40 protein-coding genes and 2 pseudogenes are annotated in these 47,880 nt (G+C 58.6%); 29 read left to right on the top strand and 13 right to left on the bottom strand.

Annotation, left to right across the window (positions count from 1 at the left end; all coding sequences use genetic code 11):
- Positions 1–662: pseudogene (locus tag AC1D35_RS20945) on the bottom strand (IS630 family transposase); the annotation flags it as partial.
- Between AC1D35_RS20945 and tnpC the strand changes: the two are divergent.
- From tnpC to AC1D35_RS20920, 5 genes and pseudogenes are all read left to right on the top strand, one after another.
- A pseudogene (tnpC, locus tag AC1D35_RS20940) lies at positions 662–2,127 on the top strand (IS66 family transposase); the annotation flags it as partial. The pseudogenes AC1D35_RS20945 and tnpC overlap by 1 nt on opposite strands.
- A gap of 503 nt (positions 2,128–2,630) precedes the next feature.
- The gene (locus tag AC1D35_RS20935) at positions 2,631–3,488 is read left to right on the top strand and encodes a WecB/TagA/CpsF family glycosyltransferase (protein ID WP_113296515.1); all 858 of its coding nucleotides are present in this window, start codon (positions 2,631–2,633) and stop codon (positions 3,486–3,488) included.
- A gap of 15 nt (positions 3,489–3,503) precedes the next feature.
- The gene (locus AC1D35_RS20930) at positions 3,504–5,000 is read left to right on the top strand and encodes a sugar transferase (protein ID WP_113296514.1); all 1,497 of its coding nucleotides are present in this window, start codon (positions 3,504–3,506) and stop codon (positions 4,998–5,000) included.
- Positions 5,001–5,046: 46 nt separating this feature from the next.
- Entirely contained in the window at positions 5,047–6,090 is a 1,044-nt protein-coding gene (locus tag AC1D35_RS20925) for a UDP-glucuronic acid decarboxylase family protein (protein WP_113296513.1), read from the top strand.
- A gap of 4 nt (positions 6,091–6,094) precedes the next feature.
- On the top strand, positions 6,095–7,924 hold the full coding sequence (locus AC1D35_RS20920; RefSeq protein WP_477939900.1) for a glycosyltransferase family protein: 1,830 nt from the start codon (positions 6,095–6,097) through the stop codon (positions 7,922–7,924).
- A gap of 297 nt (positions 7,925–8,221) precedes the next feature.
- On the opposite strand, the gene AC1D35_RS20915 is transcribed toward AC1D35_RS20920, so the two are convergent.
- Positions 8,222–9,046, bottom strand: a complete 825-nt coding sequence (locus AC1D35_RS20915; protein WP_113296511.1) for a response regulator transcription factor — start codon at positions 9,044–9,046, stop codon at positions 8,222–8,224.
- Between the two features lie 556 nt (positions 9,047–9,602).
- On the opposite strand from AC1D35_RS20915, the gene AC1D35_RS20910 reads away from it, so the two are divergent.
- From AC1D35_RS20910 to AC1D35_RS20885, 6 genes are read left to right on the top strand one after another with little or no spacing between them, the layout of a single operon-like run.
- The gene (locus AC1D35_RS20910) at positions 9,603–10,109 is read left to right on the top strand and encodes an acyltransferase (RefSeq protein WP_113296510.1); all 507 of its coding nucleotides are present in this window, start codon (positions 9,603–9,605) and stop codon (positions 10,107–10,109) included.
- Positions 10,106–11,143, top strand: coding sequence for a Gfo/Idh/MocA family protein (locus AC1D35_RS20905; RefSeq protein WP_477853469.1), 1,038 nt, complete (start codon positions 10,106–10,108; stop codon positions 11,141–11,143). The genes AC1D35_RS20910 and AC1D35_RS20905 overlap by 4 nt, the downstream gene beginning before the upstream one ends.
- Complete coding sequence (locus tag AC1D35_RS20900; RefSeq protein WP_113296508.1) at positions 11,140–12,243, top strand: DegT/DnrJ/EryC1/StrS aminotransferase family protein; 1,104 nt, start codon at positions 11,140–11,142, stop codon at positions 12,241–12,243. The genes AC1D35_RS20905 and AC1D35_RS20900 overlap by 4 nt, the downstream gene beginning before the upstream one ends.
- The gene (locus AC1D35_RS20895) at positions 12,233–12,946 is read left to right on the top strand and encodes an acyltransferase (protein WP_113296507.1); all 714 of its coding nucleotides are present in this window, start codon (positions 12,233–12,235) and stop codon (positions 12,944–12,946) included. The genes AC1D35_RS20900 and AC1D35_RS20895 overlap by 11 nt, the downstream gene beginning before the upstream one ends.
- Positions 12,943–13,917: an NAD-dependent epimerase/dehydratase family protein gene (locus AC1D35_RS20890; protein WP_113296506.1), complete on the top strand. Its 975-nt coding sequence runs from the start codon at positions 12,943–12,945 to the stop codon at positions 13,915–13,917. Before AC1D35_RS20895 ends, AC1D35_RS20890 begins: the two co-directional genes overlap by 4 nt.
- Positions 13,914–15,128: a DegT/DnrJ/EryC1/StrS aminotransferase family protein gene (locus AC1D35_RS20885; protein WP_113296505.1), complete on the top strand. Its 1,215-nt coding sequence runs from the start codon at positions 13,914–13,916 to the stop codon at positions 15,126–15,128. The genes AC1D35_RS20890 and AC1D35_RS20885 overlap by 4 nt, the downstream gene beginning before the upstream one ends.
- 72 nt (positions 15,129–15,200) lie before the next feature.
- Here the strand turns inward: AC1D35_RS20885 and AC1D35_RS20880 are convergent, their stop codons facing one another.
- The 4 genes from AC1D35_RS20880 to AC1D35_RS20865 form a co-directional block, all read right to left on the bottom strand.
- Positions 15,201–16,709: an O-antigen translocase gene (locus AC1D35_RS20880; RefSeq protein WP_113296504.1), complete on the bottom strand. Its 1,509-nt coding sequence runs from the start codon at positions 16,707–16,709 to the stop codon at positions 15,201–15,203.
- Between the two features lie 85 nt (positions 16,710–16,794).
- Positions 16,795–18,105, bottom strand: coding sequence for a polysaccharide biosynthesis/export family protein (locus AC1D35_RS20875; protein WP_477939899.1), 1,311 nt, complete (start codon positions 18,103–18,105; stop codon positions 16,795–16,797).
- A 275-nt stretch (positions 18,106–18,380) separates the two neighbouring features.
- On the bottom strand, positions 18,381–18,917 hold the full coding sequence (locus AC1D35_RS20870) for an OmpA family protein (RefSeq protein WP_113307588.1): 537 nt from the start codon (positions 18,915–18,917) through the stop codon (positions 18,381–18,383).
- Positions 18,918–18,930: 13 nt separating this feature from the next.
- Positions 18,931–19,602: a L,D-transpeptidase gene (locus AC1D35_RS20865; RefSeq protein WP_477853459.1), complete on the bottom strand. Its 672-nt coding sequence runs from the start codon at positions 19,600–19,602 to the stop codon at positions 18,931–18,933.
- Positions 19,603–19,799: 197 nt separating this feature from the next.
- On the opposite strand from AC1D35_RS20865, the gene AC1D35_RS20860 reads away from it, so the two are divergent.
- From AC1D35_RS20860 to AC1D35_RS20835, 6 genes are all read left to right on the top strand, one after another.
- Positions 19,800–20,522 (top strand): RNA polymerase sigma factor, encoded by a 723-nt coding sequence (locus tag AC1D35_RS20860; protein ID WP_477836814.1) that lies wholly within the window; start codon positions 19,800–19,802, stop codon positions 20,520–20,522.
- 117 nt (positions 20,523–20,639) lie between these two features.
- Complete coding sequence (locus AC1D35_RS20855; RefSeq protein WP_113296499.1) at positions 20,640–21,656, top strand: FecR family protein; 1,017 nt, start codon at positions 20,640–20,642, stop codon at positions 21,654–21,656.
- A 236-nt stretch (positions 21,657–21,892) separates the two neighbouring features.
- Positions 21,893–24,430, top strand: coding sequence for a TonB-dependent receptor (locus AC1D35_RS20850; protein WP_477939898.1), 2,538 nt, complete (start codon positions 21,893–21,895; stop codon positions 24,428–24,430).
- Positions 24,431–24,505: 75 nt separating this feature from the next.
- Entirely contained in the window at positions 24,506–25,243 is a 738-nt protein-coding gene (locus AC1D35_RS20845; RefSeq protein ID WP_113296498.1) for a hypothetical protein, read from the top strand.
- A 7-nt stretch (positions 25,244–25,250) separates the two neighbouring features.
- Positions 25,251–27,098, top strand: a complete 1,848-nt coding sequence (locus AC1D35_RS20840) for a type I secretion system permease/ATPase (protein WP_477939897.1) — start codon at positions 25,251–25,253, stop codon at positions 27,096–27,098.
- Positions 27,085–28,395 (top strand): HlyD family type I secretion periplasmic adaptor subunit, encoded by a 1,311-nt coding sequence (locus AC1D35_RS20835; RefSeq protein WP_477853450.1) that lies wholly within the window; start codon positions 27,085–27,087, stop codon positions 28,393–28,395. Before AC1D35_RS20840 ends, AC1D35_RS20835 begins: the two co-directional genes overlap by 14 nt.
- Positions 28,396–28,438: 43 nt before the next feature.
- Here AC1D35_RS20835 and AC1D35_RS20830 read toward each other — a convergent pair whose 3' ends face one another.
- Complete coding sequence (locus AC1D35_RS20830) at positions 28,439–28,612, bottom strand: hypothetical protein (protein WP_477853448.1); 174 nt, start codon at positions 28,610–28,612, stop codon at positions 28,439–28,441.
- Positions 28,613–28,980: 368 nt separating this feature from the next.
- On the opposite strand from AC1D35_RS20830, the gene AC1D35_RS20825 reads away from it, so the two are divergent.
- From AC1D35_RS20825 to AC1D35_RS20795, 7 genes are all read left to right on the top strand, one after another.
- The gene (locus tag AC1D35_RS20825) at positions 28,981–30,705 is read left to right on the top strand and encodes a peptidoglycan D,D-transpeptidase FtsI family protein (protein WP_477853446.1); all 1,725 of its coding nucleotides are present in this window, start codon (positions 28,981–28,983) and stop codon (positions 30,703–30,705) included.
- Between the two features lie 189 nt (positions 30,706–30,894).
- Positions 30,895–31,536: a TetR/AcrR family transcriptional regulator gene (locus AC1D35_RS20820; protein WP_477853444.1), complete on the top strand. Its 642-nt coding sequence runs from the start codon at positions 30,895–30,897 to the stop codon at positions 31,534–31,536.
- Between the two features lie 111 nt (positions 31,537–31,647).
- The gene (locus AC1D35_RS20815; RefSeq protein ID WP_477939893.1) at positions 31,648–32,490 is read left to right on the top strand and encodes a metallophosphoesterase family protein; all 843 of its coding nucleotides are present in this window, start codon (positions 31,648–31,650) and stop codon (positions 32,488–32,490) included.
- 16 nt (positions 32,491–32,506) lie between these two features.
- Complete coding sequence (locus AC1D35_RS20810; protein WP_477853440.1) at positions 32,507–33,802, top strand: ABC transporter substrate-binding protein; 1,296 nt, start codon at positions 32,507–32,509, stop codon at positions 33,800–33,802.
- Between the two features lie 81 nt (positions 33,803–33,883).
- Entirely contained in the window at positions 33,884–34,837 is a 954-nt protein-coding gene (locus AC1D35_RS20805; protein ID WP_113296491.1) for a carbohydrate ABC transporter permease, read from the top strand.
- A complete protein-coding gene (locus tag AC1D35_RS20800) occupies positions 34,827–35,687 on the top strand; it encodes a carbohydrate ABC transporter permease (protein WP_477939891.1) in 861 nt (286 codons plus the stop codon). Before AC1D35_RS20805 ends, AC1D35_RS20800 begins: the two co-directional genes overlap by 11 nt.
- A gap of 2 nt (positions 35,688–35,689) precedes the next feature.
- On the top strand, positions 35,690–36,430 hold the full coding sequence (locus AC1D35_RS20795; protein ID WP_477939889.1) for a tyrosine-protein phosphatase: 741 nt from the start codon (positions 35,690–35,692) through the stop codon (positions 36,428–36,430).
- A gap of 239 nt (positions 36,431–36,669) precedes the next feature.
- Here the strand turns inward: AC1D35_RS20795 and AC1D35_RS20790 are convergent, their stop codons facing one another.
- Positions 36,670–37,599 carry an aldo/keto reductase gene (locus AC1D35_RS20790; protein WP_113307595.1) on the bottom strand — a complete coding sequence of 310 codons (930 nt, stop codon included), beginning with the start codon at positions 37,597–37,599 and terminating at the stop codon, positions 36,670–36,672.
- 228 nt (positions 37,600–37,827) lie between these two features.
- Here AC1D35_RS20790 and AC1D35_RS20785 point away from each other — a divergent pair, with 228 nt between their 5' ends.
- The 3 genes from AC1D35_RS20785 (at position 37,828) to AC1D35_RS20775 (ending at position 41,143) form a co-directional block, all read left to right on the top strand.
- Positions 37,828–38,886, top strand: a complete 1,059-nt coding sequence (locus AC1D35_RS20785; protein ID WP_477939887.1) for a substrate-binding domain-containing protein — start codon at positions 37,828–37,830, stop codon at positions 38,884–38,886.
- A 193-nt stretch (positions 38,887–39,079) separates the two neighbouring features.
- Positions 39,080–40,009: a sugar phosphate isomerase/epimerase family protein gene (locus AC1D35_RS20780; RefSeq protein ID WP_477853433.1), complete on the top strand. Its 930-nt coding sequence runs from the start codon at positions 39,080–39,082 to the stop codon at positions 40,007–40,009.
- Between the two features lie 27 nt (positions 40,010–40,036).
- Positions 40,037–41,143: a Gfo/Idh/MocA family protein gene (locus AC1D35_RS20775; RefSeq protein WP_477939885.1), complete on the top strand. Its 1,107-nt coding sequence runs from the start codon at positions 40,037–40,039 to the stop codon at positions 41,141–41,143.
- A gap of 143 nt (positions 41,144–41,286) precedes the next feature.
- Here the strand turns inward: AC1D35_RS20775 and AC1D35_RS20770 are convergent, their stop codons facing one another.
- Positions 41,287–42,159, bottom strand: a complete 873-nt coding sequence (locus AC1D35_RS20770) for an IclR family transcriptional regulator (protein WP_477939883.1) — start codon at positions 42,157–42,159, stop codon at positions 41,287–41,289.
- 258 nt (positions 42,160–42,417) lie between these two features.
- Between AC1D35_RS20770 and AC1D35_RS20765 the strand changes: the two genes are divergently transcribed.
- Entirely contained in the window at positions 42,418–42,852 is a 435-nt protein-coding gene (locus AC1D35_RS20765; RefSeq protein WP_477853426.1) for a VOC family protein, read from the top strand.
- A 3-nt stretch (positions 42,853–42,855) separates the two neighbouring features.
- The gene (locus AC1D35_RS20760) at positions 42,856–43,299 is read left to right on the top strand and encodes a VOC family protein (protein ID WP_477853425.1); all 444 of its coding nucleotides are present in this window, start codon (positions 42,856–42,858) and stop codon (positions 43,297–43,299) included.
- A 73-nt stretch (positions 43,300–43,372) separates the two neighbouring features.
- Here AC1D35_RS20760 and AC1D35_RS20755 read toward each other — a convergent pair whose 3' ends face one another.
- Genes AC1D35_RS20755 through AC1D35_RS20740 form a run of 4 tightly spaced genes read right to left on the bottom strand, consistent with a single transcriptional unit; the run spans position 43,373 to position 47,535 of the window.
- On the bottom strand, positions 43,373–44,620 hold the full coding sequence (locus AC1D35_RS20755) for an ABC transporter substrate-binding protein (RefSeq protein WP_477939880.1): 1,248 nt from the start codon (positions 44,618–44,620) through the stop codon (positions 43,373–43,375).
- Between the two features lie 26 nt (positions 44,621–44,646).
- Positions 44,647–45,750 (bottom strand): ABC transporter ATP-binding protein, encoded by a 1,104-nt coding sequence (locus AC1D35_RS20750; RefSeq protein ID WP_477853422.1) that lies wholly within the window; start codon positions 45,748–45,750, stop codon positions 44,647–44,649.
- A gap of 4 nt (positions 45,751–45,754) precedes the next feature.
- Positions 45,755–46,663, bottom strand: a complete 909-nt coding sequence (locus AC1D35_RS20745; protein ID WP_477853420.1) for a carbohydrate ABC transporter permease — start codon at positions 46,661–46,663, stop codon at positions 45,755–45,757.
- Positions 46,660–47,535 (bottom strand): carbohydrate ABC transporter permease, encoded by an 876-nt coding sequence (locus AC1D35_RS20740; RefSeq protein ID WP_113296480.1) that lies wholly within the window; start codon positions 47,533–47,535, stop codon positions 46,660–46,662. The genes AC1D35_RS20745 and AC1D35_RS20740 overlap by 4 nt, the downstream gene beginning before the upstream one ends.
- Positions 47,536–47,880 lie beyond the last annotated feature (345 nt).

Here is a 47,880-nt window from a genome sequence, read left to right as displayed (position 1 = left end):
ACCTGATTGATCCAGGATGCCGACGTTGGCGTGAAGTGAACATGCCAGTGTGGGCGGCGCGCCAGCCAGGCCTTGATCCTCGGTGTCTTGTGGGTCGCATAGTTGTCCATCACCAGATGCACGTCCGGCCCATTGGGCATTTCGGCGTCAATCCGCTTCAGGAAGTCGAGGAATTCAGTGGCCCGGTGACGCTTATAGCACTGACCGATCACCGCACCCGTGGCAACATCGAGCGCGGCGAAAAAAGAGGTCGTGCCGTTGCGGACATAGGTATGGGTACGCCGTTCGGCGACGCCCGGTGCCATGGGCAGCACCGGCTGCTCGCGATCCAATGCCTGGATTTGCGATTTCTCATCCACGCAAAGCACAACCGCCCGGTCCGGTGGTGACATGTAAAGGCCGACGATGTCCTGCACCTTGTCGATGAAGAGTGGATCGGAAGATAGCTTGAATGTCTCGGCACGATGTGGCTGCAGGCCAAACGCGGTCCAGATCCGGCGGATGGTGGTATGCGAAAGCCCGCTGTCGGCTGCCATCGAACGGATGGACCAGTGCGTTGCATCCTTGGGCGTGGTGTTCAACGTACGCTCGACGACCTCCGCAACCTGGGTATCGGAGACAGTCCGTGGCCGACCGGCCCGGTRTTCGTCCGTCAGCCCTTCAGAGATCCGAGCGCACGGCACGTCTGATCGACAGATGGAATTACAGCTCGAAGAACTCGTGATGGCCGCGACGGAGGATGAAGTGGCGGCCCAGGCTGCTGCTGCCAGAACGTTGAGCCTGCGTTCGTTCACACGCAAACGGCCGGTGCACAAACCCTGGCCGGAGGATGCCGAGCGCGAGCGCGTGGTGATCGATCCCCCGACCGTCTGCGCTTGCTGCGGCGGGTCGCGCCTGTCCAAACTGGGCGAGGATGTCAACGAGACACTGGAGGAGATACCGCGCCGCTTCAAGGTGATCGAGACGTTTCGGGAGAAATTTACCTGCCGCGATTGCGAGGCGATCAGCCAGGCGCCAGCACCGTTCCATGCCACGCCGCGCGGCTTCATCGGTCCGCATCTGCTGGCGACGATCGTCTTCGACAAATTTGGGATGCACAGTCCGCTGAACCGCCAGAGCACAAGGTTCAAATGTGAGGGCATAGACCTGTCGACCTCGGCGCTGGCCGATCAGGTCGGATTTGGAAGGGCGGCCCTCATGCCGGTCTACGACCTAATCGAGAAGCATGTTTTCGGGGCCGAGCGATTGCATGGTGACGACACGACCATCCCAATCCAGGCCAAGGGCAAATGCGTAACCGGGCGAATATGGACCTACATCCGGGATGACCAGCCGTTCGGGGGAACGGCTGCGCCGGCGGCGATCGATTATGCGTCGAGCGACCGGCGTGGCGAACATCCGCAGAAGCACTTGGCCGAGTATGGTGGTATTCTGCAGACGGATTGCTACAACGGGTTCGAGCCGGACATTATTGCCAAAACGAAGAAGACACCGATCACCTTTGCCTTTTGCAACGCCCATTCGCGTCGCAAATTCTTTGCATTAGCCGATGTCCAGAAACATGCTCGAGATCACAAGCGGARAGGCAAGCCGATCTCGCCGGTCGCATTTGAAGCCGTTAAGCGCTATGACAAGTTGTTCGAAATCGAGCGCCAGATCAACGGATTGAGCGCCGAAGAACGACAGGCTGTGCGGCAGGAAAAGAGCAAGCCGCTGTTCGATGAGATGCGCGAGTAGTTGACGAAGGAACGCGCCACGCTCAGCAGATCGTCCGAGGTCATCGAGCCGATCGATTACATGCTCAAGCGCTGGGAGGGCTTTGCTCTCTTCCTCGAAGACGGAAGGGTCTGTCTTACGAACAATGCAGCGGAAAGAGCGTTGCGCGGTGTGGCGTTAGGAAGGAAAAACTGGACCTTCGCCGGTTCCCAGCGTGGGGCCGATCGTGCCGCCGTCATGCTGACCGTCATCACCACATGCCGCCTCAACGATGTCGACCCAAAGGCGTGGCTTGCCGATGTCTTCGCCCGCATCGCCGATCTGCCCGTCTCCCGCTTGCACGAACTGCTCCCATGGGAGTGGAAAAGGCTGCGCCAGGCCGAAAAAGCCTCTGCTCAGATCAACGCCTGAATCTTATCCGCAGCATTCATCAGCAATGACCCGCGCACGCGACCCAGTCCCGCGGTTCCCGGCGTATGCATACGGACATCCCTGATGACGATGTAGCCATCAGAGCTCAAATCGTTCTGCAGCTGACTGGTACTGCTGGCGCCATTGACGGCCCTCCGGCCGGCACCCGCAATTCACCTATTGAATTCCCCCCTATTGAATTCACCATTGTCTCTCCCCCGGCTTTATCGCGCTCAAACCTCCCCAGCTCTGATTGCGCTAAAGCGACTGTCTTCCGCTGCTCCATGAAGGTCAAACCGCTCTTTTCGGGGRTAACGCTTATCAAAAAGAGCAATGAGGCATACCCCCGGGATACTGCCTTACTTCGAATATCGTAAGTCATTTCCGTGTGTGAAATAGAAATGTTAGGTCTTTCTACGTCCAATAGCTGGAGATGCAAGTATGGAGGCAACGGTCTTGCCAGCATATTCTGGTAACAGTTTCAGTTGGCAAAAGCGTAGGTCATGAGAAATTCACCAGCAGACAGAAACCAAACGTCAGTCCTTGATCCAACGGGTTCTCTGAAGTGGACGAATGTACTTGGTGTTCGAATTTCGGCAGTCAATCTCAAAAGCGCGACCGGACTTATTGAAAAGGCGATTGAAGACGGCAGGAAAGAATATGTGTGCGTTCGCGACGCGCACGGCGTCGTGCGGTGTCAAAAAGATCCCGAGCTTCGGTCCATACATAACCGCGCATTCCTGGTAACTCCCGACGGCATGCCGTTGGTATGGGCGCTGAAACATGCTGGCCATGTGGAAAGTGACAGGGTCTACGGACCGGATCTGATGTTATCTGTTTTCGAGACCGGCAGATCCAAAGGCTTGCGTCACTTCCTCTACGGTGCGACGGCCAAGACGCTGGAGCAGCTGCAGGCTCGACTTATCGCAAAATGCCCGGAAGCACGGATAGTCGGCTCCTATGCGCCGCCTTTTCGCGAACTTTCGCCGCAAGAGGAAACGGATGTTGCTGAGCGGATCAATCGGTCAGGCGCGGATATCATCTGGGTCGGACTGAGCAGTCCCAAGCAGGAATTCTGGATGGCGCGCATGCGCGACCGTCTGGACGCTTCGGTTCTCATCGGAGTCGGAGCTGCATTCGACTTTCACGCCGGCCTCAAACGGCAAGCTCCGAGGGTCATTCAAAGAAGCGGCTTCGAGTGGGCGTTCCGTCTTTTATGCGAGCCACGACGGCTGTGGCGACGCTATGCGCTCGTCGTGCCGACTTTCATCTCACTGACTGCCTTTCAGAGGTTGGGGCTTCGGGAGTTTCCGATCGAAGACGCGGTTTCCGGATCAGGTGCGTCGAGACAAAGGCTGTAAAGGAGTAAAACCACTATGTCGTCGTTTGCACCGTCAGCAATGCCATCAGCTCCGCCGAAGGCAATCGGCACAAGCGACACAGCCTCGCGGACAGTTTCGGCAAGCTCTGTTCCACCCATTGCGAACGCCAAGTCTGTCGATCCTTCAAGGCAGACAGGGCTCAATATGTCGGCCGCACTCCGGCGCCCGCTCCCTCGGCTTGCAACATCGTCACTCCTAATTGGCGGCGACATCGCGAGCTATGTGATTGCCTATTTTGCTCTTCTGCCCTTTCTTCCCACTGGTTCAGAAGGAACGGTACTGGAGCGCGCTTTCGCCCTCGCAGCATTGGCGGCGATCCTTCTTTATGCGTCGGCTCGGCTCTATCCCGGATATCGGCTTCACGACCACGAACTTCTGCGTCGTCGCACGACAGCTTCCGTCAAGGTGGCCGTCATCGCGGCGTTCGGAGCAGTCCTGCTGCCGGAAGGGGAACGACTGCTGCTTGCTATCGTTGGCTTCCTTGGCCTCGGGCTGATTGTCCAGCCTGTCACGCACTGGCTCGCACGAGGCCTGTGCCGGAGGCTTGGAATCTGGGGAGAGCGCGCGGTGATCATCGGGGGCAGCAATCATATCCCCGCGCTGATGGCATATTTCAAGGATCATTGGCAGTATGGCATCAAGCCGGAGCCCTATTCTTCTGATGCACCAGACGTATCGCCGGACGGCGGGCCATCCATCGCCCTGATTGCCGGCGACACAGGTTCGCTGATCGCCGATCTGGCCGCAATTCGCCGACAATTCGCCGAAGTCATCCTTCTGTCCGATACGCCGAGCCTCAAGGTAAGTGGATTGCGGCCTGCAGATGTCGGCGGGGAGATCGGCGTTCGCCTCACCAATGGTGAGAAGTCGTTAAGCTCGGATCTGGTCCGGCGGATCGTCGATCTCGCGATCGCCATACCTGCAACGATCGTGGTTGCACCCTTTATTGCGATTGCTGCGGCCGCAATCTATGCCATCGATCCGGGTCCCGTCTTTTTCAGACATGCCAGGGAAGGTCTGTCCGGCAAGCCGGTGCACGTCCTGAAACTCAGGACGATGTACCAGGATGCGGAAGAGCGCCTCGAAGCATTGTTCCGAGAGAACCCCGCCATGCGGGCCGAATGGTTGGCCCATTTCAAGCTCAAGGAAGATCCTCGCGTCCTGCCTGTCATCGGGCATCTTCTGCGCTCGTCGAGTTTTGACGAGCTCCCGCAGCTGGTGAATATCATTGCAGGCGAGATGGCCTTCGTAGGGCCGCGTCCTTTCCCCGAATACCACCTCCTGGCGATGGACGGTGAGTTTCGTGACAAGCGCCGCTCGGTAACACCGGGCCTGACAGGCCTCTGGCAGATATCCGAACGAAGCAGTGCAGATATCGAACTGCAGCAGCAACTCGACGAGTTCTACATCGACAACCGGTCCCTGTGGTTCGACTGGCACATCCTTCTCAGCACAATCCCTGCGGTCTTCAAGCGCAGGGGAGCCTACTGACCTCATCCTCGTCCTGCGAGGCAAACATCAACAACGGAGCACATCAATGCACGGACAGAAGCGAATTATGGTTACGGGTGGCACCGGATTTCTGGGATCATTCCTGTGCGAAAGACTCTTGCGAGAGGGCAATGACGTCCTCGCCGTGGACAATTATTACACAGGTTCGCGCGACAACGTTCTGCATCTTCTCGACGACCCCCGTTTCGAGATCCTTCGCCACGACATTACCTTCCCGCTTTATGTGGAAGTTGACGAGATCTACAACCTCGCCTGCCCGGCATCTCCAGTCCACTACCAAGTCGATCCCGTTCAGACGGTCAAGACCAACGTGCACGGCGCCATCAATATGCTTGGCCTCGCCAAGCGCACCAAGGCGAAGATTTTCCAGGCCTCCACGAGCGAAGTTTATGGTGATCCGGCAGTCCATCCGCAGACGGAGGACTATCGCGGCAGCGTCAATCCCATCGGCCCGCGAGCATGTTATGACGAAGGCAAGCGCTGCGCCGAAACGCTGTTCTTCGACTACCATCGTCAATACGGCGTGGAAATCCGGGTGGCGCGGATCTTCAATACTTACGGGCCGCGCATGCAGACCAATGACGGCCGCGTCGTTTCCAATTTCATCGTTCAGGCGCTTCGAAACGAGCCGATCACCATCTTCGGCAACGGCACGCAGACGCGCTCGTTCTGCTACGTGGACGATCTGATCGAAGGCTTTATCCGCCTGATGGGCGCGCCGGCTGGCGTTACAGGCCCGATCAATCTTGGCAACCCGGGAGAATTCCAGGTCCGGGAACTGGCTGAGATGGTGATCGAAATGACTGGATCGAAGTCAGGCATCGTCTTCAATCCTCTCCCAATCGACGACCCGACGCAGCGCAAGCCGGACATCAGCCGCGCAAGGCAGGAACTGGGTTGGCAGCCGACGGTGAACCTGCGGGAAGGGCTCGAAAGAACGATCGCTTATTTCGAGTGGAAGCTTTCCCTTGGATCCAGGAGCATGCCTGACGTCAGGTCCCCGCAAACGGCTTACACGCACCTGCCTGTTCCGGCCGTTGGCCTTCCTGTTCAGGAAGCCGTTCGTTAGGGATATGAATAGCAACGCCAATCATCGCAAACCAAGGCTCGTTTTCTTTCAATGGGACCACCAACCCAATGCGAACGCGTCCGGTTACCTGCTGCTGCATATGCAGCAGCAGGTCAAATGCCTCGGCACACACTTTGATGTCGTCGTCGTAAACCGCGACTGCGACTATGCGGAGGTATGCGAAAGATGCCAGCCGGATCTGACGCTGTTTGAAAGCGGCTACCGGTCACAGGGTTCACGGCGGATAAGAATCATCAACACCGATGCCCATATCGGCGTTCCGAAGCTTGGTCTTCATAACGCCGATCCATGGTGCGACCGGCGCAGTGGTTTCCTTTCCGATATGGAGCAATGGGGCATCGAGACATATTTCTCGATTGCGACCCTGGCTCCGGAATATATGCCGGAGCTGAAGGACAACCTGTTCGTCTGGCCAAACTTCGTCGATCCCGAAGTCTATCAAGACTATCACCAGCACAAGATCATACCGGTCACGCTCACGGGCCAGGTCAATGGCCTTTACCCCTGGCGGCAGAAGGTCTTTCCGATCATCCGCGATCGATATCCCTGCCTGGCTTCGCCTCAGCATACCTATGAGAGCAAACTTGCCTCCCAGTTGCTGGCAGGAGAGGCCTATGCGCGCGCCCTCAACGCGAGCCTCGTCGTGCCCACATGCGGAACCATGGCCGGCGAGGTCGTGCGCAAACACTTCGAGATTCCAGGGGCGAACACCTGTCTCGTGACGGAACGGACGGCAGCACTGCAGGCGGCTGGCTTTAACGACATGGAGAATTGCATCTTCACCGACCAGTACGACGTGGTTGAACGATTGGAATACCTCTTTGCTCATCCAGCTGAAATACAGCGCATCTCGACGGCCGGCTATAATCTGGTCCACTCGCGCCACACTCTGAATCACAGACCACAAATATATCAGTGGTTCATATTGAACAGCGGCCTGCGATCCGGGGAAAAAATCATTCAGCCCGGGCCTTTCGGCGACCTTATAAAAGTTGAGCGCATCTCCCAGCGGGGAAGCATCCATGTAGCCGGGCGGGCAAGCGACCGCGTTTTACTGAAGCAAGGCGATTTGCTTCTTGAGCAGGGTAAACTCGAGGAGGCCAAGGACTGCTACGCGCGCTGCTTGGATTACGTTTCCTACCTGCCCGAAGCCAAATTCGGTCTCGCCATCTGCGCCTTGCATGAGGGCGATGCCGATCGCGCTTACAAGCTTCTGGTGAGCTTAATCAAGGTAACGATGATCGACTACGGGGCGGCCGCCCCGGATCCGGTCGAATGGGCGTATTTCCTTCTCGCGTTGGTCTGCAAAGGCCAACTCGTCCAAGCGCGGCGATTGCAGGACTTTTATCCATCCCTATCCCATAACGAACTCAGGCGTGCGCGCCTCGTCCTCGATCGAGACCGTCGAGAAGACAATCGGCCGGCCTTAGAACTGTCGGCCACAGATCGAAAGAGCATTCACCGGCTTCCCAGACGAAGCGATCACGAATGGCTTGCATGCTTCGCCGAGATTCTCGATCGTTGTCAGCAGCCAGATCTTGCGAACGTTTTTCGTCACGGTCCCTTCGAAGAAAGCGAGACCGGCGATCGTACAGCGTCTAGACATCACGGACTTGATATTGGCTGGCGCCAGCGGTTGTACTCAGGCGTCGATCAGATGATGATCGCATTGCGCTTGAATCACTTGAGGCCAAACGTGCCACCACTGCCGGAGTTTCGATATTTTTGGCATCTTGCAAAGGGTCTGATCTCCCGTTCGCAGCKGATCCCGTTGCGCAGGATCCGAACGGCGCTTTCCAGGCATCCTTCGTGATCGCTGGCAATTGCTTAAACGACATGTTTTCATTGAGTTATTCTGGAAGACGAGCTCAGCAGCCCGCCAACCCCAAGGACTACAGGCGGCTGCCCAGTCTAGGCCGAGCCAGGGAAATTGGCGAGGAAGAATCAGCGGTGGGCTATTGCGTGTAGGGCAGAGCCGGAAGTGGAGATGCACATGGCGACCTTCRCAGGCTGAGCGATCACATCCAAGCTTTGGCGCCCTGGTGCCAGATCGTGCCTCGGCGGCGCATTTTGCTTTGCGCCGCCGAGCATGGCTCAGGTCAAGACCGCGTTAGTGATGTGACGCAACAGTTGATCGTCCGATAGCATCTGCTCGGTCTCTGCTTTTTTCGGGGGCGGTAATACTTTCCTTGAAGAGATCGTTTATCTTGAACACGACCTCTGTTCTGTTGGTTGCTTTTACCTTTTTCATGATGTTGCGAACATGAACCTTGACGGTGCTTTCCCGCAGATTGAGCTCATAGGCGATGATCTTGTTCGCCTTTCCGCGCCGGAGAGCCTCTACAACTTCGGCCTGACGATCCGTGAATATGCCGGCCAACGGGCGAGCGATCGAGTTGCTGGACTCCAGCAAATGACGCATGGCGAATAGGGTGCTCGCAGGCACAAAAACGCCTCCCGCCACTGACAGCGCGATCAGTTCCATACAGACGCTGACGCTGACCGAGGCGGGTATGTAGCCCTTGGCTCCAAATTCGAGCGCCCGCACGATTTGGGTGAAATCGTCGCTATCAGCCAGTACGATGACTGGTATCGTCCCGAATTCCGACGAAAGGCTACTGATTTGCTCCGAGACGGCCGGATCGTCGATTTTTTTGCCGCCAATGTTCAAGAGGATTGCCGAAAGCGGCGGATACTCGTCGCGTTTTTGCTTCCACTCTTCAACCGTTCCAAATGCCAGGATAAGTAAATCCGTCTTGTGGGCCGCCATGCATTGCGCCAGGCATTGCCGATCAAGTTCACGGTTATCCAGGATCATGAGAGAGTGCTTTGGCCCCGACAGCAAGGTCGATGCCGCTGAACTATTCTCTACCTTAAGTGGAAGAGCTACATTTTCCTGTCTAAGATCTAAATTTGGTATTAGCGCTGAATTCACTGCCTCATCCTCCCCAGCCGAGTTTCCCTACGCCTCAACAAAATCGAACACTCAAGCCCTTCAGATATGAGGGTTTGGAAGCACTAAAGTAGGAATTCAATACCACAGTTCTCGTGATGTTAAACTAGCTAATATAGGCTAAATGCCCACATTAGTTCCATCGGAAGGTGTAAAGAGGACGTAATTCTTGATCTAAACTTATACGATACTAAGCCGTTCGCCGAATGGTTGATTACGTTGCACCCCGGCTACGGATCGAGCCGCTAAACGCATGAAAATAATGTCGGCCGCCGGCGTATGACTGAGTCAAATCCGGATTTGCTCCACCACCAAAATTGATCRCGGGCTATGAACTTCGGCGTACGTCGTCCTAAGTAGATACGTCTTTAGGTGAATAAGCTTCGACGTTTTGTTTCTTTACTCAGATAACAAAAACAATTCTCTTTGAATGGGAAGAAATAGTTGTCCCGTCGCGATGAAACCTTGGGCGCAATCATATGATTGTTCGGTTTCATCTGGAAATCGGGGTTTGTTGAAGAGTAGGGGTGCATGCGTAATGATTGCATCGAACGTCAAGCTGGATGATAGCTGCGTCATCCATCATCGAGATCTTGTGAATCTCTACGGCTGCACGATCGGCGCCGGCACGCGCATCGGCACCTTCGTTGAAATCCAGAAAAACGTCCTCGTCGGGAAAGACTGCAAGATCTCCAGCCATTCCTTCCTTTGTGAAGGCGTGACGCTGGAAGAAGGCGTTTTTATCGGCCACGGGGTCATGTTCACCAATGATACCTATCCGCGCGCCGTCAATTCCGATGGCAGTCTGCAGACCGAAGCCGACTGGGTTGTCATCCCCACTCTGGTCAAGCGCCACGCGTCGATCGGCAGCAACGCCACCATTCTGCCTGGCGTGACCATCGGAGAGGCCGCGCAGGTTGGCGCCGGTGCGGTCGTAACCAAGGACGTGCCTGACGGCGCTATCGTTGCCGGCGTACCGGCCAGGATCACCGGTCGCGTTCATGACCGGTCAGTCAACATGCAAACGTTGGGAGGAATGCGATGATCGGTATTGCTGTTGTTGGATATGGCTATTGGGGGCCAAACCTGGTTCGCAACATTTCGGAAGCGGCCGGCGCGCAGCTCATTTCGGTCTGTGATCTCAATGTGGAGCGGTTGGCGGCAGTTAAAAGCCGCTACCCCGCAATAACGATCACCGATAATTTCGAGGAAGTCCTGCGCGATCCGAAAGTGGACGCAATCGCCATTGCAACGCCGGTCTCAACCCATTTCAAGCTCGCAATGCAGGCTATGATGGCCGGAAAACATGTCTTCGTCGAAAAACCGATGGCATCGACGACGGAGGAGGCCTCGCGCATGGTCGACGAGGCCGCGCGCCGAGGCCTCGTGCTGGCCGTGGATCATACCTTCGTCCACACCGGCGCCGTCCGCAAGATGCGCGAACTGGTCGAAAGCGGCCTGGGCGACATGTATTACTACGACTCGGTTCGGGTCAACCTGGGCCTCTTCCAGCACGATGTGAGCGTCATCTGGGACCTCGCGGTGCATGATCTCTCCATCCTGGACCATGTTGTGCAGGAAAGGCCGGTGGCCGTTTCAGCGACGGGCATGAGCCATGTGCTCGGCGAACCGGAGAATATCGCCTATCTGACGCTTTTCTTCGAAAGCAAGCTTATAGCCCACATCCACGTCAATTGGCTGGCGCCGGTCAAGGTGCGCCGCACACTGATCGGCGGCAGCAACAAGATGGTCGTCTACGACGATCTGGAGCCCAGCGAAAAGATCAAGGTTTACGACAAGGGCATCACGCTGAACCCCAATTCTCAGGCCTACGGCGAGAAGGTGCATCAGATGATGGTCGGCTACCGCAGCGGCGACATGTGGGCGCCCAAGCTCGATATGACCGAAGCATTGAAACGCGAACTGGATCAGTTCGTAGAGTGCATCGAGCAGAATTCGCGCCCCATTACGGACGGCCAGGCCGGGTTGCGTGTCGTTCGCACCCTTGAAGCAGCGAGCCGGTCGCTCGCCCAGCGCGGTCGTATCATCGAGCTCGAAGAGGCGAGGCGCATTGCATGATCCCCTTTCTGGACCTCAAAGCACAATATCAATCGCTCAAGAACGAAATCGACGCCGCCGTGCTCGGCGTCCTGGCCTCGGGGCAATACATTCTGGGCGAGGAAGTCGCCCGCTTCGAGCAGGAATTCGCGGATTATTGCAACGTCAGACATGCGATAGCCGTCAACACCGGGACGAGTGCCCTGCATCTGTCGCTTCTCGCTGCAGGCGTCGGCTCCGGCGATGAAGTCATCACCGTGCCATTTACCTTCGTGGCGACCGCATCTGCGATCTGCTACGCAGGCGCACGACCCGTCTTCGTCGATGTCGAGCCCGTGACGCTCACGATGGATCCGGCTCAGCTCGAGGCAAAGATCACGCCCCGAACCAAGGCCATTATTCCCGTCCATCTCTACGGTCAGATGGCCGATATGGACGCGATCAAGGCGGTTGCTGACCACTACCGCATACCGATCATCGAGGACGCTTGCCAGGCGCACGGTGCCCAATACAAAGGCGCGCGCGCTGGCAGCATCGGCACGTCAGGCTGCTTCAGCTTCTATCCGGGAAAAAACCTCGGCGCCTGCGGCGAGGGAGGTATCGTAGTCACGAACAGCGACGATCAGGCCAAGGCGATGCGCATGCTGCGCGACTGGGGTCAGGAACAACGCTATCACCATCTGCTGAAGGGCTTCAACTACCGTATGGATGCCATTCAGGGTGCGATCCTGCGCATAAAGCTTCGGCATCTCGAAGCCTGGACAGAAGCACGGCGTGCCCATGGCCGCCGCTACTCGTCGCTGCTTGGCGGTTCGGCAAATTTGAGGACACCTGTCGAAATCACCGACCGGCGCCACGTCTACCACGTCTATGCCATTAGAAGTCGCGATCGCGATGCGCTTCAGCGCGTACTGAGCGCGGAGAGCATTCAGTCTGGGCTGCACTATCCGATCCCAGTTCATCTGCAAAAGGCGCATGCCGACCTTGGTTACCAGGCTGGCGACTTCCCAATCTCGGAAGCCGCCGCACGGGAGGTCCTCTCGCTGCCGATCTATCCCGAGATGCCGGCGTGGCACGTCGATCAGGTCGCCGCCGCGCTGGAGTACGCTTATGTCAGCTAATCGCGAGGCCCGGGTCGTGCAGGCGGTCCACGGCCGTCATGGAAGGCCGGTAGATCCTGCCTACCAAGCCGGGTTGGCCGAAGAGCTCAGGCAATCATACGGGCGCGCTGGCCTGATCGAACTCTACGGTCGTTTCGCGACGGGTGATGGTGTCGTCGACACCATGATGCGGAAAGCCATCTGGCAAGCGATAGCGCGCAGTTGCGGCACGGGATTGCAGGTCGCAGGCGGTGCCGGTTTCAAACACCCGGAAACGTTCGAAATCGGCAATGGGGTGTTCATCGGTGCCCAGGCCTATATCCAGGGGCGCTACGATGGCACTTGCGTGATCGGCGACAATGTCTGGATCGGCCCGATGGCCTATTTCGACGCGCGCGATCTGGTGATCGAGGATTCTGTCGGGTGGGGGCCTGGCGCCAAGGTGCTTGGCTCGACCCACACGGCACTGCCGGTGGATGTGCCGATCATTCGCACGGATCTTGAAATCAAGCCTGTCCGCATCTGTGCAGAGGCCGATATCGGAACGAATGCGACCATTCTTCCCGGCGTGACCATCGGGAAGGGGGCTATCGTTGGAGCGGGGGCAGTTGTCGTTTCCGACGTCGAACCGTTTTCAGTTGCTGCGGGTGTACCTGCAAAATTCATACGTTGGCGTTCGGAGAATGATCCGATGACGAACATGTCGCGTGAGGGAAGATCATGAGAAACAAACGGGTACTCATTACCGGCGGTGCCGGTCTGATCGGTTCGCATATTGCCGATCTCGTCGCATCGGAAAAACCGCGTGAGATCATTATCCTCGACAATTTCGTGCGCGGACGCCGGGACAATCTCAGCACGGCAATAGCCAGTGGATCCGTTAACATCATCGAGGGAGATATCCGCGACAGAGCACTGCTTGCGAAAACCTTCGAGGGCGTCGACATCGTCTTTCATCAGGCGGCCATCCGCATTACGCAATGCGCGGAAGATCCGCGGCTCGCCTTCGATGTTCTGGCCGAGGGCACGTTCAATGTTCTCGAAGCCGCCGTCAAGGCAGGTGTGTCGAAGGTCGTTGCTGCTTCCTCGGCCTCTGTGCTGGGATTGGCCGAGAGCTTTCCGACCACCGAAGCGCATCATCCCTACAATAACAGGACGATCTACGGCGCGGCCAAGACGTTCAACGAAGGATTGCTTCGCAGCTTCGCGGAGATGTATGGCCTGCGCTATGTGGCATTGCGCTATTTCAACGTCTATGGGCCGCGAATGGATGTCTACGGCGCCTATACCGAAGTGCTGATCCGCTGGATGGAGCGTCTGGCGGCCGGAATGCCACCTCTCATCTACGGAGACGGCAGCCAGACGATGGATTTCGTCGATGCACGCGACATCGCGCGGGCAAACCTGCTGGCTGCGAAGAGCGATGTCACGGACGAAGTTTTCAATGTCGCGAGCGGCGAGGAAATAAGCCTTTTGCAGCTCGCGCAGATGCTGAGCAGCATCATGGGTGTCTCGCTCGAACCGCAGCACAAAGAGGCCCGCACGGTCAACGGTGTGACCCGTCGTCTTGCCGATATCAGCAAAGCCGAGAAGCTCCTGGGCTTCAAGGCGGAAATATCGATGGAGCAGGGGCTTCGCGACCTTGTTGCATGGTGGCAGTCGAAGACCGCTGCAGCAGGAGGCCAAGCCGCATGAGCCCGTCACCATCTACAATTCCAGTCGCCAAGCCCGTTCTTGGCGAAGAGGAGGCCGAGGCTGCGCGCCGCGTTATTCTGTCAGGATGGGTGACGCAAGGGCCGGAAGTCGCCGCTTTCGAGACCGAATTCGCGGCCTTTGTCGGCGCCGCGCATGCCTGCGCCGTTTCCAACTGCACGACCGCGCTTCATCTCGCCTTAATGGCGGTCGGTGTCAGTGCTGGCGATGAAGTCATCACGGTCAGCCATTCGTTCATCGCCACCGCGAACGCCGTGCGATACTGCGGTGGAGTGCCGGTTTTCGTCGATATCGAGGCGGATGGTTACAATATCGACGCCAGCCTGATCGAAGCGGCAATCACGCCCCGCACCAAGGCAATCCTCTGCGTGCATCAGCTTGGCATGCCTTGCGATCTTCGCTCGATCGTGGAGATCGGCAAGCGCCATCAGCTCCCGGTTATCGAAGATGCAGCCTGCGCGACGGGAAGCGAAATTCTGTGGGACGGGCGTTGGGAAAAGATCGGCAAACCGCATGGCGACATTGCCTGCTTCTCCTTCCATCCTCGCAAGGTCGTCACGACAGGGGATGGTGGCATGTTGACCACCGCCAATCCCGAATATGATCGAAAATTCCGGCTGTGGCGACAGCATGGCATGAGCGTCACTGATGCCGTTCGTCATGGCTCGAAACAGGTGATCTTCGAAGACTATGACGAACTGGGCTACAACTACCGTATGACCGACCTTCAGGCCGCCGTCGGACGGGAACAGTTACGGCGGCTGCCGGGGCTGATTGCGCAGCGCAGACGGCTTGCCGAGCAGTACTGCGAGGGCCTATCCACGATTCCTGGGCTTTCGCCGGTCGAGCCGCATTGGGCGCGCAGCAACTGGCAGAGCTTTTGCGTGCGACTGCCTGATGCTGTCGACCAGCGGACAGTTATGCAGGCACTGCTCGATCATGGAATCTCGACCCGGCGCGGTGTAATGAACATTCATCTGGAGGGAGCCTATTCCGACCAGAGCTCCCATCGCGCTGCCACAAGCCTGATGCGAAGCGTATCAGCGCAGCAGCAAACGATCATCCTGCCGCTCTATGTCCAGATGACGGAGTCAGACATCGCAAGGGTTGTTGAGGCACTTCGCGGATCTCTTGCTGAAGCCATCAATGGACGCCCTATCTTACAGCACGATCGCGACGTCGCTCTTGCCTGATGCAGTATCTGCATGCTGCAGAGCTTAGATTATGCAAGGCCCAGCGCGCATCGTCTGATGCGCGCTTATTTGTTACGCGGATTTCGTGATCCATCCTCTGACGATTGCGGGCAGTGACTCCGGCGGAAGCAGTTCCACCAACATGCGCAGCGAGTAGAGCCCTGTGAGCGCCACGGCGAGAGAGCCGATCACCATCGCCGGCCATCGAGGCAAGATCAAAAAGGCAGAGAATACCAATCCCGAGGCGGGCAGAAAGAGCAGCGCGTGCCGGCGGTTGGCGGCCGACCAGCGGAAGCCGGTAAACCGCCGCACAATCACGTAAATCAGGATACTATGCCAGACGTAGAGGCCGAAAAACGCCATGCCGGCCCCTGGCGTGCCGAACTTTGACACGAAGAGCCACGCCAGCCCCACATGCACCAGCGTCGCCGCGACCTCTGTCCAGAAGAAGATCGTCTGCGCACCCTTAGCCAGAACGATGAAACCCATCGGCCAGGCGACAATCCTGAGCAGCATTCCCAGGCAGATCCAGCGCAGAAGCTCCACCGCCCCATGAAACTCCGCGGAATAGAACAAGCTCATCACGAGCGGTGCCAGGGTCAGGGTGGCGAGCAGACCGGGCCCTGCCAGCAGCAGGCTGATTTCCGCCTGCTCATTGACCAGCCGGTTGCACTCGGCATTGTTTTCTGCGGTTGCAGTCAGGCGCGGATAGAAGTCCGTGCCCATCGCCTGCAGGATGAAGCCCGCATAGAGACCTCCAAGCGCCCAGGCCGCCTGATACAACCCAGACGCAGCAACGCCCCCCTCATTCAGCACGATGATCCTGATAGCATAGGCGGCGCCGAAGGTCAGAAGCCCGCTTGCCATGAACGCAAAGCCGAGCCTGAGCAAAGCCGTTGCTTCCCGACCGAACTGGCGCGCTGACATTGGCGCAGGATGCGTGCTGATCTGCCTGCTGTACCACCAAGTGGGAAGGATTGAAGCAGCTGCAATCACGACGAGAGACGGTGCGATCGCCGGTGCGCCGAACAGATAGATCAGCGGGATGCTGATTACCGTGCCGAAGAGCCCCGAGAGCACGTTGATAAGGGCAAGATTTCTAATGTTCCGCATGCCCTGGATCAACGCAGTTTGCCCGGCGGAGACCATGCGAAAAAATACGGCCAGGGAGAGCAGCGCTATCGCGCCGGCATGCCGGTAGTCGCCAAAGGTGAAATTCGAGACCGGAAACGCCAGCGCGGCAAGCAAGAGCGCACCAAGCAGCCCGAGCACCATCGATATGCGCCTGAGGACTGTCGCCGATCGTGCGATCCTCTCTGCATCGCCGGTACCGGCAGCCTCTGCGACCTGGCGTACGCCACTGCCGCTCACTCCCAGACCAGCGGTCGCTTGTGCCATATCGATGATCGACCCGTAGAGGCCGATAAGTCCCACACCTTCCGGCCCGAGCAGGACAGCCAGGGCCTTATTGCGGACGATGCTGAGCGCGACGTTCACCAGCGAGGAGCCGCCCATCAGTATCGTCGATTTGAGGATCTGGGTATAAGTATGGCCACTTGGCGGGGTCATGCGCAAAGTCATCAGATCCCCCTAGCCGTTTGCCTTATGGGCCGGGAGCACGAGGCTACCTCGCAGCAAGCTTGATCGCACACATGCTTTTCGCCGGTCACTGGCTGGCCCGGTCTGCGAGCGTCTGGCTCTTGGGAGATTGGTCGGGGTCGATCTCAGATGAACTATCCAAAATACGAGGCTGAACGACTCTCACCACATCGCCCGGCGCCAATGCTGTCGTTTCCGAAGCCTGGAACTGATTGATTTGTCCTTCGTTCCGACGGCTCACGCTAAAGGTAAGCGGGAGTTCCTCGCCGGAGCTCTTGACGCCGTCATTGCTCGCAAGGTCTTCGAGGAGCAGCTTCTGCGTCATCTCGCGCTTCATCTTGAACTGATCGAGACTTGCCCGTTCAGACTGCGCTTCGGTCGCCACTTCGCTCCGGCGCGTGTCGGAAAGTCCCTCGAGATTTCGCGTTGTCTCGCTGATCGCCTGCCGGCCCCGCATGATGGCGGTGACCAGGTCGAGCTTGTCGGAACGGTAGGTCGTCAGCAACCGCTCCAGGTCCATCTGCCTTGAAGAGAGCGTGAGGCCTTTCTCGACCAGGGACTTAACGCTGGTCAGTTGGTCCTCGACAGATTTGATATTATCGTCTGCGCCCGTCAGCTTCTCTTCCAGCGTCGAAATTTCCGTGGTCAAAAGATCACGTAATTCCGTGAACGCCTTTGACTGCCTCTGAAGCGCACTTGCACGAGCCTGAAAGATAATCCTTTCTTCGTTGTATATCCCGGCGGTAAATTGCTGGTCGGCGCCGGTCGTCTGATCGAAGGTAATCTCCTTCGCGCCATCCATTTCGGCCTGGAGTCGCGATAATTTCGCGGTGGCGCGCAGGATGGAGTGATCGATCTCGCGCAATTCGCCTGCGAGCTTGATAGACTCCGTTTGCTGCGAACCTTTGGCGCGGAGCGGGCCGCCGCTCAGCGCGAGCGATTGCAGGACGGTCAGTCCGGGGCGAAATTTGTACTCCCMGGGCGTGGTTACGTCTCCCACGACGTAGATTGGCGGGTATTCGAGAATTTCGATGGTTACTGCGGGTGCCTGAACCAATCCGATTTTTGCCTGCAGGCGCTTGGCAATCTCGTTTGTGAGACTGGCGTTATCGAGATTGCCAACGGGAAGAGGTCCAAGGAAGGGCAAAAAGACCTGGCCGTCATCCGAGACGGTGTATTCGCCGCCAAGCGCATCCCATCGTTCATATTGGCCTTTGGATGRCATCCACTGGACAATCGATAGGCGGATTTTGGTCTGCGGGGTAAAGGGCGTGTCATCGGCGAGCGCCGGCAACGCGGGTCCGGCAAGAAATACGAGCGCACTGATGGCAAACGTCGCACGAAAGAAGATGCGAGGAACGCGGTACGATAGCTTCATCTACATGTCCAGCCTGCAAAGCATCCTTAAACGGATACAGGTTCAATGCTTTAGGCGTTGCGCGGACACCGGACGCAAGGTCCAGCACCGCAACGCCAGTGTGCAATCAGACGGAGCCTTGAGGAAGATGGAGGGTCGGATGCTTCGCTTCATCACTATTGATGAAGTGGAGTAGAGTACTTCCGCCCAAGTCGAGCAGGAACATAAGTTTCCGCCTCGCGAACGATCACAGGAGGGCGAGGGCGGATTTCAGAGATCGACGTAGTAAATTGCAATCAGGTCGCATCGCGCTCCGTGCGCAGATTGGCGACGACGCGCCTATTCTGCACCTTGCAGGAACGTTGCGTGCAGTCGCGGACTTCGCGGTCCGCACCGTAACCCTTGGCCCACATGCGTCCGGTGTCGACTCCCTTCGAGACGAGATAGGCCATAACGGCATCGGCGCGCTGCTGCGACAGGGTCTTCAGTTTCGACTCCGAACCGGAATCGTCGGCAAATCCCTGCAGCTTGACCAGCCAGGTCGGGTTCCTGTTCAGCCAGGCAGCCTGGTTGTCCAGCGTTGTCATGGCGACGGTGTCGAGCTTAGCGGAATCTTGCGTGAAGTAGATCCGTCGGCCGACACTGAGGATGAAATCCTCTTCACTGCCAGCCTTGACGTTCTCGAAACCGGGCGCGGGATCGTTGGTCTGGCCGGTCAGCGGTGCTGCCGCAGGTTCCTCTACGGAAGCGATATCGGTGGTGGTGCAGGCCGTGAGTGCCAGAAGCATGGCCGTGGCGGCAAGGTGCCTTGCATATGCGGTCAAAACAGACATCAGGGTGATTTCCTCATTCGACCGGGGTGGCCTGGCTGACCTCGGCGGCGGGCGCCTGATCGGCAATATGCGGCAGAACCTGCACCGCGGTGCCGATCGGGCAACGCTGGTAAAGATCGATGGCGTCTTCGCTGAACATGCGGATGCAGCCGCTGGAGGCATCCTTGCCGATGCTCCAGGGCTCCAGCGTGCCATGGAAGCGATAGCCGGTATCGACGCCGTCACGATGCAGGTACATGGCCCGGGGGCCGAGCGGATTCTTCGGTGAGCCCCCGGCCACGAATTCGGGCAGTTCAGGATGGCGCTTGCGCATCTCCGGTGGCGGTGTCCAGCGCGGCCAGAGAGATTTGCTGTCGATCGTGGCGCGGCCGAACCATTTGAAACCCTCGCGGCCGACGCCGACGCCGTAGCGGATGGCCGTCTTGTTCTCCATGATCAGATAGAGAAAATGGTGCCTGGTATCGACGACAACGGTGCCGATCGGCTCGCTACTGAAATATTTGACAACCTGCCGGTGCCATTGCTTGTCGATCTTGGCGAAGTTGGTTGCTCTGAATGTCACACCATTATCGACGGCGGTGCCGGCAAAATAGGAAGCCGCCTGGGCAAAAGCCGGCTTCTGTACCGCGCCGGTGCCAAGTAACGCCAATCCACCAAGCAGAATATTCCTGCGGGTTAACACCATCGGCCAAATCCCCCTCAAAGCCAAGCAGCGCGGCGCCAGTAAATCAGATTTTTCATTTGCCACAACACAAAACTCTGTTCATCCCCTAGAGTTCGATGTCGAGTTGTTGATGCGGTGGCTGCGTTGCTCTGATCGTTACTCCGCGAGACCGGCGCTATACCCAATTGCCTGAGATAAACAGGAGACGGCCGCGAACTGTGCCGCCTTTGCGAAGCTGGATCCTGGTTCCACGCATCGGGTCGCTGGTCGAAGCGGCGCTCGACTTAAAAACTCCTGCAAATTCAATCCTGGAAAAAACATGCTGGAAATTGTCAAGTTTTTTTGGTTTACCTCTCATGTTGCGAAATATGCGGAATTTGCAATCCGGCGTTTGGCTGGCCGCCGATTGTTCGTCTCCGCGTTTCTTTATGGATATTGCTATGGGCATCAGGGAGGACGACCGGCGGTACGCGGTCTATGCGGCACATCGCTCCGACCTCATTCGATACGCTACGCCCATCGTCGGTTCGCGAGAAGAAGCTGAAGACCTCGTCCAGGAGGTCTTCATAAAATTCGTGCCGGAAGATGCGGCCACACCTCAGAAATTGAAAGCCTATCTCTTCCGCATGGTGCGGAACCTCGCGCTCGACGTGCGCAGGCGCCAGAAGCGAGACTTGCGCGCTCGCCCGGAAGATACGCCGTGGTGGGGACTTCCCCTGGACACGGGAACGCCTGAGGAAAACGCGCTCTTCTGCGATCAGGTCAGGCAGGTTGACGCAATCCTTTCGGCAATGCCGGACCAAGCACGCATCGCTGTCGAAATGCATCGCTTCGGCGGATACCGCATGGAGGACATCGCCAGCCACCTCGACATTTCGGTGGCCGGCGTCCACAGGCTGATCAAGGCGGCAATTGTCGAATTCGCCAAAAAAATGGGATGATCCGCTAAAAATCTCGAATCCGAGTGAAAAAAACGGGCGAGATAAACGTCAATGTTCGTGAAGCGGTAAAACAGCGGGGATGCGACGTGGTTTGGCTACAGGAAAGACTGGGAACTGATGGCCGTCGAACCAGATAAAAGGCCTGAAGTCTCGGACGAGGCGCTGGAGGCGGCCGCTGATTGGCTCCTTCTCCTGCACGAAGGGCCAGAAGACAGTGAGATCAAAGCGCGCTTCGATCACTGGCTGACCAGCGGTCGCGAACACCGCCTAGCCTGGGAGCGCACGCAGAAGACATGGGCCGCAATGGGGCAGGTTGTCCCGACCATGCAATCGCAGTGGGAATATGCGTCGAGATCGGCGGCCAGACCCGTCATACGACAGCCGGCAGCGGCTCGGCATCGCGCACCGTGGCGGCGGGTTGCCGTGGCAGCGGCGGCTATGGCCGCACTCTGTCTTGGGCTTGTCGTTGCGCCCGGCTTAATGCTTCGCTTGAGCGCTGACTATTCAACGTCAACGGCGGAGACCCGCACGATCACCCTTCAGGACGGCAGCACGGTAACGATGGCTGCCGCGACCTCGATTGCTTTGAACGACGGCGACGGACGGCGAGGCATCAAGCTTCTTGCCGGCGAGGCGTATTTCGAGGTGGCGCCGGACAAGGACAGGCCCTTTACGGTGGAAGCAAATGGCGTCCGCGTCGAGGTGCTCGGCACGGCCTTCGACGTGGAGCTCGCCGACGGGCTGACCAGCATTGCCCTTGCGCACGGTTCCGTTCAAGCCTCCATCGCGGGTTCGTCTGCGACCCCGCCCGAACGGCTGGTGCCCGGAGATCTGCTGACCGTCGATCCGAACAGCGCCGTCATGATGAAGGACACGATCCCGGTCGACGAGATCGCCAACTGGCGCAATGGTGAACTCTACGTCGTGGACGCAACGCTTGCCTCGGTGATCGAGCAGATCCAGCGCTATCACCCCGCCTGGATATCGGTTCCCGACACTACGCTTGCCCGCCAACGCGTCACGGGCTTCTACAATCTCAGACAACCCGATCAGGCGCTGCGCGCGCTGGTCGAACCTTATGGCGGCAAGGTCCGCTCAATCTCCTCGCTCGCGCGCATCGTCAGCCGACTCTAGAAAAAATTTGACTGTAATTATCAAGATTTAGCTCACTCCAGCCGAAAACCCTGAAAAAACTCTGAGAGCCAATCGTCATTTCGTTGAAAGCGCCGGGCACGACATCGGCGCAAACGACTGGAGAGACGAGAGTGAGCATGCGAGTGAGGGTAGGGGTTCTAAGGCTCAACGGCGCGTGCCAAGCGGGTGGGTACGCGTGGCGAGCACGGTTGTTGGCGACAACCGCTTTTGCAATTTTGTCTGTAGTAACCAATGCTCACGCGCAGTCGGCGCCGGCCGACAAGGCGCAAGCGCAAGCGGCCACGACACTCCCCTTCGATATCCCGTCCCAGCCCCTGGCGAACGCGATCCGTGCATTCGGGCGTCAGTCCGGCATGCAGATCACGCTGTCGTCGACGCCGACAGGATCAGTGAATACCAGCGCCGTGGCCGGTCGATTGACACCTGCCGACGCGCTTGATCGAATGCTGTCGGGGACGGGAGTATCGGCTCATATTTCCGGAGATGGCGGCGCAGCGACGATTGGCAGCGCCGATATCGTGAATGCCATTCCGCAGGAGGATGGTGTTACCCAACTTGCTCCGATCGTCATCAAGGGCGGCCGACGTCCAAGTTCCGGTGCGGGTTATCGCGGCACGCCCGACTGGGTCTACGAGGAGCCGGCAAGCGTCAGCGTCATCTCTAGGGAGGCCATTCAAAGCTCTCCCGCCCGTAACGCACGCGACTTGCTCGACAACGCCGCCGGCGTCTATGCCAACCGCTCCGAGGGGCAGAACCCCGGCGTCACGGTCAATATTCGCGGCCTCCAGGATCAGAACCGCGTCGTCACCATGATCGATGGGGCGAGGCAGAATTTTCAGCGCAACGGCCATGGATCGACGCAGCGAACCTATGTCGAAACTGCCTTTATCCGTGAAATCGACGTGGAAAAGAGCGGCACATCGGGCGTTGGCGGAGCCGGCGCACTCGGCGGCTCGGTCAACTTTCGAACCATTGAGGCCGATGACCTCATAGAAGACGGCCGCCAGTGGGGCGGCGAGTCGAACGCGACCGTTGGCACCAACGAGTTCCAATTTGATGGCGCGAGCATGGCGGCGGTCAGACTGTCGGACAGCTTTTCGGTGCTCGGTGGCATCAGCCACAAGAAGATTGGCGCCTATGACATCGGCGAGAATGGCGACATCAAGCTTTATGACAGCTCCGTGCATGACGGAGCGGCGATCTTCACAGGGCAGGACTCCTACTCTTACCTGCTGAAGGCCGAGGCGGAGCTCACCGACGATCTCGACATGTCGATGACCTGGCTTCGCAACGATTCCGACTTCAGCCAGGGCTCCTACAACAATGATGGCGACCTTGATGAAGATACGCAGCAGGTCCTGAACGATACCGTCACCAGCAGCCTTCATTGGGATCCCGACAGCGAACTCATCGATCTCAATGCGCGCCTCTGGTACAATCACACGCGAAACCGCGAGAAGCGTTTCGGTTCCGCCATCAACGACGACGGTTTCCCGGTCAATTACGCTCTCGGCACGCTGGGCTTCAGTATCGACAACACCAGCCGCTTCGAGACCTCAGCCGGTTCGCTTTCGTTGAACTACGGTGTCGAGGCCTTCTTCGACCGCGGCAAGACGGAGACGCTTGAGGACTACTTCCTCAATGGCGTCGACATGACGGCCACCTATACCGGCACGACCCCGTCCGGCGATCGCGATGTCTACAGCGCCTTTACCAATGCCACGTTCGAACATGACGACTGGCTGATGGCGCAGGCCGGCCTGCGCTACGACTATTACAATCTTTCGGGCGACGCATCGCTCTACGGTCTCGAAGTCAAGACCATCGACAACCGAAGATGCCGGTTGTATTTCCCTGATGGCGTGACCTGCCGGATCTGGACGGGGACCATCGATCGCGTGACGGTCTATCCGGAAAACGTCATCGATGTGGACAATTCGGACGGCGCGCTGCTGCCCTCCGCCATGCTCGCCGTCAAACCTGTCGACTGGCTGCAGCCCTTCGCCAAATATTCGCGCAGCTTCCGTCCTCCGACGATCATGGAAACCTTCCTGACGGGCGGTCACCCCGGCGTCAATCTCGTGGAAAACGCTCCCAATCCCGATCTCGTGGCCGAAGAAGGCAACACTTTCGAGCTTGGCGTGAATGCCACGACCGACGGGCTCTTGTCTGCTGATGACAGCCTGCGCCTGAAGGCCGTCGGCTTTTATCGCGAGATCGAAAACTATATCGCGCTCGGGACAGTTCATCGCGCCGAGACCGGACGCGACTATGCCTCCTATGTCAACGTTGACGGCACGACGCGCATGAAGGGCATCGAGCTGGAGGCGAGCTATGATGCAGGTAAATGGTATGCCGGTCTTTCCTACACCTATCTGAAGACGGATTTCGGCACGACCTACAGCTATGACGGCACGAGCTACGAGATCGAGCCCTCGATCATTTTCGTGCCGCCGCGCAACAAGTTTACCATCGATGCGGGCATGCGGCTGTTCGATGACAAGCTGACGATCGGCGGTCGCGCCACCCATGTCGGCGGCACTTCACCCAATATCGGCGTGCTGGCGAGCAATTACGTCACCGAAGACTATTCGCTCTACGACATATACGGGTCCTACGCCTTCAACGACACCGTCAAGCTTCGCTTTGCCGTCAACAACGTCACCGATGTCGCTTACGTCCCGGCGCTCGGTACCATCAGCCTGCCCGGACCGGGACGCACGGCGACGGCATCTCTCAACTTCAAGTTCTAAGCATTTCCCGGCCGGCCGGCCGCGGATCCGAGGTTCGTCGATCGACGGACAACCAACCATCAATGGAGAAAGACAATGAGTGTAGGAATTCAGGTCCCCGCCGGTGCGCCCGATTGGGTCAACTATCTCGAAACCACGTGGCTCAACTCCTTCTCATATCGCAGCCATGGCTCGTTCAGCCCGGGCTCGGCGCCTTATGACCAGTGGGTCGCCGGCAACGCTGGTACAGCCCAGTCGGGCGCGGTTCTCAACGGTGATTTCAGCTACATCCCACCGGGCGGCTTCGTCGGCTCGCTCGACACGCTGGAATTCGGCTCGCATCTGACCGGCAGCACGGCAACGGGCTATGATCTCAGCACCGTGCTGACGCTGGACCTGTCGGACGCGACCACCTCCACGGCATTTACCTATGCGATCTACTACCTCTCCAACTTCGCCGACCTGACGCATCTCTACGACTATCTTGGTGAGCAGGGCACGACGCAGACTGGCAATAGCGGCGGCCTCGGCGAGACCCTCTACAGCTTTGCCGGCGACGATGTGCTGACGGGTGCCGGTGCGAGCGACTTCGACACTTTCTACTATCGAGCCGATCTGAATGCCGGCGGATGGGGCGATGATGCGATCAACGACTTCGTTGACGGCAACGACCTGATCGTCCTCGACGGCTATGGCTGGAACGACTACAGCGACTTCGTCTCGGCTGGCGGCAGCATTTCCGGTTCGACGATCTCCTACGCCGGTAGCAGCATCGACGTCGCTTTCGCAGGCGGCGGCACGCTTGACAGCTCCGATCTGATCTTCGTCGCGTGATCGGCCGATGAAGAACCAATTTTTGGTTCGGACGTCGCCGCAGCCTTTTGCTGCGGCGACGATCCTTCCGCTGAAGAGCAATGTCGTCGCCATTGCCCTCATCAACGGGGTCGTCAACCTGCTCGCCCTGACATCGCCCCTGTTCATGCTGCAGGTCTACGATCGCGTGCTCGCAAGCGGCAGCGTTCCGACGCTGATTGGTCTGGCAGTGCTTGCCGCCGGCCTCTACGCGTTCCAGTCGGTCCTCGATATCATTCGCGCCCGCGTCTTGCTGCGGATCGGAGAGCGGTTCGACGGGAAGCTCAGCGCCCGCGTTCATGAGGCCGTGATACGCCTTCCATTGGTCAGTCGAGCCCAAGGTGACGGCCTGCAGCCGTTGCGGGATCTCGACAATGTCCGCGGCTTCCTGTCCGGCACCGGACCGACGGCCTTCTTCGACCTTCCCTGGATGCCGCTTTATCTCGGCATATGCTTCCTATTCCATATCTGGATCGGCGTGACGGCGCTCATTGGCGCGATCATCCTTGTCTCACTGACGCTGATCACCAACATGCTGTCGCAAGGTCCTATCCGCGAGACCATTGCCCAGAACATGATCCGCAACGGCCTTCTGGAAGGTACCCGTCGCAACGCGGAAGTCGTCCGGGCGATGGGACTGGAAACGAGGCTCGCCAAACGATGGCTGAAGGTCAACGCCGCCTATCTTGCGGCCAACCGCCGTGCCGGCGACATCGGCGGTGGCTTGGGAGGCGTGTCGAAATCGCTGCGCATGATGCTGCAGTCCGCCATCCTTGCTGTCGGCGCCTATCTCGTGATCACGCAACAAGCCACGGGCGGCATCATGATCGCAAGCTCGATCATGATGGGCAGGGCGCTCGCGCCGGTCGAGCTTGCAATCGGCAACTGGAAGCCGTTCCTGATGGCACGCCAGAGCTGGGCAAGGCTTCAGGACCTGCTCGACAAGATTCCCGAGGCCAAACCTGTCACAGCTCTGCCGCGGCCCGAACGTGAGTTGCGCATCGAGGCCGTGACCGTCGTGCCTCCGGGCGAAAGAAAACCGACGCTGGCCGGGCTCGGTTTCTCATTGGCCGCAGGAAGCGCTCTCGGCGTGATCGGTCCGTCCGGATCGGGCAAGTCGACCTTGTCGCGTATCCTCGTCGGCGCCTGGCAGCCCTCGGCCGGCAAGGTCCGGATCGATGGCGCCAGCCTCGACCAATGGGACAGCGCCGCACTCGGTGAGCATATCGGCTATCTCCCACAGGGCGTCGAACTGTTCGACGGAACCGTTGCCGAAAATATTTCGAGGTTCGAGGAAGCTCCCGATGCGGAAGCGATCATCGCCGCGGCGCGCACGGCCGGTGCCCATGAGCTGATCTTGAAATTCGAACTCGGCTACGAGACGCAGATCGGCGAAGCCGGAGCCGCACTCTCGGCAGGTCAGCGCCAGCGTATCGGCCTTGCGCGCGCCCTTTATCGCGATCCGTTTCTGGTCGTCCTCGATGAGCCCAACGCCAATCTGGATGCCGAGGGCGAAGCCGCTGTCGTCAGAGCCATCGCTGCGGTTCGCGATCGCAAGGGCATCGTCGTCGTCGTTGCCCATAGACCGAGTGCGCTTGGGATCGTCGATCATGTGCTGATGATCGAGGGTGGCAGGCAAAAGGCTTTCGGTCCGCGTGACGAGGTTCTTTCCAGGGTTTTGAAAAGCGGATCGGGCCTGCCGGCAGGCCGGGGCTTTCCGGCAACCGGCGTGAGTACGCCACCGCTGCGAGTGATCGCAAACGCGGCGCAGACGACATCCGATCCAGCAAACGGCGCCATATCGGATAGTCAGGAGGATGCCGATGTCAGACATTGATGACCGGGAAGTCAGCCGTTCAATCCGCCGCCACCTGATGGTGGGCGTTATCGCTTCGCTGGCGATGGTCGGAGGTGCGGGGGCATGGGCTTCGGTGACGGATCTCTCTGGAGCGGTGGTGGCACCGGGGCATTTTGTCGTCGATTCCTACGTCAAGAAGGTCCAGCACCCGAAGGGCGGGGTCGTCGGAGAAATCCTTGTGGGAGAGGGTGATGAGGTCAGGGCTGGTGACATCCTCATGCGCCTCGACGCTACCCAGGCCCGCGCCAACCTGGCGATCGTCACGAAGCGGCTGAACGAATTGGCCGCGCGGTTGGCGCGGCTGGAGGCCGAACGTGACGATCTTGATGACATCGCTTTTCCAGACTGGCTGCTTGCTGACGAAAAGGATCCTGAGGTGGCTGCTGCCATCCATAGCGAATCTCGATTATTCGAGTCCCGGCGGGACGCGAGGGAAGGGCAGAAAGCCCAGCTCAATCAGCGCATCGCGCAGTTCGAGCATGAAATCGCCGGACTGAAGGCCCAGGAAGTTGCCTATGGCGAGGGAATAGAGGTTCTCAACGCCGAAATATCCGCCCTGAACAGGTTGCGCGAACAGGGCATCGTTTCCGACCAGCGGCTGAACGGCCTCAAGACCCAGGCTGCGACCTTTGGCGGAGAACGCGGTGAGAAGATTGCCTTCCAGGCCCAGTCGGCCGGCCGGATCACCGAAACGCGGCTGCAGATCCTGCAGATCGATCAAGATCTGAGAACCGAAGTCGGCCGTGAATTGCGGGAGGTCCAGGCGCAGATCGGCGAATATGTCGAGCGCAAAGTCGCAGCCGAGGATGAATTGAAGCGCATCGATATTGTCGCTCCGCAATCCGGCGTCGTGCACCAATTGGCGGTCCATACCGTCGGCGGCGTAATCTCTCCTGCCGATCCGATCATGCTGATCGTGCCGGAAGGCGATGATCTGGCCCTTGAAGTTCAGATTGCGCCGAAGGACGTGGACCAGATCCAGATCGGGCACGCAGCCTTGTTGAGAATGACCGCATTCAATCTTCGCACGACACCCGAGCTCACCGGCTTCGTCAGCCGAATTGCGGCTGATCTGGCCACCGACGAACGGTCCGGCCAGTCCTACTACCTGGTGCGTGTCGCCGTCCCGCGTGCCGAAAAAGAAAAGCTGAAGAGCCTCACGCTCGTCCCCGGCATGCCGGCCGAGGTCATGATCAAAACGGATGACCGCACCGCGCTTTCCTATTTCGTCAAACCGCTCTCCGACCAGATCCTGCGCGCCTTCCGGGAGGATTAAGATCGGAAGCAATCGTGAAATTCGCAGCCCGGCTTTTTGCCCGCTACCATGCCGTACGGGCGGTTCCCAGCGCGAACGTATGAGAGGAAGTGACGAGGGCAACGTGAGCCTTGAGCGAAACGGCACAATTTCCCGGACAGGAGAGATTGTGCTGGATCAGATGCTTCAACAGCTCATCGGCATTGCGCTTTTCAGTTAGCGGAAATGTCATTGTCATGTGCGTTCCTCGACAGAGCAATTTGACCGTTCGCAGCGATTAAAGGCGCGAATTCTTTTGCGCTGCAACAAGAAAAATTTAATCATAAAATTAAAATCGATTAGCTTTTGGAGCGAATATTTTAAAATCGTTTTAATTGCGCAAGCCTCCATTGGTGTGGTGGGCATCGGGCAACTGCGACAAAAACACACGTAGTCGGATAAGACCTTGTTAACCATCCAGGCGCCAGATGGGGAGAGGTTTAAAGCTCTACCAGAGCCGTGAGAATGTGTTCCGCTTCTTAGGCTTTAAATCCGCACATATCCCCTTGATAGCCGATGCCGATGGGTGGGTTATGCGCTGGTGCGTTCTGTTCTCGGTGTGTGGCAATGTCGATCATTCATAGTATCAGCGTAAGAAGCGGTCGACTGGTGAAGCTCACCTTCGAAGCTGCCCCTTTCACGCGGGCCGCTCGCAAGACCACCGGAACGGCACGGCAAGCCAGAAGCCGCATCGTCACCCTCGCAGGCGTCCTAGGCATCGTCTACGTCGGAATGTTCGGCAAGCTGATCTATTATGGCCTTGCCGTCGACACGACGACATCGAGCATTCCGCCGAATCCGATCATGGCCTCCCGGCCCGATATTCTCGACCGAAACGGCGAGCTGCTGGCGACCGATATCCGCACGGTTTCGATGTTTGCCGAGCCAAGCCATATGGTCGATGTCGATGAAGCGGTCGAGAAACTCACGCAGCTTTTCCCGGAACTCGACCGGAAAACGCTCTATCAGAAGCTGTCGGACAAGCGTTCGCAGTTCACATGGCTGCGTCGCCAGCTGACGCCGAAACAGCAAAGCGACGTTCTGGCCCTCGGCCTTCCCGCCATTGGCTTCCGCCCCGAGGTGAAGCGCTTCTATCCTGGCGGGCGTACCGCTGCTCACATCCTCGGCTATGTCGATATAGACAACAAGGGCATAGCCGGCATGGAGAAGTATCTCGACATGCAGGGCCTTTCGGATCTGGAATCCACCGGGCTCGCAGTGCGCGAGAATCTGGAGCCGGTGAAGCTGTCGATCGACATTCGGGCGCAGAATGTCGTTCATGACGTCGTCACCGATGCTATCACCACCTACAAGGGCAAGGCTGCCGGCGCCGTCATCCTCGACATCCATACGGGCGAGGTGCTCGCCATGGCTTCCGCCCCCGATTTCGACCCGAATGACCCTCAGGCGACCGGTAGCGAAGGCTGGCTGAACCGCATGTCAAACGGCACCTTCGAAATGGGCTCGACCTTCAAGACCTTCTCGATGGCATTGGCACTCGACAGCGGCACGGTCAAACTCTCGGACAGTTTCGACGCTACCGGCCCGCTGCACTACGGCGGCTTCATCATCCATGACGACCATGACGTGCCGCGCCGCTGGCTGACCATTCCGGAAATCTTTCGCTATTCTTCCAATATCGGCACGGCAAGAATGATGGACCTCGTCGGCATGGATCGTCAGAAGGACTATCTGACCCGTTTTGGCCTCCTGACCAAAATGCAGACCGAACTGCCGGAGGTAAAAACGCCGACACAGCCCAAAGTGTGGAAGAAGATCAACTCGATCACCATCTCCTTCGGCCATGGTGTCGCAACCACGCCGTTGCAGACAGCCGTTGCCGGTGCCGCTCTCGTCGATGGCGGCGAGCTCATAGAGCCGACTTTCCTGCCGCGCTCGGCCGAGGAGGCAGCGAAAACCGAGCAGCAGATCGTCAAGAAAAGCACAAGCGACACGATCCGCGCGCTCTTCAAGCTCAATGGCGAACAAGGCTCCGGACGTACCGCCGACGTGCCTGGTTTCCATGTCGGCGGCAAGACGGGCACGGCGAACAAGGTCGTGAACGGCCATTATTCGCACACGCTGAGCTTCAACGCCTATCTCGCGGCCTTCCCGATCGATGCGCCGAAATACGTCGTGTTGTCCTTTATCGACGAACCGCTGACAGGCCAGCACGGGCTCACCTTCGCGACGAATACGGCAGCCCCCATGGTCCATGACATCATCAGCCGCGCCGCACCTATTCTGGGCGTCGAACCGGATTTCGGGCAGAACCTGCTAGCCTCATATTGAGGGGTAGCGGCCGCGATTTGGAATCGCCTCTGTCGGTCGTTTGCTACAAAGGTGGTTGAACGTCCTCAGCCGCAGAGTGTGCTTTCGAGACGGCGTCGGGCCGGCAATGGAGGTTACCCAACTTTCATCACGTTGCGTCATCTGGGCTACATACTTGCGGCCTAGTCATTGGGCGAAGGTGTGCGCCTCATGTCCAGCCGAACGAACGTCACTGCAAAACGCCTCATGGATGCCTGCGAGCTGCTGCTTTGCGAGGCGCATGCCCTGGAAGAGCTGACGGCGCGCCGGATTGCGATCCAGGCGCAGGCGACGCCTTCGGCGATCGCCTATCATTTCGGATCCCAGGAAGAATTGATCACCGCTGTTGCCGAGCGTGTGTATCGTCGGCTGAACGCCGAGCGCCTGAGCCTGCTGCAGAAAGCTGTCGATCGGCGGGCACCCAATCCTCCCGATATCGAAGAGGTGATTGCAGCCCTCGTCGGTCCGTCGATCCGCTGGGCGACCGATCCAACGTCGAGCTATCCTGTGCTGTCGCACTTCACCTCTATGGCACACAGCCATCGTGACGGCGCGCCTCACTACCGTCGCATTATCGAGGACGTCGAGCATCACCGGGCCTTCATTCCGCAATTGAAGCGGATTGCGCCCTGGCTCGACGAGGTGGATATCGGCTGGCGTCTGAATTGCGCGCTCGGCATCCGTTCGCAGGTCACCCGCAGCCGGCAGCGCACCGAGCTTCTAACCAATCATCAGATGGATCTCGACAATCCGGATCTCGTCATCGCGCGCATGGTGGAGGTGATTGCACCAATGTTCCGTCGGCTTTCCTGACTTCCTCAGACTAAGTCCGAACGTGTTTCGAACAGCATTCGAAATCCGTCACGCCTGCGAAACACGCTCCCTCTATCGGTTCCCATGAGAGAACTGTCAGGGAGCCTTCCAATGCGCCGAGATACCACTTTCATCCATCTGACCGACCTGCACATCGGCACTACCGATGACGATCATCTGTACAGCGATACGACCGACACGCTCAACCAAGTGCTCGATCTGGTCGCCACAGTCACGCCCAGGCCGCAATTCGTGATCGTCAGCGGCGACCTCACAAACCGTGGTGACGCTGAAAGCTTCCGCCGGCTGAAGGAGATCATGGATGCACGCATCGACGTGCCGGTGATCTATGCGCTCGGCAATCACGATACGCGCCCCGGATTCTACGAGGGCATGGCGGTTGCAACGGATGATCCGGATGCACCCTACGATCACGACGCCGTCGTCGATGGCATCCACATCGTCACTATCGACTCCTCGACGCCGGGACTGATCGGCGGCACCATCGATCCGGACCAGTTCGACTGGCTGGCATCGACACTGGATACGCATCCCGATCTGCCGAAGCTGATCGTCGTTCATCATCCGCCGGCTTTGGGTGAAGATCCTGATGCAACCCATTGGCGGACTATTCATTTTCCGCAGTCGGAACGCTTCAGAACTCTGCTTAAGGGTCGCAATGTTATCGGCATCCTCAGCGGCCACATCCATCATGACCGCGTATCCGTCTGGCACGGCATTCCCGTCGTCGTCGGAACCGGCCAGCATGCCGCGACCGACATTCTGCGCACCGACATTTTGCGCATGGTTCGCGGCGCCTCATTCGGCATCGGCACCATCCGTCCGTCCGGTCTCACCATGGCCTTCGTGCCGCTGCCGTCCGACCGCGCCGAGCTCAACACCTATCCGCTCGAAATGCTGTTGGCACGGGCCGTGCCCGTCGCCGCCGAATAAACGTCAGGAGACATGCATGTTGCGCAGGACCACGTTGAAGTTCACGGCAGCGCTCGCCGCCGTCTCGCTCTTACCATCAGGCGCATTTGCCGAGATGCCCGCATCTGTCGACAAGCCGGTGACGATCAGCTTCTACAATTACAATCTCGCCTCGGCGAGCGCCGGGGCCGACGCAACCAAGGAACTGCTCGCCGGTTTCGAAAAGAAATTCCCCAACATCAAGGTCGAGACCGTCGCCGTCCCATCCAACGAGATCATGTCGCGCGTGCAGGCCGATATCGTTGCAGGCAAGCAGCCGGACGTGGCGCAATTGGTATTCCGTGACCTGATCTATATCTCCAGCGACCTCGGCGCCAATGCCCTCGAAGACATGGTCGATGCGAACGAATTGAAGGATCAGCTCACCGGCATGATCCCGCAGGGACTTGAGCTCGGAAAGGTCGACGGCAAGACCTATGGCCTTGCCTATACCTTCTCGACGCCGATACTGTTTTACAATGCCGACCTCTTCAAGCAGGCGGGCCTCGATCCCGACAAGCCGCCGAGGACCTGGGACGATATCAACATTGCCGGCAAGGCCATCAAGGAGAAGACCGGCAAGAACGGCTTCTTCCCCGGCGCCTATGGTCCGACCGACGGCACCTTCGTCTATCAGTCGATCGTCATGTCGAATGGCGGCAGGGTGCGCGACGGCAACACGCTGACCTTTGCCGACAAAGACGCGGCGGACGCCGTGAAGATGCTGCGCAACATGGTCGACAGCGGCGCCCATGCCAAGATCGATCCGGCGAGTGCATCCGATACGTTTGCCGCGGGCAATATGGGCATGTTCCTCTATACGAGCGCGTTGCTTTCCAGCGTCAAGAAGTCGGCTCAGGGCAAGTTCGAGCTGCGGCTTGCACCGATGCCCTCCTTTGGCGACAAGCCGACGGCACCGACCAATTCCGGCAGCGCCCTCTTCGTCTTCAGCAAGGACCCCGACAAGCAGCGCGCCTCCTATGAGCTCCTCAAATATCTGACGAGCAAGGAAGCCTACACGATCATCACCAGCAAGATCGGCTACCTGCCGCTGCGCCTCGATATCGTCGACGACCCGAACTATCTTGGCCCTTGGCTCAAGGAAAACCCGATGTTTCGGGCCAACATCAAACAGCTCGACCGTCTGACGGCCAATGTTGCCTTTCCCGGACCGAATTATCGCCAGGTCGAGAAGATGATGATGGACGGCGTTCGCGAAGCCGTCTTCGGAAGCGGCGACCCGGTCGAAGCGCTGAAGGGTGCGCAGGAGCAGGGTCAGGACCTGATGCCGTAAGTCAGCCGCAGTCTTCACGAGGAAGGTGAGGGGCGGCGGCGAGGGCCGCCCTTCACCGACAGTCGATCGGAGCTTTCGTCAATGACAGATATCCAGGCAGAGGTGGCCGGCGCCGCCTTAACGAAAACGGCTTCGGTGCAATCGGAAATCACCCGCGAACGCTTTACCATTTCACCCTGGCTGTATCTTACGCCCGCGCTCATCCTGCTGATGGTCTGGACCTACATCCCGCTTGCCGAGACGTTCCGCCTGTCTTTCTATCAGTGGAACATGCTGCCGACGTCGCCGCAACGCTTTGTCGGGCTGACCAACTACCAGCGGCTGCTGGCGCTGCCGGAAATGCGCAACGCTCTCTGGAACACGCTCTATTACACGATCGGCCTGTTTCCGATGTCGGTGATCATTCCCCTTTTCGTGGCAATCTGGACGCAGGATCTCGGCGGCCGCGCCCGGACGATCTACCGGTCGCTGATCTTCGTGCCGATGATCATCGCTCCTGTCGTCGCGGCCATCCTGTGGCGCTGGCTGCTGAATGAGGATCAAGGGCTTATTACGCTTTCCCTCGAAGGCCTGGGGCTCGGCCGCATCGGCTTTCTCACCGATCCCCTCTATGCCCTGCCGACGCTGACATGGATCACCGGCTGGAAGCTGATCGGCTTTTCGACACTGCTCTTTTCGGCCGCCAATGCGGGTATCAACCCGTCCTATATCGAAGCCGCGCGCATCGACGGTGCCAGCCGCTGGCGTATCATCTGCGATATCAGGCTGCCGTTGCTCTCGCCGACGATCCTGCTGCTGTCGATGATGACGGTACTTTTCGGCGCACAATGGAGCTTTGCCTATATCAACGTGCTGACCAATGGCGGCCCGCTAAAGTCGACGACCAACATCTTTTACCTGCTCTGGGAATACGGTTTCCAGACGCTTTCGGCCGGCTGGAGCTCGGCCGCCGGCATGATCGCTTTCGCCGGCTTCGCGGTGCTTGCCGCTCTCTGCATGTGGCTGACGAAGAGGTTTGCCTTCTATGACAACTGATGCCCTCGACGACCACCGGCCGGGCCGATCAGCACCGTCCCGCGGATTCGGGCGCAAGTTCGGCGTGCACGCCGTCATGATCGTGCTCTCGTTCGTTTCGATCTTTCCGATCTACTGGATGATCGTCACATCGTTGCGACCGGAGAACGAAATCTTTTCGACGGCGTTCTGGCCGTCCGATCCGACGTTCGACAATTACCTCTTTGTTTTGACGCGCGTGCCGATGCTGCAGATGCTCTTCAACACGACGATCGTAGCTGCCGCGACCGCCTTGCTGCAGGTAACCACCGGCATGTTCGCCGCCTATGCATTGGTACGTTGGCGCATGCGGCTGTCAGCCGTCGTTCACGGTCTGATTGCCTTGTCCTGGCTCGTGCCTTTCCAGGTCACGATGATCCCGAACTATGTGCTCGCCTCCAGGCTCGGGCTGCTCGACACCTTGGCGGGTCTGGTCGTGCCGAATGCCGCCCACGCATTCGCGATCCTGCTGCTCTATCATGCCATGCGGGCCTTCCCGACCGAAGTGCTGGAGGCTGCGCGCATGGATGGGGCGCGAAGCCTGCGCATCCTCTGGCAGATCGTCATACCCAACATGGGCGCGCCCATCGCGTCTTTGTCGATCATCGCCTTTATTTCCGCCTGGAACGAATATTTCTGGCCGCTGCTGCTGTCGCGCAAGCCCGAGAATTCGGTCGTGCAGATCGGCTTGCAGATGTTCATGACCCAGGAGGGCAACCYCTGGGGACCGCTGATGGCGGCGGCAGCGCTCGCCAGCCTGCCGATCCTTCTGATCTATCTCGTTCTCCAGCGTCACGTCATCGAATCCTTCATGAAATCTGGAATCCGCTGATCATGCAAAATTATGAGAGACTTATCGCGCTTACCGGCGCTCGCAACGTGCGCGACCTTGGCGGCTATCCGGCGGGCAACGGTGGACTGACGCGTTGGCGCTCGGTTCTGCGCGGCGACGCACTGCATGCGCTGAGCGCGGCCGATATCGAGGCGCTGATCGCTTATGGGGTGACGACAGTGATCGACTTGCGCAATCCGCAGGAACTCGCTCAGGAGGCCAATCCTTTCACGGAGGATGCGCGGGTTCGTTACGACAACGTCCCGCTATTTTCGGCTTTGGCGCCGGTTGAAATGATGGCAGCGCAATTGTCCGATTTCCATATGGGCGACCGATACTGCCAGGCACTCGACAATTGTCAGCCAGCGATCGCCAAAGTGCTGACGACGATCGCACACGCACCTGATGGGATCGTCCTCTTCCATTGTTCGGCTGGCAAGGATCGCACCGGCATCATTGCGGCTCTGATGCTCGCACAGGCCGGCGTCGATGACGCTGTTATCATCGAAGATTACGCGCTGACCGGATCGATATTCGCTCCCTTGCTTGCCGACTTCCATGCACGGGCGATCGCACGCGGTATTCCTTCGAGCCTTGCGGAAGTGATCCTCGCGTCGGCACCGCACAGCATGGCCCGCACACTCGGGCACCTCGCCACACGTTACGGCGGCGTTGGCGCCTATCTCGCGCAGATGGGCTTGGGCCAATCGGAAATCACCAGTCTCGAGCGGCGGCTTGTCTGAGGCTTCTCTGTCTAATTAAAAGCAACTTGGCGTGATGCCAGCAACGTTTGTTGGGCTTCGGCCGCCATCCGTCACCAAAGCGGGCGACCCCATGAAGCTTGCCACGAATATGTTGGCCGGGCGATCGTCGATATCCTCAGGCGTGCCGAATTGCTGGGGATGCCATCCGTCATCACAGCTGCACCTCCGCCCCGCAAGGGTAGCCGCCCGATTATCGGACGGCTATTCCTCACAGCAGATCAAGGCAGCGTGTGTCCTGCAGCCCTGAACAGCCGATACCATTCCTCGCGGGTCAGCGAGACAGAAGAGCCGGCTGCTGCTTCGGCGACACGCTCCGGCTTCGTGGTGCCGAGGACAACCTGGATCTTTGCCGGGTGACGGGTGATCCAGGCGACGGCAATGCCTGTCGGCGTTACGCCATAGGCCTTCGCGAGTTCGTCGATGGCGTCGTTCAAATCGGCGAAATTTTCGCGGTCGCCAAGGAATACGCCGTCGAAGAAACCCTTCTGGAACGGCGACCAGGCCTGCAGCATCATGCCGTTGATCCGGGAATAGTCGAGGAGACCGTTATCGCGATCGACCGACTGATCGAGTCCCGCCATATTGGCGGCAACGCCTGATGCAATCAGCGGCGCATGGGTGATGCTGAGCTGTACCTGGTTGACGATGAGCGGTTGCTTGACCGCAGTCTTGAGCAATTCGACCTGACCCGGCGTGTGGTTGGAAACGCCGAAATGCCGGACCTTGCCGGAAGATTTGAGCGTGTCGAAGGCTGCGGCCACGTCCTCGGGTTCGACAAGCGTGTCAGGGCGATGCAGCAGAAGCACGTCGAGATAGTCGGTCTTCAGCGCCGCAAGCGACTGATCCACCGAGGCCAGAATATGTTCGGCGGAGAAATCGAAAAATCCCTTGCGGATGCCGACTTTGCTCTGGATGAGAAGCTTCTCGCGCTCGGCAGGCGTCAGGGAGATCGCTTCGCCGAAACGGGCCTCGCAGCGATGCGGTGCGCCGCCATAAATGTCCGCGTGATCGATAAAGGTCACGCCGGCATCGCGTGCGCCGCCGATCAATTTCTGGATTTCGCCATTGCTCATATTGGCGATCCGCATCATGCCGAGGATGATGCTTGACACTTCGAGATCAGTCTGCGGAAGCTTGTAGAATTTCATGACGAGTACCTCAGGCGGGGTTGCGAAATAACTAAATGGTTATCAGCTTTTACGGGAACGGGGGTCGCGTGGCTAGCCGAAGCTGCTGCTCTCAACGACCGACATCGTTGAGTATCCAACGTAGCGAGCTTCGGATCTGATAGCTCCCTTTGGACGCAACTCGCGCGATAGGTTAGAGATCGCGGTATTGCTGTAACGGTGTCGGCTGTCGAATTGGAGGAAATCTGCGTGGCGGATCAAGCGAAACTGGCGGCATCCCGCAGGGCTGCACAGCGGGTGACCCTGCGCACCGTGGCGAAATCGCTCGGCCTTTCCGTCACGACCATCAGTCGCGCATTGAAGGATGGCCCCGAGGTCAATCGCGAGACGATTGACCTCGTCAAGAAAGCCGCATCCGAGCTCGGCTACCGTCCGAATCTCGGCGGCATCAATCTGAGAACGGGCAAGACCCATGCCGTCGGCGTCATCATGCCATTTTATCGGGACGGCGAGATGAATATCGTCGTCGCTTCGCTGATCGAAGGTTTTTGCGGCGCGATGAAACAACATGGCTACCGCACGACGGTCGTCCCGCAGTTTCAGGCTGACGACCCGCTCGCAACGGTGAGGGATCTCGTCGAGGAAGGAACGGTCGACGGCGTCATCCTCACGCATACGAGGCCACAGGACGACCGGGTGAAATACCTGCTGGAAGTCGGAATGCCCTTCGTCACCTTCGGCCGCACCGAACTGCTCAGCAAACATCCGAGCGTCGATATCGATCACGAGGAGATCGGCGCAGCTGCGGCGGCGCGTTTGCTCGATGCCGGGCACAAGGCGCCGCTTCTCGTTGCCCCATCGAGCCAATTCACCTACAGCCTGCAATTCATCAAAGGCTGGACAGCGGAGTTCAACCGCAGGAACTTGACCGTTCCCGACGAGCGGATGTTCTTCACCGCAACCACGCCTGATAGCGGCAAGAAGATCGCCGTGGATGCGCTTGCTAGATATCCCCAGGTCACCAGTGCGTTCGTCGCAAGCGACGAGGCAGCCCTCGGTTTTGTCTCCGGCCTTGCCGATCTCGGCCGAAAGGTTGGAGAGGATTTTTCAATCCTGACCTATTCCGGTAGCCGCCTTCATGACTTCTATACTCCCCCTCTCAGCACCTATTATTTTCCAAATTTCATCATCGGACAGCGCCTTGGCGATCTTCTCTACAGATCGATGCGGGGGGAGGCGGCGTCGGGCCTGAACGAGGTCGTTCGCGCCAGCTTTCTTGAGCGCCGTAGCGAATTCAGCCTTCGCTAAAAAATCCCCCAAGAAATCCTGTGCAGTTCAAGTCGTTCGTAACGTTACGAATTCACATTTCCTTGCCCCATGCGGCTAAAATTCCTTAGCTGATAACATTGACAACATAGGGTTTGCGATGCATTCGTAACGTTACAAATCGACTTTTGGAGCGGGTTGGAGCGCCCAAAGGGCGAAAAAGTGGGAGGACGGCGTGGGTGCTCAAGCACTTTTTTTCGGCTCGCCAATTTGGACGTTCAACTGGAATCCGCCTTATGCAGCGCCTTTGCGGCGGCTGGCGGCCACCGGTTGCAAAGGGTTCGAGCTGACTGCATGGTCGGTCGACATGCTCGGCTATTACACCGACGAGACGATCCGCGAACTCAAGTCGATCGCCGACGGTGAAGGGCTGACGCTGACCAACTTCTTCTACAATCTGCCATTTTCACGTGATGACGGCGCGCCTGTCTCCCGTGTGGACCTCGATGCCTATAAGCGCGGCGTCGAGCTGGCAGCAAAGATCGGCACACCGATCATGACAAGCATGACGCCTTACCCTTTCCAATCGGATATCAGGCCGATCCTGCAGCGACCGACGGCCCAGGAATGGTCGGCTGCCGTGAGGCCCGAATGGGATTGGGCACAGGAATATGAGGTCGTCGTCGAAGGCTTTGCGGCCGCCTGCGCCATTGCCGCGGATGCCGGGCTGCGTGTCGCCATCGAGCCACATCCTTATCGCTGGGTCAGTTCGGGGCAGGGCATGCTGCGATTGATCGAGCGTACCGGCGCTCCCAATCTCGGCCTCAATTTCGACCCCAGCCATCTCTTCCCCGCAGGCGACATGCCGCATTACGTGGTGCTGCAACTCGGCGACCGGATCTACAACACGCACTTCTCCGACAATGAAGGGCACACCAATGCCCACTGGCGCCCCGGTCGCGGCAAGATCGACTGGAAGGCGATTTTTGCAGCCTTGCGCACCATAAGCTATTCCGGCCCAATCACGCTGGAGCTTGAGGATGCGCCCGGCGCGTCGCACTGGACGCATTTTCGTGAAGCGACGCCGGAATTCGATTCCGAAATGAGACGCGGCATTCGCTATCTGCGCGACTGTGCCGCCGAACTCGACATCATCATCGCCTGAGGAGCCAGAATGAGCGGGAGCAGCCCCATGAAAGTCGGCATTGTCGGTGCCGGAAACATCAGCGCCACCTATGTCGCGACGCTGCATATGTTCGACTTCATTCGTGTGAAGTCGATCTACGACCTCTATGAGGAACCGGCGCGCAAGCTCGCCGAGCAGTTCGGCGTTCAATCGGTGTCGCTTGACGCAATGCTCGCCGATCCCGAGATCGGCCTCATCATCAACTTGACCACGCCGACCGCCCATTATTCCATCAGCAAGAGGGCGCTGCTTGCCGGCAAACATGTCTATTCGGAAAAGCCGCTCGGGGTTTCCATGGAGGAAGCCGAGGAACTGATGGCGCTTGCCCGCGCTGGTGATCTGCGGCTCGGCTGCGCGCCCGATACGTTCCTTGGCGGCGGTCATCAGTTGACGCGCCGCCTTTACGACGAGGGCCGCATCGGTACGGCGATTTCCGCAACCGCCATGCTGCTTCTGCCAGGTCATGAGCATTGGCATCCCAATCCGGCCTTCTTCTACGGTCGCGGCGGCGGGCCGATGCTCGATGTCGGCCCCTATTACGTCACCAATCTGATTGCCCTTCTCGGGCCGGTTCGCGAGGTCTTCGGCGCTGCCAAGGTCACCCGCATAGAGCGGACTGTGAAGACGCAGCCACGTTTCGGCGAGACGATCAAGGTGCTGACGCCGACGCATCTGACCGGCGTCATGGAATTCCATAGCGGCGCGACCGTAACGATCGCCACGAGCTTTGACGTCATCAGGCATAAGCACAACCAGATCGAGATCTATGGTTCCAAGGGCTCGATGGTGACGCCGGACCCGAACAACTTCACCGGCAAGGTCGAGATCTTCACCGAGGGCGACGAAGCCTGGGAAGAGGTGGCCGTCGACCATCCCTATGTCGAAGGTGTTCCAGGCCATCTGGGTCTTAGGGGACTGGGTGCTGCCGAAATGGTGGATTCGCTGCGCTCCGGCAGGCCGCATCGCGTCTCCTCGGAACTCGCCTTCCATGCCCTTGAAGTCATGACCGCTTTTGAACGGTCAGCCCAATCGAAACGGGCGGTTACCATCCGCAGCAGCTGCGGCCGTCCAGACCCGATTCCCCGGCATTTGAAGGAAGGCAAATTCACGTAAGTCTTCCTCTCGGACGGTCAGGCGAGCGATGCGCGAATGCACCATTCGTCTCCGGGAAGAAACCAAGCTTTCGGAGATTGCGGCTAGCCGTCGAGGTGATCTTTGAACGCGGCCTGCTTTGAGCGTGGAGGTTCGTCAGACCTCTATCTCTGCTTCGGTTTGGCCGCCGTCTTCGCGGGCGCGCGCCTTGGCACCGGCTTCTCGTCGATCAGATCGACTGACGGCATTGCGGGGGTCGCCGATCGGATGTCGTTGGTGATCGATTGTGCAGCGGCGATCACCGCTTGCCGGATATCAGTCACGCGTTTTTCGTCCACGCCCGTGACGAAGGGAATACTGACGGCTGCAATGACCGTGTCCTGGTGATCCCTCACCGGGGCTGCGATCGCATGAACACCTGACATCTGCTCTCCCATGTCCCGTGCCCAATTCTGCTTGCGGATCAGAGCAAGCTCCTCAAGCATCTTCGTGGGRTCGGTGATCGTCTGGTTGGTAAAGCGTTCGAGCTTGGTCAGGCGCCGCTCGATGTCCTCCTGCAACGAAAAGGCAAGCAGGATTTTACCGGCAGCACCGGCATGAAACGGCAGCCGCTGGCCAGCCGTCGCCGACAGCGCATATTGGCCATGCCCCTGCGCCGAAGCAACGACCAAAATATTGTCGCCTGATGGCACCGTCAGCTTGCTGCCTTCACCCAGAAGCTCGGAGATCTTGTTCAGATGCGGCTGCGCGATCGCCAGCAGATCGTAACTGGCAACGGTCGGGGCGACATGGGCCGCAAGCGTCAGAAGGCGCCTGCCGAGCGTGTAGCTTCCGGCCGGCGAACGATGCACGAAATCGTAGGCGCTGAGCGTGTTCAGCATACGGTAGACGGTGGTGCGTGACAGCCGCACAGCTTTGACCACATCGCGGATCGTCGCTCCCTCCGGCGTGCGTTCCAGGAGGGCAAAGACCTCCACCATCTGCTCGATGACGGGGATACGATACTTCTGCGCTGCGTCTTCACTAATGTCCGTCATTGAAAATCCTGCGAACCCCATCAGGCAATGCTTCGCCTTCCATAAGCAATGCATGGAGTTCACGCAATCGCGGCTCCTTCCGATTGACTCCGGCATGAGAATGCCGATAAATTCTTAAATGAACTTATATCAGTTCAAATAGGAAACGTCACGTCGTAATATTCCCGACGCGGCCTTCCTGAAATGTGCCGGATCGGAGGTTCGGCGCGCGGCTGCTTCAGCACGCGCAGGTGAAACGGAAATACGGAGGAGGATGCAATGAAGAGCGTGAAATCGATCGGACATGTGGCCGTCAGTGTGAAGAACATCGACAGCTCGCTCGACTTCTATGTCAACAAGCTGGGCTTCGACGAAATGTTCCGGCTGGAGCGCGACGGCCGCCTGTGGATCGTCTACCTCAAAATCACCGATACGCAGTTCATCGAACTGTTCCCCGAGGGTGTCGGCGATAGTGCGCCGCCTTTTGCCAATGTCGGTTATAATCATCTCTGCCTCGAAGTCGAAAACATCGACGAGGCGATCGCCGATATCACCGGCCGCGGCGTGGTCCTGACGGCTGAAAAGAAGCTCGGCGTCGACAACAATTATCAGGCATGGATCGCAGATCCGGAAGGCAACCGCATCGAGCTGATGCAGCTCGGCGCAGACGCCATGCAGACGGCTGCCATTCGCCGTATCAACGGACGAGGCTGAGCCATGGATCTTTTCAAGCATCTCGGCCATATCGCATTGCGCGTCAACGACCTCGACAAGTCCTTGGCCTTTTACCAGAAGCTCGGCTTTCGCGAGATGACGCGATTGCTCAACGATCAGGGAGAGGCGTGGATCGTCTATCTGCGCATCAACGACGACCAGTATCTGGAGCTTTTCCCGAAGGGCGTAAAGCGGCCGGAAGCCGGCCCAGACGTCATTGGCATCTTCCATATCTGCCTCACTGTCGAAGATATCGACAAGACGTTCGAGGAGCTTGCGAAAGTCGGTATCCAGCCGAGCAAGCCGCGGCCGACCAAAATCGGCATCGACGGCAATCGCGGGGCATGGATCGAGGACCCCGATGGCACGCAGATCGAAGTTATGGAGATGGCGCCCGATTGCATTCAGCTACAGGCCATCAAGAGACTGCATACAGAATCAGTCTGATTAGACTGTTTTAGCGACAAGTTGATAACTAAAACAACCCGGCAGCGATCTGCCGGGTTGTTTTAGCGCTATTTCAGAAGATCTGGTCGTAGGCGTCCTGCATCGCCTGCACAAACTCGTCATCAGTCCGCTTCGGATCGCTCCAATATTTGTCGGCTTCCTGCCAGATGGTGCGATACCAGTCGGCGTCGGCCGTATTGAAGGGGTTGGAAACCTGTTTCGTCGGGTCCTTCAGGGTTTCCAGGACGAGCTTGTTGCAGGCATCGAGGTTTGTCGTATCGGCATCGGTACGAACAGGGCTTGCACCCTTCTTCAAGACGAACTCGGCATTGAGCTTCGGATCGACATCGAGCTTGGCGAAGTCTTCCTGGGCTTTTGCCGTGTCAGCGTTGTTGGTGTTGAGGAAACCCCAGGAATCGACAGTGACGACGACAGCCTTGGTGCCGGGAATATTGATGYAGTCGAAATCCGTGCCCAGCTTCTTCTGCGCGGCGACGAACTCGCCTTTCATCCAGTCGCCATGAATCYGAAGCAGTGCCTTGCCGGTGATCACGAGATTGGTCGTGTCGTTCCACTGGCGGTTCGGGGAGCCCGGATCCGTGTGGTCGGCGATCTGGCGGAAGCGTTTGAGCGCCGCCCGCATCTCAGGCGTATCGATCACTGTGCGGTCTGGTTTTTCACCATAGAAACGATCGTAGATCGCGGGACCCTCCTCGGAAGCGATCAAGGCCTGCAGCAGATAGGCCTTCTGGAACTGGTCGCCGCCCTGTGCAATCGGGATGTAACCGGCCGCCTTGACCTTGTCGAAATCCGCGAAGAGGTCGTCAAGCGATTTCCAAGACTTCGGATCGACACCGGCGGCTTCCGCCACATGCTTGTTGTAATAGACCATGCCGTCGATATGCACTGTCGCAGGCGCCTTCACGATCTCGCCGTCGACGGTGATGTTTTTCAGAACCGAGGGCGGGAAATTCTTCGTGGCGCCGATGCTGTCGAACAGCTTGGTGAGCGGCACGCCGAGGCCCTGCTTGTTCAGATCCCGATAGATGCCGGGATCGGAATTCATGAAGATCGCAGGCGGATTGCCGCCGGTGATCATGTTCATGAGGCTGACATTGGCGCCGGAGTCATGGGCGATGGACAGGTCTTTCCATTGGTGGCCGTCCTTTGCCCAAGCGTCCCTGAGAACGCCTAGAGCCGCGATTTCCGAGGGCTTTGACCAGGTGTGATAGACGACGACTTCATCTGCCCAGGCGTTTGCGGCAAGTGTCGTCGCGGCAAGCAGGAGCGATAGCCCCTTCAGCGATTTCCATTTTGTCATGCAACATTCCTCCCTTTTGAATCTGGTCACAGCCGCCGGCCGGTCGGCGCATCGAAGACGTTCAACTTGGTCAGCGGCAGATAAACGGGCAGAGCCGGTTTGCCTCGATAGCGGTTTGCATCACGACCATCGATGCGCACGGCGATGCTCTTTCCCGACATGGTCAGGAAGGCGAAGGCGTCAGGACCAGATTTTTCGAAATATTCGACCGGGCAGTCGAAGCGGACGGTGTTGCCTGCATCCGCGCGCTCCTCGATCAGCAATTCCTCGGCACGGAAGCCGATCTTGACTGGCTTGCCGTCGTCGGCGCCAACCTTCCATTTATATTCGCCGAGATTGATGCGGATGCTGTCCTTCTCATCCACGGCGACGAGATCGCTGCCTTCCTGTCTAACGACGCAGTCGAGCAGGTTCATGGCCGGTGAGCCGACGAAGTCGGCGACGAAGAGATTGGCCGGTTCGTTGTAGATTTCGTCCGGCGTGCCGAATTGCTGGATGACGCCCTTGTTCATTACGGCGATTTTGGTGGCCATCGTCATGGCCTCTACCTGGTCGTGGGTGACATAGACAACGGTGTTCCTGAGCTGGTTGTGGAGCTTTTTTATCTCCATGCGCATCTCGTTGCGTAGCTTGGCATCGAGGTTCGAAAGTGGCTCGTCGAACAGGCAGACCCCGTATTGCTTGACCAGCGCCCGGCCGATCGCCACGCGCTGGCGCTGGCCGCCAGAGAGTTGCGATGGCTTGCGATCGAGCAGGTGTTCGATCTGCAGCAGCTTGGCTGCCCAGGCGATCCGTTTGTCTGCTTCCACCCGCGAGATGCCGCGCGACGTCAGCCCGAAATTCATGTTTCCGCGCACAGTTTTGGTGGGATAGAGCGCGTAGGACTGGAAGACCATGGCAAGGCCCCGATCCTTGGGATCGAGATAGCTGACATCCCGCTCGTCGATCAGTATTTCCCCGTCGTCGATCTCCAGTAGGCCGGCCAGAAGATTGAGCAGCGTAGTCTTGCCGCAGCCGGACGGCCCGAGCAGGACCAGAAATTCTCCGTCGCCGATGCTGAGGTTCAGGTTCTCGATAACCGTCAGTGCACCGAACTTCTTGACGATATTGTTGAATGCGATGGAAGGCATGCCTCTATCCCTTGATGGCGCCGGCAGTGATGCCCTGCACGAAGAACCTGCCGAGAACGAAGTAGATGACGAGCGGCGGCAGGGCGGTCAGCAGCGCCGAGGCCATGTCGACCGCGTAATTCTTGGCGCCCGTCGTCGTCACCGTGATGTTATTGAGCACAACCGTCATCGGCTGCGTATCCTGGGCGCCGAAGGTGAGTCCGACCAGGAAGTCGTTCCAGATTCCCGTGATCATCAGGATCAGCACGACGATCATGATATTGCCGGACATCGGCAGGACGATCTCGAAGAAGATCCGCCAGAAAGAACCGGAATCGATCATCGCCGCGGCGATGATCTGCGGCGGCATTCCCTTGAAATAATTTCGGAAGATCAATGTGAGGAAGGGCAGCGACAGGACGCTGTGAATGACGGCGATGCCGAATGTCGTACCGTAGATATGCAGCGCGCCGGCGATCTTGATCAACGGATACATGATGATCTGGAACGGCACGAAGGCGCAGATGAAAAGCACGAACAGGAAGCCGTTCGCCCATTTGATGTTCCAGAGGGCCAGCCCGTAGCCGGTGACGATCGACAGCGAGATCGTCAGGACCAGACTGGGAGCAAGAATATAGAGCGAATTGATGAAGCCGATGCGCACGCCGTTGCAGTTCATACCCGAACAAGCCTGCATCCAGGCGTAGGACCACGCATCGGTCGTCCCGGGCGAGGGCAGGGAGAATATCTGCCCTTCGCGGATCTGATCCATCGTCTTGAAGGACGTCACGACGATGACGTAGAGCGGGACCGCGAAGAAGGCGGCCGCCATCAGCAGGAAGACGAAGATCACCACCCGGTTCGGCCGGATCAGCGGACGCCGGCGCACTTTCGTCTCGCGGCGCGATTGTGATGTCGCTGAGATCGCCGTCATGCCTCCCTCCTTTGCCGGATGGCGGTGAGAATGACGAGCGGCAGGAAGAGCACAAGGGTCGTGAGCAGCATGACGGTGGCACCTGCCGAGGCGAAGCCGAGATTCTGCTTCTGCCAATAGGCGTCGATGACGAAATAGGCAGGCATGACCGATGCGCCGCCGGGTCCACCATTGGTCATGGCAACGATGATGTCATAGGCCTTCACCACGCCGATGCAGAGCAGGATGATGCAGGTCAGGAACGTGAGCTTCATCATGGGGATGATGACCTCGATATAGAGCCGCCAAAAGGGCACGCCATCGAGGCGGGCGGCCTGCCAGATCTCGGTATTGATCGATTTCAGGCCGGCGAGCATCAGCGCCATGAAGAAGCCGGTCGATTGCCAGACAGCCGCCAGGATGACGCCGAACATCACCGTGTCCTGGCTCGCGAGCCAGTTGAAGGAGGCGCTCTCCCAGCCCATCGAATGAAGCACGTTCTCGACGCCGAGGCCCGGATTGAAGAGCCAGCGCCAGACGAGGCCAGTAACGATCAGCGAGACGGCAAGCGGATAGAGAAAAACAGTGCGGAAGATGCCTTCGCCATGCACTTCCTTGTCGATCAGCGCAGCGAGAATGAAACCCATCACGATCGACAACAGGCTGCCAACGGCAAAGATGACGAGGTTCTGCAGCGCCAGGGTCCAGGACGGATCGTGAAAAAGCCGCCAATATTGCTTCCAGCCGACCAATTCATAGTCGGGGAAGCGTCTGGACGCCGTGAACGAGAGATAGACGGTCCAGCCTATCGCCCCAATGAAAAAGACAAGCGTCAACAGCGCCGCAGGCGCAACGGCCAGATGCGGGATGACGCGGCTCCATCGGATTCCCATGAGCCTCCTCCTCAGATCACCAGCGCTCCGCTCCTCCAGCTCGCTGTCAATCTGTTCTTATATGAACAGGATATAGTTCATAACGCATCAACTATAGGGACCAAAAAATGGCGATGTCAATGAGAATTGGCTGAGCCCGGAGGTATTGCTCACGCTGAAGTTGGATAGGAGGGCGGCCGCAGCCGATCAATCGAAGAAGGCCTGGTCGTCTTCCGGGAGATACTGTCTCGCCCGCTCAGGCACGAGATCGACGCCCGCTGCCGATCGGGCTTGCGGAGTTCTCAACCGAGTTCAACACCGATTGGGAGCGGTCATGGCCGCCTCCATGGTGATGACGGTCCCGAT

This window comes from Rhizobium sp. P1_E6, assembly GCF_056405875.1.
This window is presented reverse-complemented; position numbering and strand designations above follow the sequence as displayed.

Excerpts from the sequence above, each read along its gene's own strand:
- AC1D35_RS20935 (WP_113296515.1), top strand. The coding sequence starts at position 2,631 with ATGAGAAATTCACCAGCAGACAGAAACCAAACGTCAGTCCTTGATCCA.
- AC1D35_RS20930 (WP_113296514.1), top strand. The coding sequence starts at position 3,504 with ATGTCGTCGTTTGCACCGTCAGCAATGCCATCAGCTCCGCCGAAGGCA.
- AC1D35_RS20925 (WP_113296513.1), top strand. The coding sequence starts at position 5,047 with ATGCACGGACAGAAGCGAATTATGGTTACGGGTGGCACCGGATTTCTG.
- AC1D35_RS20910 (WP_113296510.1), top strand. The coding sequence starts at position 9,603 with ATGATTGCATCGAACGTCAAGCTGGATGATAGCTGCGTCATCCATCAT.
- AC1D35_RS20905 (WP_477853469.1), top strand. The coding sequence starts at position 10,106 with ATGATCGGTATTGCTGTTGTTGGATATGGCTATTGGGGGCCAAACCTG.
- AC1D35_RS20900 (WP_113296508.1), top strand. The coding sequence starts at position 11,140 with ATGATCCCCTTTCTGGACCTCAAAGCACAATATCAATCGCTCAAGAAC.
- AC1D35_RS20895 (WP_113296507.1), top strand. The coding sequence starts at position 12,233 with ATGTCAGCTAATCGCGAGGCCCGGGTCGTGCAGGCGGTCCACGGCCGT.
- AC1D35_RS20890 (WP_113296506.1), top strand. The coding sequence starts at position 12,943 with ATGAGAAACAAACGGGTACTCATTACCGGCGGTGCCGGTCTGATCGGT.
- AC1D35_RS20885 (WP_113296505.1), top strand. The coding sequence starts at position 13,914 with ATGAGCCCGTCACCATCTACAATTCCAGTCGCCAAGCCCGTTCTTGGC.
- AC1D35_RS20880 (WP_113296504.1), bottom strand. The coding sequence starts at position 16,709 with ATGACTTTGCGCATGACCCCGCCAAGTGGCCATACTTATACCCAGATC.
- AC1D35_RS20870 (WP_113307588.1), bottom strand. The coding sequence starts at position 18,917 with ATGTCTGTTTTGACCGCATATGCAAGGCACCTTGCCGCCACGGCCATG.
- AC1D35_RS20865 (WP_477853459.1), bottom strand. The coding sequence starts at position 19,602 with ATGGTGTTAACCCGCAGGAATATTCTGCTTGGTGGATTGGCGTTACTT.
- AC1D35_RS20855 (WP_113296499.1), top strand. The coding sequence starts at position 20,640 with ATGGCCGTCGAACCAGATAAAAGGCCTGAAGTCTCGGACGAGGCGCTG.
- AC1D35_RS20845 (WP_113296498.1), top strand. The coding sequence starts at position 24,506 with ATGAGTGTAGGAATTCAGGTCCCCGCCGGTGCGCCCGATTGGGTCAAC.
- AC1D35_RS20840 (WP_477939897.1), top strand. The coding sequence starts at position 25,251 with ATGAAGAACCAATTTTTGGTTCGGACGTCGCCGCAGCCTTTTGCTGCG.
- AC1D35_RS20835 (WP_477853450.1), top strand. The coding sequence starts at position 27,085 with ATGTCAGACATTGATGACCGGGAAGTCAGCCGTTCAATCCGCCGCCAC.
- AC1D35_RS20830 (WP_477853448.1), bottom strand. The coding sequence starts at position 28,612 with ATGACAATGACATTTCCGCTAACTGAAAAGCGCAATGCCGATGAGCTG.
- AC1D35_RS20825 (WP_477853446.1), top strand. The coding sequence starts at position 28,981 with ATGTCGATCATTCATAGTATCAGCGTAAGAAGCGGTCGACTGGTGAAG.
- AC1D35_RS20820 (WP_477853444.1), top strand. The coding sequence starts at position 30,895 with ATGTCCAGCCGAACGAACGTCACTGCAAAACGCCTCATGGATGCCTGC.
- AC1D35_RS20815 (WP_477939893.1), top strand. The coding sequence starts at position 31,648 with ATGCGCCGAGATACCACTTTCATCCATCTGACCGACCTGCACATCGGC.
- AC1D35_RS20810 (WP_477853440.1), top strand. The coding sequence starts at position 32,507 with ATGTTGCGCAGGACCACGTTGAAGTTCACGGCAGCGCTCGCCGCCGTC.
- AC1D35_RS20805 (WP_113296491.1), top strand. The coding sequence starts at position 33,884 with ATGACAGATATCCAGGCAGAGGTGGCCGGCGCCGCCTTAACGAAAACG.
- AC1D35_RS20795 (WP_477939889.1), top strand. The coding sequence starts at position 35,690 with ATGCAAAATTATGAGAGACTTATCGCGCTTACCGGCGCTCGCAACGTG.
- AC1D35_RS20790 (WP_113307595.1), bottom strand. The coding sequence starts at position 37,599 with ATGAAATTCTACAAGCTTCCGCAGACTGATCTCGAAGTGTCAAGCATC.
- AC1D35_RS20775 (WP_477939885.1), top strand. The coding sequence starts at position 40,037 with ATGAAAGTCGGCATTGTCGGTGCCGGAAACATCAGCGCCACCTATGTC.
- AC1D35_RS20765 (WP_477853426.1), top strand. The coding sequence starts at position 42,418 with ATGAAGAGCGTGAAATCGATCGGACATGTGGCCGTCAGTGTGAAGAAC.
- AC1D35_RS20760 (WP_477853425.1), top strand. The coding sequence starts at position 42,856 with ATGGATCTTTTCAAGCATCTCGGCCATATCGCATTGCGCGTCAACGAC.
- AC1D35_RS20750 (WP_477853422.1), bottom strand. The coding sequence starts at position 45,750 with ATGCCTTCCATCGCATTCAACAATATCGTCAAGAAGTTCGGTGCACTG.
- AC1D35_RS20745 (WP_477853420.1), bottom strand. The coding sequence starts at position 46,663 with ATGACGGCGATCTCAGCGACATCACAATCGCGCCGCGAGACGAAAGTG.
- AC1D35_RS20740 (WP_113296480.1), bottom strand. The coding sequence starts at position 47,535 with ATGGGAATCCGATGGAGCCGCGTCATCCCGCATCTGGCCGTTGCGCCT.